39 protein-coding genes and 1 pseudogene are annotated in these 47,271 nt (G+C 37.4%); 13 read left to right on the forward strand and 27 right to left on the reverse strand.

What is annotated here, in order from left to right; translation table 11 throughout:
• Positions 1–90: 90 nt before the first annotated feature.
• Positions 91–1,381: pseudogene (locus tag TZ96_RS10520) on the forward strand (IS4 family transposase).
• A gap of 177 nt (positions 1,382–1,558) precedes the next feature.
• Here the strand turns inward: TZ96_RS10520 and xerS are convergent.
• The 15 genes from xerS to TZ96_RS09580 form a co-directional block, all read right to left on the reverse strand.
• A complete protein-coding gene (gene xerS, locus TZ96_RS09510) occupies positions 1,559–2,629 on the reverse strand; it encodes a tyrosine recombinase XerS (RefSeq protein ID WP_045763872.1) in 1,071 nt (356 codons plus the stop codon).
• A gap of 1,075 nt (positions 2,630–3,704) precedes the next feature.
• Positions 3,705–5,255 carry a ClC family H(+)/Cl(-) exchange transporter gene (locus tag TZ96_RS09515; RefSeq protein ID WP_045763873.1) on the reverse strand — a complete coding sequence of 517 codons (1,551 nt, stop codon included), beginning with the start codon at positions 5,253–5,255 and terminating at the stop codon, positions 3,705–3,707.
• A gap of 11 nt (positions 5,256–5,266) precedes the next feature.
• On the reverse strand, positions 5,267–6,049 hold the full coding sequence (locus TZ96_RS09520; RefSeq protein WP_045763874.1) for a ribonuclease HII: 783 nt from the start codon (positions 6,047–6,049) through the stop codon (positions 5,267–5,269).
• Positions 6,036–6,887 (reverse strand): ribosome biogenesis GTPase YlqF, encoded by an 852-nt coding sequence (gene ylqF / locus TZ96_RS09525; RefSeq protein ID WP_045763875.1) that lies wholly within the window; start codon positions 6,885–6,887, stop codon positions 6,036–6,038. The genes TZ96_RS09520 and ylqF overlap by 14 nt, the downstream gene beginning before the upstream one ends.
• A 168-nt stretch (positions 6,888–7,055) precedes the next feature.
• On the reverse strand, positions 7,056–7,397 hold the full coding sequence (gene imm40, locus TZ96_RS09530) for an Imm40 family immunity protein (protein ID WP_045763876.1): 342 nt from the start codon (positions 7,395–7,397) through the stop codon (positions 7,056–7,058).
• A gap of 67 nt (positions 7,398–7,464) precedes the next feature.
• Positions 7,465–9,477, reverse strand: a complete 2,013-nt coding sequence (locus tag TZ96_RS09535; protein ID WP_045763877.1) for a glucosaminidase domain-containing protein — start codon at positions 9,475–9,477, stop codon at positions 7,465–7,467.
• Between the two features lie 214 nt (positions 9,478–9,691).
• A complete protein-coding gene (locus TZ96_RS09540) occupies positions 9,692–10,090 on the reverse strand; it encodes a hypothetical protein (protein WP_241768510.1) in 399 nt (132 codons plus the stop codon).
• A 15-nt stretch (positions 10,091–10,105) separates the two neighbouring features.
• Positions 10,106–11,017 carry a phosphodiester glycosidase family protein gene (locus TZ96_RS09545; protein ID WP_045763878.1) on the reverse strand — a complete coding sequence of 304 codons (912 nt, stop codon included), beginning with the start codon at positions 11,015–11,017 and terminating at the stop codon, positions 10,106–10,108.
• Positions 11,014–12,057 carry a bifunctional glycosyltransferase family 2/GtrA family protein gene (locus TZ96_RS09550; protein WP_045763879.1) on the reverse strand — a complete coding sequence of 348 codons (1,044 nt, stop codon included), beginning with the start codon at positions 12,055–12,057 and terminating at the stop codon, positions 11,014–11,016. Before TZ96_RS09550 ends, TZ96_RS09545 begins: the two co-directional genes overlap by 4 nt.
• A gap of 281 nt (positions 12,058–12,338) precedes the next feature.
• The gene (locus TZ96_RS09555) at positions 12,339–14,126 is read right to left on the reverse strand and encodes an LPXTG cell wall anchor domain-containing protein (RefSeq protein WP_045763880.1); all 1,788 of its coding nucleotides are present in this window, start codon (positions 14,124–14,126) and stop codon (positions 12,339–12,341) included.
• 207 nt (positions 14,127–14,333) lie between these two features.
• Positions 14,334–14,831: a YkgJ family cysteine cluster protein gene (locus TZ96_RS09560; protein ID WP_045763881.1), complete on the reverse strand. Its 498-nt coding sequence runs from the start codon at positions 14,829–14,831 to the stop codon at positions 14,334–14,336.
• 127 nt (positions 14,832–14,958) lie between these two features.
• Positions 14,959–16,137 carry a hypothetical protein gene (locus TZ96_RS09565; RefSeq protein WP_045763882.1) on the reverse strand — a complete coding sequence of 393 codons (1,179 nt, stop codon included), beginning with the start codon at positions 16,135–16,137 and terminating at the stop codon, positions 14,959–14,961.
• 16 nt (positions 16,138–16,153) lie between these two features.
• Positions 16,154–19,801 carry a helicase-exonuclease AddAB subunit AddA gene (gene addA / locus TZ96_RS09570; protein WP_045763883.1) on the reverse strand — a complete coding sequence of 1,216 codons (3,648 nt, stop codon included), beginning with the start codon at positions 19,799–19,801 and terminating at the stop codon, positions 16,154–16,156.
• Complete coding sequence (gene rexB / locus TZ96_RS09575; protein ID WP_045763884.1) at positions 19,798–23,049, reverse strand: ATP-dependent nuclease subunit B; 3,252 nt, start codon at positions 23,047–23,049, stop codon at positions 19,798–19,800. The genes addA and rexB overlap by 4 nt, the downstream gene beginning before the upstream one ends.
• 288 nt (positions 23,050–23,337) lie before the next feature.
• Positions 23,338–24,009 (reverse strand): CPBP family intramembrane glutamic endopeptidase, encoded by a 672-nt coding sequence (locus TZ96_RS09580; RefSeq protein WP_045763885.1) that lies wholly within the window; start codon positions 24,007–24,009, stop codon positions 23,338–23,340.
• A gap of 178 nt (positions 24,010–24,187) precedes the next feature.
• Here TZ96_RS09580 and TZ96_RS09585 point away from each other — a divergent pair, with 178 nt between their 5' ends.
• The 3 genes from TZ96_RS09585 (at position 24,188) to TZ96_RS09595 (ending at position 26,944) form a co-directional block, all read left to right on the forward strand.
• The gene (locus TZ96_RS09585) at positions 24,188–24,997 is read left to right on the forward strand and encodes a Cof-type HAD-IIB family hydrolase (protein WP_045763886.1); all 810 of its coding nucleotides are present in this window, start codon (positions 24,188–24,190) and stop codon (positions 24,995–24,997) included.
• Between the two features lie 269 nt (positions 24,998–25,266).
• Entirely contained in the window at positions 25,267–26,175 is a 909-nt protein-coding gene (locus TZ96_RS09590; protein WP_045763887.1) for an ATP-binding cassette domain-containing protein, read from the forward strand.
• A gap of 10 nt (positions 26,176–26,185) precedes the next feature.
• Positions 26,186–26,944: an ABC transporter permease gene (locus TZ96_RS09595; RefSeq protein WP_045763888.1), complete on the forward strand. Its 759-nt coding sequence runs from the start codon at positions 26,186–26,188 to the stop codon at positions 26,942–26,944.
• A 39-nt stretch (positions 26,945–26,983) separates the two neighbouring features.
• Here TZ96_RS09595 and TZ96_RS09600 read toward each other — a convergent pair whose 3' ends face one another.
• From TZ96_RS09600 to glmU, 8 genes are all read right to left on the reverse strand, one after another.
• Positions 26,984–27,862 carry a sensor histidine kinase gene (locus TZ96_RS09600; RefSeq protein ID WP_045763889.1) on the reverse strand — a complete coding sequence of 293 codons (879 nt, stop codon included), beginning with the start codon at positions 27,860–27,862 and terminating at the stop codon, positions 26,984–26,986.
• Positions 27,859–28,560 (reverse strand): response regulator transcription factor, encoded by a 702-nt coding sequence (locus tag TZ96_RS09605; protein ID WP_045763890.1) that lies wholly within the window; start codon positions 28,558–28,560, stop codon positions 27,859–27,861. The genes TZ96_RS09600 and TZ96_RS09605 overlap by 4 nt, the downstream gene beginning before the upstream one ends.
• 105 nt (positions 28,561–28,665) lie before the next feature.
• Positions 28,666–28,926: a SemiSWEET family transporter gene (locus TZ96_RS09610; protein WP_045763891.1), complete on the reverse strand. Its 261-nt coding sequence runs from the start codon at positions 28,924–28,926 to the stop codon at positions 28,666–28,668.
• A 124-nt stretch (positions 28,927–29,050) separates the two neighbouring features.
• Positions 29,051–31,339: a DNA helicase PcrA gene (gene pcrA / locus TZ96_RS09615; protein ID WP_045763892.1), complete on the reverse strand. Its 2,289-nt coding sequence runs from the start codon at positions 31,337–31,339 to the stop codon at positions 29,051–29,053.
• A gap of 140 nt (positions 31,340–31,479) precedes the next feature.
• Positions 31,480–32,175: a 5'-methylthioadenosine/adenosylhomocysteine nucleosidase gene (locus TZ96_RS09620; RefSeq protein WP_045763893.1), complete on the reverse strand. Its 696-nt coding sequence runs from the start codon at positions 32,173–32,175 to the stop codon at positions 31,480–31,482.
• A gap of 10 nt (positions 32,176–32,185) precedes the next feature.
• Positions 32,186–32,497: a cell wall synthase accessory phosphoprotein MacP gene (macP, locus tag TZ96_RS09625; protein ID WP_000517859.1), complete on the reverse strand. Its 312-nt coding sequence runs from the start codon at positions 32,495–32,497 to the stop codon at positions 32,186–32,188.
• The gene (locus TZ96_RS09630) at positions 32,490–33,053 is read right to left on the reverse strand and encodes an NUDIX hydrolase (RefSeq protein WP_045763894.1); all 564 of its coding nucleotides are present in this window, start codon (positions 33,051–33,053) and stop codon (positions 32,490–32,492) included. The genes macP and TZ96_RS09630 overlap by 8 nt, the downstream gene beginning before the upstream one ends.
• Positions 33,054–33,062: 9 nt before the next feature.
• Positions 33,063–34,442, reverse strand: a complete 1,380-nt coding sequence (gene glmU, locus TZ96_RS09635; RefSeq protein ID WP_045763895.1) for a bifunctional UDP-N-acetylglucosamine diphosphorylase/glucosamine-1-phosphate N-acetyltransferase GlmU — start codon at positions 34,440–34,442, stop codon at positions 33,063–33,065.
• A gap of 157 nt (positions 34,443–34,599) precedes the next feature.
• Here glmU and TZ96_RS09640 point away from each other — a divergent pair, with 157 nt between their 5' ends.
• The 5 genes from TZ96_RS09640 (at position 34,600) to lysS (ending at position 39,085) form a co-directional block, all read left to right on the forward strand.
• Positions 34,600–35,400 carry a glycoside hydrolase family 25 protein gene (locus tag TZ96_RS09640; protein ID WP_045763896.1) on the forward strand — a complete coding sequence of 267 codons (801 nt, stop codon included), beginning with the start codon at positions 34,600–34,602 and terminating at the stop codon, positions 35,398–35,400.
• 109 nt (positions 35,401–35,509) lie between these two features.
• The gene (locus TZ96_RS09645) at positions 35,510–36,352 is read left to right on the forward strand and encodes a DUF368 domain-containing protein (RefSeq protein WP_045763897.1); all 843 of its coding nucleotides are present in this window, start codon (positions 35,510–35,512) and stop codon (positions 36,350–36,352) included.
• Positions 36,352–36,837, forward strand: a complete 486-nt coding sequence (locus tag TZ96_RS09650) for an aminoacyl-tRNA deacylase (protein ID WP_045763898.1) — start codon at positions 36,352–36,354, stop codon at positions 36,835–36,837. The genes TZ96_RS09645 and TZ96_RS09650 overlap by 1 nt, the downstream gene beginning before the upstream one ends.
• Positions 36,834–37,460: a histidine phosphatase family protein gene (locus TZ96_RS09655; protein WP_045763899.1), complete on the forward strand. Its 627-nt coding sequence runs from the start codon at positions 36,834–36,836 to the stop codon at positions 37,458–37,460. The genes TZ96_RS09650 and TZ96_RS09655 overlap by 4 nt, the downstream gene beginning before the upstream one ends.
• 134 nt (positions 37,461–37,594) lie before the next feature.
• Positions 37,595–39,085 carry a lysine--tRNA ligase gene (lysS, locus tag TZ96_RS09660; RefSeq protein WP_000102451.1) on the forward strand — a complete coding sequence of 497 codons (1,491 nt, stop codon included), beginning with the start codon at positions 37,595–37,597 and terminating at the stop codon, positions 39,083–39,085.
• Between the two features lie 89 nt (positions 39,086–39,174).
• On the opposite strand, the gene TZ96_RS09665 is transcribed toward lysS, so the two are convergent.
• From TZ96_RS09665 to TZ96_RS09675, 3 genes are all read right to left on the reverse strand, one after another.
• The gene (locus TZ96_RS09665; protein ID WP_045763900.1) at positions 39,175–40,845 is read right to left on the reverse strand and encodes a formate--tetrahydrofolate ligase; all 1,671 of its coding nucleotides are present in this window, start codon (positions 40,843–40,845) and stop codon (positions 39,175–39,177) included.
• A gap of 171 nt (positions 40,846–41,016) precedes the next feature.
• On the reverse strand, positions 41,017–42,492 hold the full coding sequence (locus TZ96_RS09670) for a hypothetical protein (RefSeq protein ID WP_045763901.1): 1,476 nt from the start codon (positions 42,490–42,492) through the stop codon (positions 41,017–41,019).
• Positions 42,473–43,672: a hypothetical protein gene (locus TZ96_RS09675; RefSeq protein ID WP_080936322.1), complete on the reverse strand. Its 1,200-nt coding sequence runs from the start codon at positions 43,670–43,672 to the stop codon at positions 42,473–42,475. The genes TZ96_RS09670 and TZ96_RS09675 overlap by 20 nt, the downstream gene beginning before the upstream one ends.
• A 141-nt stretch (positions 43,673–43,813) precedes the next feature.
• Between TZ96_RS09675 and TZ96_RS09680 the strand changes: the two genes are divergently transcribed.
• From TZ96_RS09680 to TZ96_RS09690, 3 genes are read left to right on the forward strand one after another with little or no spacing between them, the layout of a single operon-like run.
• Complete coding sequence (locus tag TZ96_RS09680) at positions 43,814–44,503, forward strand: phosphopantothenate--cysteine ligase (RefSeq protein WP_045763902.1); 690 nt, start codon at positions 43,814–43,816, stop codon at positions 44,501–44,503.
• 11 nt (positions 44,504–44,514) lie between these two features.
• Positions 44,515–45,066, forward strand: a complete 552-nt coding sequence (gene coaC, locus TZ96_RS09685) for a phosphopantothenoylcysteine decarboxylase (protein ID WP_045763903.1) — start codon at positions 44,515–44,517, stop codon at positions 45,064–45,066.
• Positions 45,050–45,613 carry an ECF transporter S component gene (locus TZ96_RS09690; RefSeq protein ID WP_045763904.1) on the forward strand — a complete coding sequence of 188 codons (564 nt, stop codon included), beginning with the start codon at positions 45,050–45,052 and terminating at the stop codon, positions 45,611–45,613. The genes coaC and TZ96_RS09690 overlap by 17 nt, the downstream gene beginning before the upstream one ends.
• 192 nt (positions 45,614–45,805) lie before the next feature.
• Here TZ96_RS09690 and udk read toward each other — a convergent pair whose 3' ends face one another.
• Entirely contained in the window at positions 45,806–46,444 is a 639-nt protein-coding gene (udk, locus tag TZ96_RS09695; protein ID WP_045763905.1) for a uridine kinase, read from the reverse strand.
• A gap of 248 nt (positions 46,445–46,692) precedes the next feature.
• Here udk and TZ96_RS09700 point away from each other — a divergent pair.
• Positions 46,693–47,271: ISL3 family transposase (locus tag TZ96_RS09700; RefSeq protein ID WP_045762794.1), on the forward strand; the 579-nt coding region annotated here is incomplete at its 3' end.

Consider the following 47,271-nt stretch of genomic DNA (forward strand, 5'->3'; position numbering starts at 1 on the left):
CAATGTCATTAAGTTAAGAAATTCAAATACAATTCTGTATTTGGGTTTCTTTTTTTATGTGCTAAACTGATAGTTAAGGAGGTACTTCCTATGATAAAACAGATAAAAGCCCACTTGAATAAGAGTATTCAGAGTATCCTTGGTCAAAAAGTTGAGCTCGTCAAACAAGATGAACAGGCCTTTACTCGTAAAAGAAGGTTATCACTAGAAACCATGATTCGTACCATTCTGGGAATGGGAGGAAAATCACTGTCAAAAGAATTACTAGATGCTAGACTGACAGTTTCAAATTCAGCCTTTGTTCAAAGACGCTATCAGATAAAACCTGAGGCTTTCTATACCTTATTTAAAGAATTTACAGCACCTATTCCACTTAACACCAATCTTCCGATATTCGCTGCAGATGGGAGTGATATCTGTATTCCTCGAAATCCCATGGATACAGAAACCTCTATCCAAACCCAAACGGATGTTAAATCCTATAATCTCATACACATAAATGCCCTATACGACTTGACGACTGGAGTGTATAGAGATGTTTCTATTCAAGACAAACATACGCAACATGAGCGCTTAGCTCTGATTCAGATGATGAAGGCTTCTCCCTTTCGAGAAAGCTCTTGTTATCATGGATAGAGGCTATGAAAGTTACAATCTCATGGCTCATTTTCAAGAAAAAGGATGGCTTTATATCATCCGAATTCGAGATGGAAAACAATCCATGCGTTCCTCCTTCAACTTGCCAAATACAGAGTGTTTTGATCAAAACTTTTCTCTAAAATTATCACGAAAGCAAACCAATCAGCTCAAAAAACTTTATCGTGATTTCCCCAATGACTATCATTTTATTCCACACAATTCTACTTTTGATTTTCTTCCAGAAACAAGTCAAAAACATGACCCTGTTGAACTATACCAACTTCCTTTTCGTTTGGTGCGTTTAGAAGCGGAAGAAGGAAAATACGAAACTTTGGTGACAAATACAGACTATTCAGTCCAACAATTAAAAAATCTCTACGCCAGCAGATGGGGCATAGAGACTAGTTTTCGTGACCTGAAATACAGTATTGGCTTGGTCAATTTTCATGCCAAAAAGAAGGAAGGGATTCTCCAAGAAATCTTTGCCCGATTTACAAATTTTAACTTTTGTCGTTGGGTAACCTCGCAAGTTGCCATCGACAGTAGTCACAAAAAACAAAGATATAAAGTGTGTTTCTCAGATGCGACTTATGCCTGCCGTTTGTTTTTTAACGGTTCCCTTTCTTCTCTCCAGTTGAAAAACTACCTCAAGAAACAGTTATCTATTATTCGACCGAATCGAAAATATCCAAGAAAAATAAAGGCCCAATCGGTAATTGATTTCATCTATAGAGTAACATAAATCTCAAAAAATAGGGTGAAAAAACCTTTATTTGTTATGCAAAAAAAATAGAAGATAGGATAGAGAATCACTTTGATGATCTCAATCCTATCTCCTATTCAAATAGTTAGATTACTAACTTAATGACATTGGGACTTTACCAACTTCTTTTTCAATTGTTACATAATTTATATTATGTTATAAACTATCCAAGGCATTCTTTTGCTCATCATTAACGATATGGGTATACAAATCGGTAACTTGTGTGCTTGCATGTCCCAGCTGGTGACTGACCAAAACCTGTGATTTGGTTGCATCATAGAGACGAGTTGCAAGTGTGTGGCGTAGCTTGTGTGGCGTCACGCGGACTTTGAAGTCTTCTGAATACTTGGCGACCATTTTTTCAACACTTGAAGCGTCAATACGGTTTGGAACACCTCTATATAAAGTTAGAAAGAGAGCTGTATCAGTCTTTTCTGTCTTGTAACGTTTGTCTCGAATAGCAAGATATTGCTCCAGATAAGGCTTCGCAAAGGCAGCAACATTGACTGAATCTCGTTTTCCACCCTTACGAGTAACATCAATGACCATCATCTTGAGGTTGAGATCTCGAAGGTCCAGGTTAACCGCTTCAGAGAGACGGACACCAGAGGCAAGAAGGAGTGCTATAATGGCTAAATCTCTCTCTTTATTCTTATTAAATGAAGAGAGGGCGCGATTTGAGAGAGTTTTGGGGTATTCCTCATCTATATATTTCAAAAACCCCTCTGTTTCATCACCTAAAAAGAGCTTTTGCTTGATATTCTCAGCCCGTGCAGCCAATGTTTCTTTCTTTTTCTTGGTAGCAACCTTCTTCATGACATTGCGGTAGAAATAAGGTTCTCCTTGCTCATTTTCAACCTCTTCAGTCAAATACTTATAAAGACTAGAAAGTGCTGATAAAGTCCGGTTGATGGTTGTTTGGGAGACACCATTCTTTGTCGTATTAGCATTGAGTAAAGGACGTTCACGTAAGTAAAGAATAAAAGATTCCATGTCTTTCTTTGTCATATTCTCAAGTACATCTAAAGGTATATTTGCCATGGTGTCAGCATTCGATATACCAGATTCTAAAACCCAGCTGAAAAATCGATCGTATTCCTTTAAATATTCGTACAAGGTCGTAAAACTATAGGGAACAGCCAGTTTCGATTGGTAGTATTCCAGAACATACCAGGGCATGACTTGTTTGAGTTTATCAATACGTTCTAATAAGATCTCGCGTTTCATGTTTTTCTCCAAATATTTCTATACTAGTAGTATAGCATAGCCAGATATATTTTTCAAGAAAATTATAGTTTTTCGGAAAGATGTTACAGGAGATATATAGGATTGTCTTAGTAAAAAATAATAACCAAAAAAATTTTTAAGCCAATTATACTCAATTATGTACTTTATTTAAGTGAAAACTAAAATTTTTTTCAATTATCCATAATCCAAAAAGGATAAACCATTTTCAGCTCCAAAGTACACTTTAATCAAAAACCGACGTAAAAAAGCCCTATAGAACTGCTATCTTCTAGGGCTTTGGTGTATCCTTGTGCTACCTATTCGGCAATTTGATTATATTACGTGGGAGTTTATGTGTTAAAAACATATCTATATTCATATTTTATAACGTATTAAAACATAAAATATGTAACAATAGAAACAATAGAAAAGAATAAGAGGATTAACAAGATAAAAATAATTATTTTTTTCATAATTTATTAATAATACTGACCCTTAGGATACAGTATACTCCTTTCTAGGAGGAATTCTTATTACCCCTATCTTTATTATAGGCCTACAGCAATTTATATTCAATTATTTATATGTGAAAGTGGTTTCAGAATTTGAAATTTAAATTTTTTATTATACATTGATTATCATTGAAAATAATGTACAAATTAATTTCTCAGATTAGAGGATATTATGTACTAGAAAACATACAAAATACCACTCCAGAATAATGTACAAAACAAAAATAAAGTACACTCCTTAAAGAATGTACTTTATGCTTCTAATTCAGTTGTATCAATTGTTTAGCTCATGTTAAGTCAATTGTACATAAACTTTTAGTTTTGAAAAATCGCTTAAAATATGGTGAATCATTGCTTCATTGAACTTATAGTTTTAAAATTTTTTTAACTTCTACAGTATATTTAACCGAAAAACAAAAACTCGTTCTCATCATCTAGAGACCGAGTTTTTGTTTTTATATTGTTTTCATCTATAAGAATCTGTCGATTAAATAAATCTGAAAAATCTTTTTCTTAAATCATTATCCGATACAACATAACATAAATTATGTAAATTAATACTGTTATAAAAGCAAATCTTTTACTTTTCCAATTTCACTTTTTGGAATCACGAGATGAATCATATCCCCTAGATACATCCTTGTAGAACCATTAACTGTCTTACTTTTACCGTTATGTACTTGGGTTGTGATGAGGACATTATGAGGTAAATTGAGTTCGTGTACCTGTTTACCAGCTATTTTGTCTGAAACCGGGATTTCTATCAGTGTAACTTCTCCATCATCAGTTGCCGATTCTGGTAGCATTTTTTCCAACATGGCTTCATAGACGGGCGCCCCTTTTAGCAGATCCATAACAATATAGGCAACTAGGGTCACCATCCCTAATGGCATTAGATTGCGGATATCACCGACCATTTCCGTCACGAGAATCATTGCTGTCAAAGGTGCTTTTGAGATAGCCCCAAAATAACCACTCATTCCAAGAATTACAAATATAGGAAATTGCTGCTGGGTGACGAGTCCAAGATTGACGCAAATAACGCCTACTAGGGCACCAAGTAAAGAACCTAATGCTAAAATTGGTAAGAAAATACCACCTGGTAGTCCACTTCCGTAACTGATCATGCTCCAGATAAAGCGGATGATAAAGTAAAGTAAGAGAATTTGAAAACTATAATCTTGTTCTGTTAAGGATAAGACAACCTGATTACCTCCACCAAGTATTTGAGGTAGAAATATTCCAACTGGAATGATCAGGATAAAAGCAAGAATTGGATGATAAGCTTTATTAATGTTAAGCTTTTGGCCAACCCATTCATAAACTTTGCCTACATTCAGAACGGCTTTTTCATAAAGAAAACCTGAGAGTCCAAGAAAAATTCCCATCACCAGATAAATCCAATATTGATTCAAGCTCATGAGAGGGATATCATCTGGCATATCCAGAACGGGTGTTAAGCCGAAGATGAGAAGGGAAACAAAGTTTGCTACCAGACTGGCGGCCAAGGTAGAAACCCAGAAAAATCTTGAAAAATGGTGATAGACTTCTTCTACTACAAATAATAACCCTGCAATCGGTGCATTAAAGGCAGCAGCAAGTCCAGCAGCAGCTCCACTTGCGATTAAAGAACGCTCTTCTACTGGGCTAGATTTCAGCCATTTTGCAATTCCTTTACCTCCAACAGCACCTAGTTGAATACTTGGACCTTCACGACCGAGCATGAGTCCACTAGCAATCGCGAGAATACCAAGAACATATTTCTTCCATAGCACACTCCACCAGTTGAGTGACATGAGACCTTTTAACTCTGCTTCAACTTGAGGAATACCAGAACCTTTAATATCTTTTTCTGAGCGTGTTAATTTGGCACTAAGCAAGCAAATTAGAATATATAACAATAAAATGATCAATAGATTTCGAAGTAGATTTTCTTGGTCTAGATATAGTCCTTGAACGACATGAAAGCCTTTTTCAATCAAAAACCGAAAAGACCCAACAATAAGGCCCACGACTAATCCAACGATAATTCCTCGTCCTACTTGAGATAGAATTGTACTAGATGCGAAGGCAAATTCTTTCTTGGAACTAAGTGTTTCCGACTGTTCCTCCATAATTTTCTCCTTTAATTATCTTTTTCAGCTTCTGAAACGATCGTTTTAATCGGTTCAAAGCTTGTGCGATGAATGGGTGTAACACCGTGCTTTTCTAAACCTTCTAAATGTTTAGCCGTTCCATAACCAGCATTTTGAGAAAAATCATAACCTGGAAATTCCTGATCATAGTTTGCCATGATTTTATCTCTGGTAACCTTAGCAATGATCGATGCTGCTGCAATGGATAGGGAATTAGCATCTCCTTTGATGATGGATGTCTGAGAAATCGGCAAATCCAACTTCATAGCATCAATCAAAAGGTGTTCTGGTTGAGGGTCAAGCTGAGAGATAGCTTCTTTCATAGCTAGTTTAGTTGCTTCATAGATATTGACTTGATCAATGACTTGATTGTCCATAATTCCAATACCAATTGCTAGAGCATTGTCCTTAACGGCTTGAAAAATCTCCTCATGTTTTCTCTTAGGAATCTTTTTACTGTCATTTAAGCCTTTAATCTTACAATTTTTGGGAAGAATAACTGCTGCGGCAACAACAGGCCCAGCTAAAGGCCCACGTCCAACTTCATCTACACCTGCAATTAAGCTAAGACCTTGAGCGTAAAACTCTTTTTCATAGCTAAGCATGGCTTCTAAGCGGTGATTTTCATCAATTTCAGCTTGAATGGCTTTCTTACGCTTTTCAATTTCCTTTTGTACACCTGAACGAGAATCTTTTTCAAATTCCTTAAACAAGGGACTTTCAAGTTCAGTTATCTTTGCTAATTCTTCTTTTATTTCTTTAATCGTTGCCATTGAGGTCTTCCAATGTATCTAATGTATAGTTACCTAGTTTTCCATCACGAACTTCTTTGACGAAGAGATTGTAAAAGCGATCGTAATCATCACGGAAACCAAGGATACGAGTCATGTCCATGATAATTTCAGGAGCTTCATCGTCCAGATTCATTTGTTTAAAACGTTCTTGAAGCTTATCAGGATAATGTGTTTTAAAATAATTAAGCCCGAAGATCGTCACTTCATCCATTGGAAGCAACTGATCCTTGATCGCTCCTGTAAGGGCAAGTTTAAGAGCAACAGTTTCATCTTCGAATTTTGGCCAGAGAATCCCTGGAGTATCCAAGATTTCCAAATCTTTATTTGTTTTGAGCCATTGTTGGCCTTTTGTCACACCTGGTTTGTTACCAACGATAGCAATTTTCTTACCAGCCAAACGGTTCATCAGCGTTGATTTACCAGCGTTTGGAATACCGATTATCATGGTACGTAAGGTCTCGATTTGAATCCCACGTTCCTTTTGACGAGCTATCTTATCTGCCATGAGTTTCTTAGCAGCGTCCGTTACGACTTTTACCGTAATTTGCTCTTTAGAATTGATTGCCAGTGTTTGAATGCCTTGTGATTCAAAATGCTGACGCCATTCTTTTGTTAATGCTGGGTCTGCTAGGTCTGCCTTGTTCAAAATCAATAGTCTTTTTTTATCTCCGATGATTTTAGTCAGCATCGGATTTTGACTAGACAAGGGCAAACGTGCATCGACTAAAACTGTTACAAAATCAACGAATTTTAAATTTTCCTGAACCTGACGACGCGCCTTGGACATGTGTCCAGGAAACCATTGAATAGTTGCCATGAGAGTATAATTCCTTTCTCTTATTGGATTTGTATCTATTTTTACAGTTTCAAAAATTAAATACAAATCCTTTTTCTAAAATAAATCACTATCTTTTATTATAACATGATTTCTCGTATTTGACGCTTGATTCAATGCCGATTGTAAAATGTTTTCTAAGTAAATCAGTCACAAATAAAATTTCTCGTTGTCTAAAACGATTGAAAAATAATAGTGTTCACCATGATCTTTAACATAGTTGCTGATATATTTTTCTGTTTGAATAATGGATTTACTGCTATCAATGGTTGGATCTTGTTTCTCGTAATACCAATGATCATAAGTATGTTTCAATTGGCCATTCTTGTAGCAAAAAACATCCCCACCTAGTATAATTTGATTATTGGCTTTGAGATTATCAAGTAAGTCTGGGATTACTGAATAATCATAAGCGTATGCGTTGATCCCTATGTGATTTAAATTTATCCCTCTTGTATGTATATGTTCAAAATTCTGCTTCATAAAGTTCATTTCTCAAGTTTCTCTTGATAAGTAAAATCGATAACCACTTTGCAGTTGTTATCGATTTTAATGATTTTTAATCTTTTTCACCTAGCTTGCTGTTAATTGACATCATGATGCTTGCAATTTTTTCTCCCCAGTATGGATCTGATGCATAAAGAACATTCATCCCTGACGCTTTATTTCCAAGGTATGTTCTGCCATTATCGATGTAATTTTCGCGAATCCACTTGGCTGCACCTAAGATACCCTTATCAACATCATCAAAGCTTTTAGCTGAATCATATGGTGTTGTATCATAAGCAGCGATACCAAAGAAGTTATTTTTATCCTTAGCAATTTGGCTACGTCCCCATGAACTTTCAAGGGCGCTATGGGCGATTAGATAGAGAGCGTTGATCTGATAGCGTTCTTCAGCTTCTTTAAAGATTGCCCCCTTACCTGCCAGACGACTTCCCTTGATATTCATAAGAGAATAGACTTTATCTAATTCTTCAGCTGTGTAATTGCTTGGTTTTCTTAAATCTCTAAATAAGAAAGGATTTTCAACTGTAAAGTTTTCAAAGTTAATACCATCAGCTGAATAGTATTTTTTGCCAATCGCCATTGATGAACTGTGAGGTGCTACACGGATACTTGCGTATGGTGACAATTCGTGGTAGAGATAGTTACCATCAGTGGCATAGTGAGGAATAAAGTCACTATCAGAGTTGACCGCTACTAGATCACTCTTGTTCATATATCCTGAAAGACCTGAAATTTTGACTGGAAGTCGACCGTCTTTGGCTTCTGCATCATCAATCGCTACAATACTTCCTTGTGAAATATAGCTGAGTTTCTCACCAGAAGCGCTATATACATTTGCTGTAATTGGTTTTACTTTATAGTAAGCTGCTGTATCAGAAATCCATTTTCCATTGCTTTGGAAAGTATAGTCTTTCCCGTTAATGGTAAAGTTACCAGTTACATAAGCTCCGTCTTCTTTTAGATAATACCAAGCATTATAGTCCTTATCGAAAATCCATTCATTTTTGGCCATATAACCAAAAGGTTTGAGATAGTAAGAACCTACCCGTTGATTTTCGGCATAGGTGCCGTCTGATTTGAGATAGAACCAGCTCTTGAATTTTTCATCGAAAATCCATTCACTTTTGGCCATGGCTCCACTATCTTTTAGATAGTATTTCTCTTTCCATTGGCTACTTAACATGACACCGTCTTTATTAAAATAGTACCATGAATCGCTGATTTTCTCCCACTTGTCGCGAATAATTTTTCCTGATGCGGTAGCATAATACCACTTATCTTCGAGTTTTGCCCAGGCATTTTCTGCCATAGCTCCACTAGTCTTGAGAAGATAGTCTTTATAAATAGTAGCACTTAGCATGGCACCAGATTCATCAAATCGATACCATAGGCCATCAATTTTTGCCCACTTGTCACGATTGATTTTACCTTCTTGATTACCGTAGTACCATTTATCACCAATTTTTACCCAGCTATTTTCAGCTAAGACACCACTTGCTTTGAATAGATAATCATCGTAAACAGCATTGCTGATCATGATACCATTTTCATCGAATCGATACCAAACACCCGCTATCTTTTTCCAATTATTACGAGTAACTTTCCCGTCCTCAGTGGCATAATACCATTGGTTGTCAATTTTTACCCAAGAAGATTCTGCCAAGGCACCGCTATTATTCAATAGGTAATCATTAAAAATAGTATTACTAAGCATGATGCCATCTTGATTAAAATAGTACCAAACACCTGCTATTTTTTTCCAATTTGAAACGGGCTGATTATCCTCATAATAACGCCATTGGTTATTTTCTTTTTGCCAACCTTCTTTGTTAACTACTTCTACTACTGTTTCTTTTGAAGATTGTTCTTTGGTCTCTGGAGTTTGAGAAGTTGCTTTTTCAGCTTCGCTTTGATTTTTCTTCTCATTGCTTACTGTATTGGTAGCAATCTTTTCTGATGACTGAACATTATTGGTAGCTTGAGAATCCTCGGCATAGACGGTCGTTTTTGCAAAACCTGCCATAGAGAGGGCAACTGTACTTGCCAGCAATATTTTTTTCATTCTTTTCTCCTTACAAATACCTAGATTTTGTATTTGATGTTTCTATATATTGTGTAAAAAACAGTAATTATCCACTATATTATACAATATTCTGTCAAATATAAAAGCAGTAACTTTCAGAAGACAAGAACTTGTAATATTTTTAAAATATTTTAGAAATAAAAGTCAATAAAAAGTAGTCGAACACCATCTGAACGACTACTTTTTTATAAAATTATACCTGACTATAGACTTCTTTGCGATTTGTTTTAGTTGCTTTAGCAGAATTCTTCCAAAGGTTTGGATTGATGAAAATAGTGACGATTGCTAGTATTCCAAACCCAATCCCAACATACCAGTAGGGTGCATCCAAGGTTGTTGAGCGTCCAGAAAGATTGACAATCCCACGGAAAAGTGTACCCGCTGTAATAATCGCTACTGCCGAATTCCATAGATTTAGACTAATACGGGAGAAATGTGGGAGAACCTTGAGAAAGATTGCTAGTAGAATTCCTCCAATAAGAGGTACTGCAAATAAATAGTGCATATGAACAGAAGTTTCTCCAAAACTAAAAGCTTCGTAAATTCTAGAAAATGCAAAGAAGAAAATAGTAATTATTGTATAAGAAATGATCGTTTTTTTCCCAAATTAGTAACCAATGTAGACAATGTCACTCACCGCCCTTTCTGAAATTTTGTTTCCACCAGTCGTTGGTTTATTGATAACCTGACCGTTGAAGTAAAGTGTAGATGATCCACCACCATCAAGGTTATAGGCTGTTTTTGCTCCATAAGATTTCATGACCTCAGCAAGCTGATAAAGAGAGAGTCCTTCACTTTCAGAGGTACGTCCATCTGAAACCACGATGATATAGTGGTTTTCATCGATAATACCAATAGCTGTACGAGGATTTGAAGCCATGGCCTGTCCTACTTCTGTATTGGTATCAACTGCAATCTCACCATTTTCGACCAAGTCTGGTCCAAAAGCCAAGAGATTGACGACACCGTCGTTTACTAGTTGCTCAGCTGAGATCTGATCTTCGTAAATAACCTTGAAAGAGCCGTCTTTATAAATAGCTAAGTCCCCATTACTAGAATCTTCACGAACAGTATCACGATAAACAACTCCATTACGGATAACATAGCCTGTAGAGTTTGCTCCATAGTAGTCCCCATTTACCGCTAAAATGGCATTGTTGTCAGCTGCCGTAACAGAGGTTTTTGCAGTTACGTTAGTTCCGTAGGCATTTTGAGCAAAGGCAGTTTTCAGATAATCTGATGAGCTCAGAGTAATATCAGCAACGTAGACTTGGGTATTATTGACCGTCGTTTCAGACAAATTGACAGTAATATTGTCATCTTTATAACTAGAGTCAGTGACAGTAGCTGTTTTAGCAGCTTGACTTGCTGCTGCAGCATTGGAACTTGTGCTAGTTGTTGCAACTGTCGAGATAGTTTCAGCGAGGACAAAGGTCTTTAGCATTGAGTAACTAAAGGAGCCTGTCAAGAGTAGGCCAAGAACTGAGGCGTAAGCATAGCGTTTCTTTAAAAATTTCATAATACAGTTGATGTCCTTTCTTTAAAGATGAATTTCTTCTGAACTGTCCAAGAAACAGCGAAGAGAAGGATGCCGACGATAACTTTAGCAATCAGAAGGTTGATACCAAAGACTGTAAAGAAGAGACGAATCAGTAGCGTGTCTAAGATAAAGAGTCCGACTGCTAGACCAAAGTATCCCATCCCTGTTTTCACAAGGCTATCGTCATTTTTAAAGACTAGTTTCTTATTTGTAGAATAGTTGAAAATAGAGCTAGTCACACGAGCTACTCCGTTTGCTAGAAAGATTCGTAGACTCGTCGGAACTGTCGGCAAAATCAAGATTGCTAGGGCGTAAACGACATAGTCTACAACAAAGCTACTGAGAGATGATAAGGCAAATTTAAAGATATTTTTATAAATCATGAGCCCGTCTTGGATTGGACGGAAGTGTGAAGCCTCATTATCGTTGATATAGACAGTTTCAATAGGCACTTCTAGAATCTCGTATTCTTTTGTTGCTTCGAGCAACATATTCATTTCATATTCATAACGTTGGCCTTCAATCTTAAGCATAAACGGTATCAAGTTTGTCGTAAAAGCACGAAGACCTGTCTGCGTATCTGTTACTCCTACTCCTGTTTGAAGCTTAAAGAGAGCTTTGGTTAAGCTGTTACCAAAACGGCTACGAAGGGGAACTTTTCCAGAAAAGGCACGTACACCCAAGATTAGCTTGTTTGGATTTTCGGAAGCTTTATTAGCCGTGCGGAAAATATCCCATACCTTGTGCTGTCCATCCGCATCTGCTGTGACAACCGTACCATAAATGTTTTGTTCTTGGATATAAGTAAAGGCTGTTTTTAGAGCCTGCCCTTTACCTTGGTTCACTTGGTGACGGATGACAGTAGCAAATTGTTTTGCTTTATCAAAGATTTTTTGGCACTCTGATGAACTGCCGTCGTCTATAACTAAGATATGAAAATCACTCTTTTCGTGAATTTTTTCGATGAGTTTGATAAGTTTATTATCTGGTTGATAAGCTGGAATGACTATGTAGTTCATATCGATACCTCTTTCTTTGATGATGGTATAACTATACAGAACATCGCTTAAAGATACCTTATATCAGGTTTCTTTAAGAAAAAGTTTAAAAAACTTTAAGCTTTAAAAAGGACTTATCACTTAATAAGAAATTTAGTTTGAATTTTCAGATAAAAATAAATATACAAAAATCTAAAAAATTAAAGCCTATTTTGTATGGAGATTTACTATAGAAAAATAGTTGGCTACAGGCTACACTAAAAAGCCATCCAATTTGGATGGCTTTTTATAAAACTATCTACTTAGCTCTCTGATTTTTTACTTTTTTTGAAAAGTGAAATACCAAAGATTCCAGCTATAATAGCAAGAAGATTCATAGCTGATGGTGACTCAGAAGTTCCTGTATTTGGTAACTGATCTTTTTTAGGAGCTACTTTTTGCTCAGAAGATTGAACTTTATCTTGTTGAATAGGTTTCGGAGCTGGTTCTGGATTTGGTTTTGTAGTTGGCTCTGGATTTGGTTTTGGAGCTGGCTCTGGATTTGGTTTTGGAGTTGGCTCTGGATTTGGTTTTGGAGTTGGCTCTGGATTTGGTTTTGGAGTTGGCTCTGGATTTGGTTTTGGAGCTGGTTCTTTCTCATACTCATAGATAACATGAGTTGTTCCTTCTTTTAGCTCACCTGTTTCGGGAGCAGAAGTTGAAGAAATTCCAACTAGATTGTATTTTTGACCATCTACAGTGATAGAAGACGGACGCTCATCTGTGTTCTCACCAGTATTATAGGTCACAAGTTTTCCATCAGATCCATAAATAGAAGTTAATGGTGTGTCTTTATAAGTTTTCTTAATAGATTGATTTGTTCCCTTAATAACATAATCCACCACTACATCTCCATAATGAAGCGTAGAAACATCTTGGTCAGCCATATCTTCAAATTCTGAAGCGTAGTATTTGACATCAGGATTGTATTTCAAAGTAAAAATTTTAACATAATTAAAGAAAGTTTCAGGATTAATATTGATATCGTGTGGAATAGTTGTCCAATCACCATTATTTGGTGTGATGTAAGTATTTGAATTTGCAACCGACTTAATTAAATGATTATTTTGCACATAAGAGTCATCAACTAAACTTGGATTACCTAGAGCACCATAAGTCACTTCTCCTTTACTATTTGCATAATACGGTTGATAGAGAGAATATTCCTCTAAATGTTGACAACCTTCTTCATAAGAGCTGATTCCACCTTCTTGACTACATTTCCATTGAAATCTAACATCAATTGGTAAGTACTTAATCTTCTTAGCTTCTTCCAAAGGTACAGTTACTGACATATGAAAAGCTATTGATCTAAGTGTTTTAGAACTGACAGCATATACGTTAACAGTTCCATCACCTAAGTCATCATCTTCCATATTAACAATAGATGGTTTCTTTCCAGTTGCTAGTTCTTCCGCAGTTGGAATAACTGATGAATTTGAGTTTAAATTAGATTCAGGATTAGGATCTGCAATAATCTCATCTCTAGTAATTTCTTTCATTGGAACATTAACAGATACTGGATTTTCATTAGCATCACGTGTTCCAATCAAAGTGAAATCGGCCTTCGAACCTGCAATTTTAGGAATACGAATACGAATATCACGGACTGTTTGGCCGCGATCACTTGAGTGCATTCCCTTAAAGGCCACAGTGTAATTGTAGACCACACTTTTACCATCTTCAGTAAAATGTGCTGGAAGTCCTTCAACATTGACGTAACCACCCTCATCGATAATATTATTATGCTTAGAAGTATCTGTCTCTGTAGTATGTTGAGAAGATGCTTCTGTAGTTTCTACAGGCCTAGTTGAATTTTCAGTAGTTGTTACTTCTACTTTTGTTGAACTATCGCTAGAGTTTGATATCTCAACCAACTTGTCACCTCTTATAGAAGAGTTTTCAGACTCTGATGAACTAGTAGTACCTAATGTCACAGAAGTGTTTGCTACTTCACTTAATTTTTCATCAGCTTGAACTACTGACTGTGAAACCAAATTTAGAGCGAAAACAGACATTGTGATAATGCCAAATTTAGTGAGTTTTTTCATACACCTTTTCTCCTTATATGAAAGGGGATAATGCATAAGCAAAATCCGATAGATTGATAATATTTTCACATATATTATACAATGTAGATGCTTAATTTGCAAACGATTGGTTAATAAATCAAGAAATATTACATGTTTTTTTAGAAAAAGAGAAAGATAATTCAATATTGAATCTTAAAGTATAGAAAAAACCGAATTAATACTCCTCTATTCTATTTTCGCTCTTAATCTTTCAACAAAGAGATAGGCTGCGGGGCAGGTTAGGGTATTTTTAATAGTAAGATTATTGATTTGGTAAATCTTCTTACGGTCAGTATGTGGAAATTCACGACAGGCTTTGGGACGGACATCGTAGATGGAACAGAGATTATCGCCTCCTAAAAATGGACAGGGCATAGATTTGAAAACCTTATCTCCATCCTCGTCTACCTGCAAAAACTCAGCTTCAAAGGCTGGCAATTTCATTTTAAAATACTTGGCAATACGTGTGATATCTGCTTCTTTAAAGTCTGGACCAAGACTCTTGCAGCAGTTAGCGCAGGCTGTACAATCAATTTCATTAAAAACTTCTTGATGGATTTCAAGCGCAATTTTATCTAAATTTTTAGGAGCTTTCTTCTTTAGATTTCCTAAAAACTTACGATGCTCTTTTTGTTTTTGCAAGGCTAGTTGGTGATAATATTCGATATCGATTTCTTTTGACATAGTTTCTTTCTAATTTTTAATGTTGATACAAATATTTTTATTTTATACATAAATAATATTATGTAAAATGATTTAGAGACATAATTTTAACAATAATGAGTCTATCCATTCAGGACGAAAACTACCGCTATACTATCATTCTTTCTAAAAAAGGTTTGATGCAGTTGGTTAAAATGCCTTCTATCCAAGATTTTTGTGCGGACGATAGATTCTCCGCATCTAAACATTCCTTTAGAAAATCACGTACCTGATCAGGTGCTATTTCAAATTCAAAAGCCTTCATTTTGTAGAAAAAGTCAAACAAAGTGTTAGAGAGATAGTCAGTTGAAAATGGAATTACTCCAGTTTTTCGATACATGGTTAGAAGTCTCGAGAAGCGAGCTTTTTCTTCAGGTATATCCTTAAAATAAGAGTTAAGTAACCAGACTTGCTTTTGTTTTCTTTCAAGAGGATCTTGACTAGCAATGCGTTGATCCTTTTCAAGTTCTCTTTGGTACTGTTTTGATTTTAAAGAACGTTCTGCACGATTTTTTCCAAAGAGAATTTTTTCCCACTGGCGCTCTTCTAGTGTCAGTGTTTCGCTCAATCCAAAGTAATCCTGATAGGCACGTTCAGCTGGTCCCATTGCTAGAACCAGGTTATCCGCGTATTGTTTAGCAATCTTGTCTCGCTTCTTTCGCTCCTTTTCAGCCTTGATGCGAAGTTCCCGCTCATAGTCAATTTTTTCTTTTCCTAGTTTAACAAGATAGAGTTGATCGTCAGATTTTCCAAGTAGAAAGGGTTTGATAAATTTTTCAAGGACTTCTTCCATACGAGCTTTCTTCAAAGGCTCTGCCTTACTCCAACTTCCACCTTGAAAAACTTCCAAAAAGAGTTGATAATCCTTTTCTGGTGAAAATTGATTGCCTCGATTTGACTTAAAAGCTCCCTTTTCCCATAGCCAGTTGATCAGTCGCTCATCAAAATCCGTTTTATTAACTCGAATGGCTTCTTTTTTCTGGGCCTTTCTGGTTAGATTTTCAAGCTTTCTGAGAAGTTTTTCTTCCTCTTCTAGCTGTTGATCTAGGCTAATTCTTTGGAAATGACGCACACAGTCACTCCCAATGGGAAAAAGTCGTTTGCCAGTAACTCCGTTAAAAAGTTCATAAGCATACTTAATAGCATTACCGCAGACACAATTGCTTCGACCGATTCCATTAAAAATCAAGGAAACTTCACTCCATTCTTTGGTAGCTTGTTCCCAAGTATCGGCTTTAGAGGCCTCTAAAACTGCATCATATAAGTTTTTTCTAACAGGAATGGACATGATGTCTCCTTTCTTTTTAAAGTTTAACAACTTCTACTTGGTCTTTACCAAGTAGAATCAAATATTTCTCAACTGTTTCTATCTGATAGGAACGAGATAGAGCCTCTGCATAGAGTTCTAATTGACCACGATAGCGTTCAACAAGCTGACTAGCATGCTCATAACGGTCTGTCTTGTAGTCAAAGAGAGCAATCTTATCATTGTAGAGGAGATACCCATCTAAGATTCCACGGACAACAAAGTTTTCTTGGCTTTTCTCGTCTCTTTTTAACATTGAGAAAGGCTGTTCTCGATAGAGTTTATCTTGATTTGAAAGAATCTCTTGACCTAGCGCTGTATCAAAGAAGGACAAAATTTTTCCTAGATTGATTTTGGATTTGACATCCGAACTTACTTGAACTTGCTCCAAAGCTTCTGTCAAGGTTTCCAATGTAGGTTTTTTATCGAGATTGATTCGTTGCATGAGTTCATGGGTAGCACTACCAATTTCAGCACCAGTAACTTTCTTAGTTTTAGAGAAATCAGGAAGGTTGAATTGAACAGTGCTTTCTATTAGTTGACTTTGACCAGCCACTACTACGCCTTCCATATCCATGACAGGTTCATAGAATTTTTTAATCTGACTTGGCGTTTGAACACTTGGAAGATTAATTGCTGCTCGGTGGACTTGATTATAGACTTCCACTTCTTTCAGCATTTCTAAAGCTTCCTTAATGGTATCAGATTGACGGTTATCTGCTTGAGATTGATCTTGAAGCTGGCTTTTATTTTCCAATTCTCCGATAGCTTCCTTGGTTAAGTCTTCTTCACCCTCAAAACGTACAGTGAAGTGCAAATCCTCTTTCGTAAATGCTTGGTAAATGGCCCAAATCCAGTCCTGGAAATTAGTAGCATCTAGTCTAGTTTCTTGAGTCAAAAGACCTTTTCCATTTGTCGGATATTCTTTAGCTTCTAATTTTTCACGAGATCCTTTTCCGACTAAATATAATTTTTTCTCAGCACGAGTCATGGCTACATAAAGCAAACGCATGAGTTCAGAATAACTTGCTAACTGAAGTTCTTCTTCGTTTTGCGTATAGGTCAAGCTAGGGATAGATAATTTAATCGTAGATGGAACATATTCTTCTTTGGCATTTGTAGCTACTCTAGCAACATACTTGAGCCCAAGGCCATTTTTACGACTTAGGATAACTTCAGACATGGTATCTTGCTTATTAAATTGCTGATCAATATTAAGGATAAAGACATAAGGAAACTCAAGGCCCTTACTTTTATGAATACTCATAAGTTCTACAGCATCCTTAGGTGGTGCCACAGCGACATTGGCAAGATCATGCTGGGCTTCCAAGACTTGGTCAATCATAGTTATAAAACGTGATAAGCCTTTAAAATTACTCTTTTCAAACTGGTCAGCTCGTAGTGCTAGGGCATAGAGGTTAGCCTGTCTGGCCTGACCATTTGGCAAAGCACCAACATAATCATAGTAAAAGCGGTCGCTATAAATTTTCCAGATAAGATCATAAAGTGAATGCGTTTTGGAATACAAACGCCAATCTTGGACGGTTTCCATGAAAAAGCCAAGCTTCTTTTGTAATTCAGCTTTGATTAAATCCTTTTGAAGACCAATTTTCTCCTGAGCATTGACTAGTTTCTCATAAAAGTTTTCTTGAACCTTATCCTCGGATTTCTGAAGGGTTAATCGAGCCAATTCATCTTCATCAAAGCTAAACATAGGAGACTTCATTAAAGCAACTAAAGCGAAATCTTGAAGAGGGTTATGGATGACTCGAAGAGTGTCTAACATGACTTGGACTTCTAAAGACTGTAAATAGTTGCTTTGAGCACCATCTGTCTTGACTGGAATCCCATACTCAGACAAAGCAAGTAGAACCTGGTCATTGCGACTTCTGCTTGCAGTCAAAAGAGCAATGTCCTTGCAGGGCACACCTTTATCATTGTGGAGATGCAATATCTCCTTAAGCACCATGCGCATCTCACCAGTCAGTTTGTTGGTCGAAAACTCTTCCTCTTCCTTAGAATCACCATCAACATCCTTATCATACAAGAGAACTTCTGCCTTGTTTTCTGGATCAGGGTGTAAATCAGTATTTCCGAAAACAAGTTGATGCATACCGTCATAAGAAATCTCTCCAACTTCCTCGTCCATGAGATGTTTAAAGACATCATTCGTAGCATCTAGAACTTCTGAACTGCTCCGAAAATTTTCTTTAAGTAGAATTAATTGACCTTCTTTGTCATCTTGAGCAAATCTATGAAATTTTTCGTTGAAGATTTGGGGATCTGCCTGTCTAAAACGATAAATAGACTGCTTAATATCTCCTACCATAAAACGATTATGACCGTTTGAGAGGAGTTCCAGCATTCTCTCCTGGATGTGGTTGGTATCCTGATATTCATCGACCATAACTTCGTGGAAGCGTTCCTGATATTCTTGTCGAACCTGAGAGAAGTTTTCTAAAATTTCAATGGTATAGTGGCTAATATCAGCAAATTCAAAGGCATTTTCTTCGCGCTTCCGTTGTCGATAGGCATCAACAAAATCCCTCATGAAGACTTGGAATGTCTTTGCCAAGTCCCAGGAATCTTGATGATAATCTTCTTGAAATTTCAATAAAGTGATTTGATCATTTAGTGCAATTAACTTTTCAATTTTTGCTTTTCTCTCTTGGTTGTAGGTTTCTTTCAAGTCTTGCAGTTCGGCCTTACGACTAGCATTTGTAAGAGCACGACCTCCCTTATCCTTAGAGATACTAACAACTCGGTCTAAAACTTCTTGATATTGATTAAAAGTTGATTCATGGCTTAAAGAACCGATCTCATCAAGAACTTGTTGAACAGACTCTAAGTAAGTCGCCTTACCGAATTCCTTGGCATCATTATCCAGATGATAACGGAAAAAGCTTTCTAAATCCCAAAGTCTTTCTTTTATATCCTCTGCAAGGATTTCTTTAGCAACTGTAAAATCAGCCTTTTCAAAACCTTTTAGGAAAGAATCCTGTAGCCAAGCCTGAGGATTACTGGTAGATTGCAAAAAGTCATAAATCATATAGACCTGTTTACGCAAACCACGCGCGTCTTTGCTTCTACCTGCAAAGTTCTTGACCAATCGACTAAAATTATCTTTATCCTTGCCTTGGTAGTGATGTTCAAAAACTTGTCGAAAAACCTCATTTTTTAAGAGAAGCTGCTCACTTTCATTCTGAAGAATGCGAAAATTTGGAGCGAGGTCAAGGAGATAACCATGCTTGGTCAGGAATTTTTGGGTAAAAGAGTCCATGGTCCCAATCGCAGCATTGGGTAAATCAGCTAACTGTCTGCCAAGGTGTTTTTTTAGTTCCAAATCTTGTGTCTCTAGGATTTGTTGGCTGATTTTCTTTTCCAAGCGTTCTTTTAACTCAGTTGCTGCCTTGACTGTAAAGGTTGAGATAAAGAGTTGGCGAATTTCTACACCTCGCGCTAGTTGATCAAGAATTCGTTCAGCCATGACAAAGGTTTTTCCTGAGCCAGCTGATGCTGAGACCAGAATGTTTTGACCAGAACTGTAAATAGCTTGAATTTGCTCAGCAGTTTTCTTTGGTTTCTTGTCAGAATGAGCTTCTTCTATTTGCAACTTTTCAATCTCTTCTTGGGATAAAAATTTCATCGCTCCAACTCCTCTCTTATTTTATTAAACCATGTTTCCTTGGCATTGCTCTTGGCAGCTTTCTCTAAAAATCTCGCTTGACCTAAATGATAATTGGCTTCGAAACCTGTAATAGCTTGATATTGTTGAACATAGGGTGCAATGCTTCTACCGTTTTCTGTATAAGGGTTGATCGCAAATTCACCAGATAAAATCTTCTCTGCTGCTTTCTTATAAATAAGGGCGTTATAGTCCAGCAATAACTGGAATTCCTCATCAGACAACTGATAGGTCTTGTTTTTATTATATAGTTCCCCAAGGTTCTTTATTTCTTTTTCGAGAAATAACCCTTGATATTTCATACTCTTTGTCGTTTCTGCCAAAGCCTTTGAAAGAGTTTTAACTGTTTGTAAGGACTGAACTGGTTCAGCCATCTCTAAATACATGGCACCAAAGAAGTCTGTATTCCCTTGTTTCTTAAGAGCAGCCAGATAGGTTGGTAATTGTGAATTAAGGCCGTTATAAAAGAGAGGGAAGTTAAACTGAGTTAGAGAAGATTTGTAATCGACAACACCAATAGCTTCACTGGTTTTTAAGCGATCTATACGGTCAACTTTACCACGGACATAGACATTTCTGCCGTTATCTAACTGAACAAAAGCTTGTTCCTTACCACCAAAGACTGCTTCTTCCTGAATTGTTTCAATTTCAGAATTATGACGCAGAATGTGTCCAGTAGCTCGTGCTACATCCAAAAGAACTTCCTGGGTTAATTGGGCTTCCAAACTTTCCTGATAAATGGCTTGAAACTCTCTTTCTTGACTGGTTTCAGAGATTGCTTGTTCTAAACGACGATCAAAAGATGTATCAGCAGGAAGTTTCAATACACGTTCAAAGATACGATGCAAGAAATTTCCATGACTTCGTGCATCAGGACGCAGACGCAATTCTTCTTGCAAACCTAAGACATAACGGAGATAGTAACTGTATTCATTACGGTAAAATTCTGTTAATCCAGAAGTAGATAGATAAAAATCTTGATCTTCAGGATACAAGGCTTTCAAAGTTTCAGAATCTAAAATCTTGCTCTTTGGACTTGTTGGTAAAACTGGATTTTCCAAACCTTGGTCTTCCAACTTTTTACCCATCACACGAGCCAGAACTTTTACAAAAGTTAAGTCTTGGTCGCTTGTCTCACTCTCACCTTGCTGATGATAGGCAACAAGACTAGACAAAAGGCTGTGATAAGAACCAATGTCATCTTTCGATAGATTTTTTCGGTCAATTCTCTTTTCAATCTTGCTAAAACCAAAGTCCTGCAATTCTTTCAGATAAACTGACTCTTTACTCTCGTTTTCATTGAGTAAACTTGGTGCCGATAAGACCAATTCCTTCCTAGCAGAATTGACCAAAGAAAGCATGGTATAGCGATTCTTCTTGAGGTTCTCTTGACTTGCAATCAGTAATTGTGAGCCATCTTCTGTAACTTGGTTTAAAACTTCTCTTTCTTCATCGCTCAACAAACTGGTGTTTTGAGCAATTTTTGGCAAGTGATCTTGAGTTAAGCCAAGTGCATAGATGTAATCAGAAGTCAAAGGCGCAATCAAATCATAACTTTGCACCAGAACCGTATCTACCGTTGCTGGGATTGTACGATAATTTGATAAGGACATCCCTGAATGAAGAAGTGCCAAAAAATCATCTAAAGTAACTTGAGAACCTTCAAATACGGTAGCAAATTGCTCCATTACGTGGCAAAATGTCTTCCATACCTCTTCTTGTCTTTCTTGCTCTGTCGCATCCATCGTTTCAGATAAGGATTGTAATTGCTTGGTAACAGATGCATCCTTCAAAAAGTTATTCCATTTTGTAAGGATATTTTCAGTCTTTTGCTTACGACTGGATAATAACGTTTCTAATGGATTTAGAACACGAACACGCAGCTCGTTTACTTTCTCTAAATCAAATTTCCCATGATGATTTTTTGTAAATTCTTGTTTAAAGTTAGAAAGTCCATCAATACCTAAATAGCGGATATATTGTTCAAAGCTATCGATTTCTTCTTGAGCAAGGTCGGTATATAAGCCAGTTCGTAAGAGATTAATCAAATCTTCCTGACGGAAATTGTATCGTTTGAGACGTCCCACGGATTCTACAAATTGAGTCAACGGATGATGAGCCATAGATTCACTTTTACCCAGATAGAAAGGGATCTGATATTGATTAAAAATTGTCTGCAAGGACAGTTTATAAGACTCTACGTCTCCTAGTAAGATACGAAAATTTTTATAGCTTAGTTCTGGATTTTGGTGCAATTTCTGGCGAATACTACGAGCAACTAGCTCCAGCTCTTCTTTTTGTGTCAGACAAGACCAGATTTGCAAGTCTTTTCTATCTTCGTCATTCACGTCTAAGCTAATTTCAGAATAATCATAAGCACTTTCCAGTAATTTTGAGGCCTTGGCAAAAGCATCAAGATTTTTATGTTCTTGACATGCATCTTCTGCCTTGGTCTGATATTTAAAAGCTAAATGACGTAAAAACTCAACACTGGCTTGATAGAGGTTACCTTCACTAAAGGGGCTAGTGTAGGCTTTCTTAGTCGCATAGACACCAATAATAATCTCAACACCCTTACGATGAAGCAAATCTACTAGGTGTTCCTCTTCTGCAGAAAAACGGGTAAAACCATCAATGACTAGGGCAATTTTACTAAAATCACTACTTACCTTGTTTTCTTCGATAGCATCAATTAGATAGGATAATGGACTCCCCTGTGAAACTTGACCTTGATTTAAATATGCTGTTATCTTTTCAAAAATCAAGAGTAAATCAGAGCGTTTATCAGCATCTGTCAAGCTTTCCAAGTCCAAAAAACTCATCTTTGCAGTTGAAATTTCATGATAAATCTCAATCAGTTGCTGGATGAATTGCGGATCTTGTTTAATAGCCCCGTAAACACGTAAATCTTTCGGATCAATCTCAGACAGACATTTATAGAAAGCCATACCAAGACCTATATCATCGAGACTTGACCTCTCAGGAATATCATTTAAAACCAGATAACGAGCCATTTGAGCGAAGCGCGTGACTGTAATCGCAAAAGAAGCCTGCTGATTCAAGCACTCCAGCACGGCGCGTTCCTTTTCAAAAGATAGAGAGTTAGGGGCAATGTAAAAGACTCGTTTGCCTTGGGCAACCAGTCCCTGAGCCTCCTTGGTTAGGATATTTGTCAAAGAAGTCCGAATATCGGTATAAAGTAGTTTCATCTCTGCCTCGTTGGAATTTTTCATTACCTTTTATTATATCATTTTTTTACTACTAATCCTATAAATAGAGAGTTCTTAAAACTTCTGACGAAAAGAATGAGGCTGGGACAAAAGTCCTAGCCTCTCAATTGTCTTTGGATTATTGAGCAAGACGCAGTGGTTGAGTTGGCTCTACTACGCTGATTTCATCAGCTTTTACAGCCCTACTCAACTGTGTGGAGGTGGGACGACGAATTCGAATTCTAATGAATTACCGATTTCTGTCCCACTCTCATTGATCGATAAGCACTAACTTGCTGAAAATAGATTGATCCATAAATACCAAAATGCTGTAATGTTAATCATGATATGGAGCAAAATAGGATAATAGAGAGAATGAGTTTTTCGGTAGAGGAATGCAGAAATTGCTCCACCACTTGCATAGGTGAAAAAGGCGAGTGGTGTTAAACCTGAACTGACATGCACATAGCCAAAGACACAGGCTGATAGTAAAACATCTCCATACCAAGGTGAATCTTTCAAAAATGTATTCATCAGAACTCCTCGATAAACCAATTCTTCTGTAATTGGTCCTAGCAGACAAACAATAAGTAAAAGATAAGGTAACTCTTGTCGCCCTGTCATCTCTGTCAATTCATTTAAAGCGATTTGATTGGACGTTGCAGGGGTTAAAAAGGACAATGCAATATCTAAAAGATAATTGACACCATAAGCAAGGAGCAAATAAACTGGATAACTCCATTTCCACTTCAATTCAAGAATTTTCCTACCTTCGAATACTAGTAAATAAAGAATAGCTAGAAAAGTAGCGCTAAACTCTAAAAAAGCAAGAATTTGAAAAAATTCTCTACTAGCAGGTACAAGCCTACCTGCAAAATGATTAAAAATCCACCAAAACCATGTCTTCCTATAAATAATTACTAACAAGGCTAGTAAAATCTGTACTACTCTTTTTTTCATGAGAAGTCCTCTGCTTTTTATCCATTATCAGTATATTGCAAGTTTAGTATAGCATATATTTGCCAAAAAGCTTCTTCAAATCACGAATTGTAATTGAAACGTCCTAAATTGACATAGTAATCCTTATTTCCACTAAATTATGCTATAATATAGACAAAACACGTGAAAAGGAACTACTATGATTAAACTACTTGCCCTTGATATGGATGGAACTCTACTCAACGAAGCCAAGGAAATCCCTCAGGCTCATATTGATGCCATTCATAAGGCTATTGAAAAAGGTGTTAAACTGGTTCTTTGTACTGGTCGCCCTCTCTTTGGAGTTCTTCCCTACTACAAGAAACTAGGACTAGATTTGCAAAATGAATACGTTATTGTCAACAATGGATGTTCTACCCACCAAACCAGCGACTGGAGCCTTGTTGACTGGCGGGAACTTAGCAAATCTGACATCGAATACCTGAATGACCTTGCTGAAAAGAGTGAGGTTCAGTTGACTCTCTTTGATGAGGAACACTACTTCGTTCTCGGAGGCAAACCAAATCCTATCGTTCAATATGATGCCACACTTGTCTTTTCTGACCTGACTGAAATCTCACTTGAAGAAGCTACTAGTGGTAAATATCGTATGTTCCAGGGAATGTTTTTAGGGACAAAAGAACAAACGGATGACTTTGAACAACGTTTTGCTGATGAACTTTGTCAAAAATTTAGCGGTGTTCGATCTCAACCAGTTATCTATGAAGCAATGCCACTTGGCACAACCAAGGCTTCTGCTCTTTCTCGTTTGGCTGAGATTTTGGATATCCAACCTTCTGAAATCATGGCTATGGGTGATGCCAATAACGACATTGAGATGTTAGAGTTTGCTGGTCTTGGGATCGCCATGGGAAATGCCAGCGACCATGTCAAATCTCTCGCTGATGCCGTAACTGCTAGCAATGAAGAAGATGGTGTTGCACGCGCTATTGAGAAATATATTTTGTAGAAAATAAGCCCAGTCAACTAGTATTTCTAGCCAACTGGGCTTTTATTTTTTAGAAATTTGAAAACTTTAGAAACTCTTTAGAAATGCTTGACGATTCTTTGATATCTATGCTTTATACTAGAGTTATAAAAATAAAACATCTTATACTCTTCGAAAATCAAATTCAAACCACGTCAGCTTCGCCTTGCCGTACTCAAGTACAGCCTGCGGCTCGCTTCCTAGTTTGCTCTTTGATTTTCATTGAGTATTAAAGGTTAAAGGAGAAAACTATGAAAACAGTCCTCGAAATCCATGGCTTGTCCAAACAATTTGGAAAACAACCCATTCTACAAGATCTTAATCTCTCAGTTAAAGAAGGAGATATCTATGGACTTATCGGAAAGAATGGTGCTGGTAAAACAACTCTGATTAAAATCGTTACCCAATTATTATCTGCTGACCAAGGAACTATTTCCCTCTTTTCTAGTCAAGGGTATAAGGAGTGCACAAAAGCCCTATCTCGAGTAGGTTCAGTCATTGAATCCCCAGTAGCTCACAATCATTTAACAGCCTATCAAAATCTAAGGTACTATTGTACTATTCGACATATCCCAAATGCCGATCAAGTCATTCAGGAAACATTAAAGTATGTGGGGTTAACAGATACAGGTAGAAAAGTTTTTCGAGATTTCTCTCTTGGGATGAAACAACGTCTAGGAATTGCTATTGCCCTCCTATCAAAACCAGACTTTCTCATCCTTGATGAACCTATCAATGGACTTGACCCAATCGGTATTAAAGAGTTTCGTCAAATGATTCAACGTCTGAATCAAGAACTAGGAATAACAATTCTCATCTCTAGTCATATCTTGTCAGAACTCTATCTGGTTGCCAATCGCTTTGGAATTTTAGACCAAGGGAAAATCATTCGTGAAATCAGTAAGGCCGAATTTGAGACACTGAATGAAGACTATATTGTTCTAAAAACAAGTGACAAAGAAAAAGCTAGTCAAATCTTAAAAGACAAAGTGCATCTTGAATTTAAAGTTGTTAATTCAGACAATGAGATTCATATTTTTAGTCATGAACAAGATGTCAAACGCATTCTCAAAGAACTTACTCTAGCAGATGTCGCTGTTGATGAGATTTACTATGCTCGTCAAAATCTTGAAGAATACTTCACACAATTAGTAAAATAGGAGGAACACCATGATACACACAATTCAAGCAGACTTTTACCGTCTTTTCCGTTCCAAAGGTTTTTGGATTACAGAGATTGTTCTCTTTGCACTCATGTTAATGGGAGCTACTATTGGGGCTACAGGACATCTAATGTCAGTTGATACAACACCTCCAGAAACTGAACTTCCAAGTAAAGGCTGGGATGGTATTCAAGCCCTGATTAACGCATCTAGTCAAGGTTCAAACCTAGTTTTCCTCTGCATTATCCTTGCTTGCTTAGTTCTAGGAGTTGATCTTATCGGAAAACTCTATAAAAATAGTTTGACAGTGGGTGTTTCTCGTACAGAATTCTTCCTAGCCAAGTCTGTAGTATTAGCAAGTATCGCTCTAATGCAAATTCTTATTAGTCTGGTTATTGCTTTTGTACCAGCAACTATCCTAAACGGGGTTGGCACGATGCCAGAAGGATTTATTGGCAATCTCCTTCTAACAATTGGTCTTCAATTCCTATGTCTTCTTGCTTGGCTTTCCATTGTTTCCTTCATTCTCTATGTGACTCATTCTTATTTGGCTGTTTTCATTGGCTATTTAATCAGTTCTATCTTGCTTTCAACGCCGATGCTTATCTTTCCAGATATCGAGATTTTACGCTATTTATCCTTGAATTTTGCCTATGCCATGACTGCCTATAGTCAAGCCGTTCTATACACCATTATCGTTACAGTGACTGTTATCCTATTCTTTACCATTAGTGGACTTGCTGTTTTCAAAAAGAAAAGCTTATAAAAATGACCTCCTCTGTTCAAACAGAGGAGGTTGCTTGTTTTAAAAGAGTATCTTAACTGTAAACCAAGCACCATCAGTACTTAGTTGTAGTTCTGCACCAAGTAGATGGGATAATTCTTCTGTGATATAAAGACCTAAACCTGATGATTCTTCAGTATCTGAGAGGTTTTCAGAGTAAAATCGTTGACTGAGATTTTCAATTTTACGAATGGGTTGTTTAACCAGATTAGCAATTTCCAAACAGATATGATTATCCACTTCCTTCAGAGAAAATCTCGCTTCGTCCTTGCCATGTTTTAGAACATTGCCAATAAGATTTTGTAACATACGATCTAATAAATCTGGATCTGTTAATAAATAGAGACCAGGTTCTACTTGAAAATCAAGGTTAATCTTTGCCGTCTGAAAAGAATCATAATAGGTCAGCAATTTTTGCGTCATAAATGTCGAGACTTCTAACTCAGATAAGTCAGGTTTAACTGCTCCTTCCATTAACCGACGATAGTCCAAAAGAGCCTCTAGCCGTTTTGAAACTTGATTGAGATAATGAGCAATTTTTTTCAAGCTCTCAGACTCTGGATTTTCTGTTTTAAGCAATTGCTGAGTATAACCCGATGCAATCGTTAAAGGCGTCCGAATATCATGGGCAATATTGCTGATAGCCATATCCAAGGTCTGCTTTTCACGCTTCATAATCAAGCGTGACTGCTCAACTTCTTGAAAGAGATGATTGATTTGCTGGTAAAGATGCAAAAAATCCTTGGAGAAAGTTGACACTCCGATTCTCTTCATACTTCCAGTATGAATCTTGTCTTCAATTTGTTGGCTCAAGTTTACGAGTGCTAGATGATAGCGAATCAACCCTATCGTCAATAGGATAATAACCAGCAATAGCAAAGAAAGTAAAATATAGATCATTGCTCATCTCCTTTTAACCGAACACCAACTCCCCAGATAGTTTCAATATACTCTTGCTCTGGATCTAGTTGGCTTAATTTTTTACGGAGATTACTTAAATGAGTGTTGAGAGTATTATCGCCTGGTAAATAAGTATCCTCCCAGACTAATTCATAGAGTTCTTCTTTCGTGAAAATTTTCTTAGGATGTCCCAACAAGGTTTGTAGAATCAAACATTCTTTCTTAGCTAGGCGAATAGTTTCCCGGCAATTTTTGATTTCAAAACTATCTGCATCAAATTGAATATTTTTTAACTGTTGAATCAACTTGTCTGGATGTTCGATTTCAGCTACTTGCTTGTCACTTTTTTGACGTAATTGTACCGTAACCCTGGCAAAAATTTCATCCAAATCAAAGGGCTTTACAATATAATCATTAGCACCATCTAAGAGATATTGGCTAATGAGCTTTTTATCGCTTAGGGCAGTTAGCATGATGACAGGAACTGAACTATCTTGTCTAATGGCTTTTAAAACCTGATCGCCATTTTTTCCTGGAAGCATAATATCTAACAAGATTAGATCAATGTCACCTTGTTCAAATCGAATCATTCCTTCAGTGCCAGAAAAAGCCTGAATCACCTCATGCTCCTCAGAAAGAAGAGTTCTCAAAATTTCTTGAATCTCATTATTATCTTCAACGATAAGTATTCTAGCCATAAACACCAACCTTTCTAATAGTATTATATCATGTTTTTTTAGGAATTTCGGATAAAGAAAAACTCTCCTTCATAGTTAAATGCGAAGAAGAGTTCACTCTATGTATTAAATTAAAGCTGTCAAAGCGGTGATAAGTCCAAAAACGATACCAGGAGCATTGGCTGCTGCCAAAGGAATATCACGTTCTTTTTTAAAGAGACCGTAGTAAACCCAAAGACTGCAGTTAAGTGCAGCTACTGCTGGTTGGATAAAGTTTCCTTTTTGACCCGCAAGGTTGTTCATAATTTGAGGAATATAAGAGACATACATCATTACAGACATAAAGGTTGCAATCCAACCCAAAGTTTTCATTTGTTTTTCAGTCATTTTCTTCTCCTTTCAAAAACAGTTTCCATTATACACTATTTGTTTTAATCGTGTAAGCAAAAAACTTTTTGTTATGAAAATTCCCCTTGCTATTGCAAGAGGGAATCTTATTCATTTAGATAACTTACTTCTTCTCAATCGGTGCTACACTGGCTAAAAGTTTTTTAAGGCCGACTTCTGAGAAATTGATTTTCAATTCCTGAGTAGATCCACTTCCTGAAACTTCTAGAACAGTTCCTTCGCCCCACTTCTTATGAAGGGCAATATCACCAATAGACCAGCTGGTTTCACTTGAAGTTGATTTTGATCCAGTAGCAAATTGTCCAAAAGGTAGTCCTTTTGATTCAATTGATCTTGGAGCTGCGTTGCGTTTACGATCTTGTAGAGCTTGAGCTAGGCTCATGCCTTGACCAAAGGAGACACCTCCACTACTATAGGATGCTTTGAAGCTACTATTAGCAGGACGCGCCAAACCTTGATAAGTTAACAAATCTGAACTAATCTCATTGATAAAGCGTGTTGGGCGATTATAGTTCGTTCGACCAAATAGCAAGCGTGAGTTAGCATTGGTTAGATAAAGGATTTTCTCTGCGCGCGTGATACCGACATAGGCTAGACGGCGTTCCTCTTCCAATTCATCCATGTCTTCTGCTGCACGACTAAGTGGAAAGACATTTTCTTCCATCCCAATCAAGAATACAACTGGAAACTCCAGTCCCTTGGCAGCATGGAGCGTCATCAAGGTTACTTCTGATGTTTCCTGACTGCCAGAGTCTGTATCTGCAATCAAGGCCAAGTCATTGAGGAAGCGACTGAGTTTATCCAGTCCAGTTTCTTCTTCCTGATTATCTGGATTATCATCGAAATTCTTAGTAACAGAAAGGAACTCCTCGATATTTTCAACCCGAGCCTTGCTTTCCAAAGTCGCCTGGGCATTGAGAATATCTACGTAGCCTGTCTTTTCCAAGACTGCTTCCACTAACTCAGTAATGGTTAATTGATCCAGTTGCTCCCGCAAATCAAGAATCATATTGGCAAAATCCCAGATTGACTGGGCTGCCTTACCTTTAATACCTGATAACATGATGTTAGCTGAAGCATCAAGCATCGACATATTTTGTAGGTTGGCAAAGTCACGGATTTTCTCAACTGTTCCTAGTCCAATGCCACGCTTTGGTTCATTAATAATCCGCTCAAAACTGATATTATCACTCAAATTGGCAATGAGATTAAGATATGCGATAATATCACGGATTTCCTTACGGCTATAGAACTTAGTTCCACCGACCATGGTATAAGGAATATTGGACTTGAGCAGAGCTTCTTCAATGGTACGAGACTGGGCATTGGTACGGTAAAGAACTGCAAAGTCCTTGTGGAGGAAATTTTGGCTTCGCCCAAGTTCATCAATTGTCTTGGCGACAAAGACAGCCTCGTCCAATTCATCATTAGCACGGTAGTAGACAATTTGTTCCCCATCCGCATTTTGAGTCCAGAGATTCTTAGGACGACGATTTTTATTGTTTTTGATGACATCATTAGCTGCTTGGAGGATAGTTTTGGTTGAGCGGTAATTTTCCTCCAATAAAACAACCTTGGCTTGAGGATAATCCTTCTCAAAATCCAAGATATTCTGCATATCAGCACCACGCCAACCGTAGATAGACTGGTCAGCATCCCCTACTACGCAGATATTTTGGAAACGAGAAGCCAAGAGTTTAACGAGTTGATACTGAGCATGGTTGGTATCTTGATACTCATCAACATGAATGTACTGGAACTTCTGTTGGTAATAAGTCAAAACATCGGGATTTTGATCAAAGAGACGAAGAGTCAACATAATCAAGTCATCAAAGTCCACCGACTCTGACTGACGAAGTTCTTTCTGATAGGCCGTATAACACTTTGCTACAATTTGAGAGTACATATCTCCTGCCTGGGCAGCATAAGCAACATCGTCAATCAGATCATTCTTAGCATTGGAAATGGTTCCCAAAATAGTGCGTTCATTCCATTTTTTAGGATCCAAGTTCAACTGTTTGAGAATGCGTTTCATGAGCGTTCGCTGCTCTCCAGGATCCACAATCGTGAAATTGCGATTATAGCCAATGTGGTCCGCATCGCGACGTAGGATGCGCACGCACATAGAGTGGAAGGTCGCAATCAAACAATCCTGAGTAGCTGGATTAAGTCCATAAGCACGCTCCTTCATTTCACGCGCCGCTTTATTGGTAAAGGTAATGGCCAAGATATTCCATGGGTTGACCATCTTTTCATCAATTAAGTAAGCAATACGGTGGGTTAAAACACGAGTCTTACCAGATCCCGCCCCCGCCATGATCAGCAAAGGTCCTTCTGTGGTTTGAACGGCCTCGGCTTGACGGTCATTCATTCCCTTTAATAAATCGTTCATTTTCTCTTCCTTATTCTTCAAGTCAATGTTTCTATTATATCAAAAAAGTTTGAAAATAACTTTTCTTAGGAGCCTTTTGATTACTTTAGAAGATTAGACAAGAAAAGAACACTGGATGAGTGTTCTTAGTAATTTTTCTATTAATCCTCTATAGACTCTAAAAGCGTCGTTAGGGCTTGGGCAGAACGACGTCCTGCTTCTACGATAAATTCATCAAAGGAAACGGATGCTTCATGATTGGCATTGTCACTCATGGCACGAATGACTAAGAAAGGAAGGTTCAAAGCCTGAGCTGCTTGAGCAATAGCTGCCCCTTCCATCTCTACAGCAAGAACTTTAGGAAAGTGCTCTTTTATCGCTTTGATTTTATCTTCTCCAGCAACAAAACTGTCTCCTGTCGCAATCAAACCTAAATGCCAAGTTTGGTCCAGTTTAGACAAACTCTCTTGAATCAAGCTGATAAACTTTTTGTCTGATTCAAAATAGAGAGGCAGTTGAGCCATTTGACCGTAATCATAGCCAAAGGCAGTCACATCAACATCGTGGTAGACAAGCTTGTCTGCAATCACTACATCCCCTACTGCGATTCCACTTGCCACTGCACCAGCAGAACCAGTATTAATCACTGCATCGACTTGAAAGTGATCCGCTAAGATAGCGACACTCATAGCAGACATGACTTTACCAATACCACTCTCTACAAGTACAAGCTCAACAGAACCAATCTTACCAGTATGATAGCTATGTCCCAGAACCTTTTCTTCACTGGCTTCGTCCAAGTGTTGAATCAAGTAAACTAGCTCTTCTGGCATAGCTGCAATAATTCCAATTTTCATGATAGACTCCTTAAATAAATCTCATTGCTAAAATTAACAAAATCAAGAGAAAAATAACTGCAAAAAGAATCTTGTTTAATTTAGAATTAAAGACATTTCTCTTAGTATTTTCAATCCGACGACTTTTGTGAATAGAAGGTTCAACTTCGATGGTCAGTGTATCCTGGCTAAAACCATGATCTTTGGTTCGCGAATAGCCAAAATTTTGAGAAGAAGTCGGTAAAATCTTAGTTTCCTCATCATCTAGCAAGGGAGGACCTGAGATGTCCTCTCCTCGATTGGCACGTTCGATCATTTCATCTGTTAATAAAGGTTTACCCATGGGTTCCTCCACTATTTTTTTGTAATTCCCAGTACTGAATAGCCATGATAGTCTTGGCATCACAAATATCACCTGACTGGATCAGTGCTTTAGCTTGGTCAAGACTGACCTCAAGTAACTCCAAAGTCTCATCTTCATCCTGAGGACGAGGATTTTCAACTTTTGTCAAATCACTTGCCAAGTAAAGTTTTAAGCGCTCGTTACAAAATCCAATCGCAGAGTAAAAATCATAGAGAAGCCTTAATTTACCAGTATAGGCCGCTTCTTCTTCTAATTCACGAAGTGCTGCAGCTTCTGGATCTGCATTCTCCCCTACTTCAAGCTTACCAGCAGGAATTTCATAAGAGACTTTTTCAATCGCCTTGCGATATTGTTTAACAAGAACAATCTTATTTTCTGGAGTGACTGCAAGGACACAAACTGCTCCATTGTGGAAAATTAAATCACGTTGCGCTATACCTTTGCCAGAAGGTAGTTCAACCTGGTCTTGAACCAATTGGAAGATCGGTCCTTTATAGATTTCTTTACGACTTATAGTCTTTTCTTCGAATTCCATCGTTAGCTCCTATTTATTGTTAGGATGATGAGGGAGGCGAGTTGCATATTCATCCTTATTGACTTGACGACCTCGTCCAATAGCAATGGCATCAGCTGGGACATCCTTAGTAATGGTTGAACCTGCTCCAACAAGAGAGTTATCTCCAAGTTCTACTGGAGCAATGATAGTTGAATTAGATCCAACGAAAACATTGTTACCAATGGTTGTTTTAAACTTGTGTTGACCATCGTAATTTACAGTGATGGTTCCTGCACCGAAGTTGACATCACTACCAACTTCACAGTTACCAATATAAGTCAAATGACCAGCTTTTGTATTCTCACCAATGCTAGATCCTTTGACTTCAACAAAGTTTCCAATGTGCACATCTTTTGCAAGGCTTGATCCCGGACGTATATGAGCATAAGGACCAACTGTAACGCCATCAGCAACTGAGCTTTCCTCAATCATCGAGTTTGTAATCACTGCCCCTGAACCGATACTACTATCAACGATATAAGTTCCGTTGGTCAAAACAGTTCCTGCACCAATCTTACTAGAACCTTTGAGGGTTACATTTGCTTCGATTTGAACTTCTGGAGCGATTTCAACATCAATGTCAATGTAAGTAGCTTCAGGATTCACAAAACTAACCCCATTGACCATATGCGCTTGGTTAATACGGCGACGCATAATGCCTTCAGCTGTCGCAAGGGCAACACGGTCATTAACTCCGAGACTTTCATCAAAGTCTTTTAGAGTATAAGCACCAACTTTTTCCCCTGCTTCACGGAAAATGCCGATGACATCAGTGATGTAGTATTCGCCTTGAGCATTATTGGTATTGATATTCTTAAGTGCTTCAAAGAGACGAGCATTATCAAAGACATAGGTCCCTGTATTGATCTCCTTGATTTGTTTTTCAAAATCAGTCGCATCTTTCTGCTCCACGATACGAAGCACTTCAGCATTCTCGTTACGAACAATACGACCATAACCAAACGGATCTTCAGCTTCTGCAGTAAGAATTGTAGCTACGTTCTTGTGATTAACGTGGAAATCAATCAAGTTCTTTAGACTTTCACCGGTAATTAGTGGTGTATCACCAGCAATAACCAATGTTTGTCCGGAAAGTCCTTCAAGAATTGGCTCAGCCATCATAACCGCATGACCAGTTCCTAATTGCTCAGACTGTCTTACAAAATCAGTTTGACCAGCTAAAACTTGTTCAACTAGCTCTGCCTTATGACCAACAACCGTTACTGTTTTTTCAGGCTTGATTGCCCCTACACTACGAAAAACATGCTCCAGCATAGAAATTCCTGCAACCTTGTGCATGACTTTTGGTAGATCTGATTTCATACGAGTACCTTTACCCGCTGCTAAAATAACTGCATAATTTGACATATTTTTCTCTTTTCTATAGAAATTCCCTTATATTATATCATAAATTTGTTCATTCAAACACAAAAGAGGACAAATGCTTTAAAACATCGCATTCTCTACATGATTTCGAGTATTTTTTTTTTGATTTTTTTCACCATTTACGATACACTATAAAAGTATGAGAAAGAAAATAAATCCTGTTTTTATTTTTACTGTATTAGCGACTATCGTGGGTATTTTAATCATTAACAGACCCAAGTTTGAAGACCATCCAGTCAAAACAAAGCAAAATCCAGTTCAAGTAGAAACTCAAGCTTTACATAATATCAACAAGCCGATTATTGATGTTTCTGGCTGGCAAAGACCATCTGAGATTAATTATGACACCTTAACTCAAAATATTTCAGGTGCGATTGTTCGGGTTCATAGTGGAGCTCAAGTTTCTGAAGAAAATGACGCTGCCTATAAAAATGGAGTCGATAAGGTCTACAAGGAGCATATCACAGAGTTTCAAAAACGAAATATTCCAGTTGCTGTTTACGCCTATGTAGCTGGAAAAAATGTCGAAGAAATGGAAAAAGCTGCTGAAGCCTTCTATAACGCCGCTTCTCCTTACAATCCTAGCTACTATTGGCTTGATGTTGAAGAAAAGACTATGTCTGACATGAATCAGGGCGTTGAGGCCTTTCGTGCCAAATTAGCTTCATTGGGAGCAAAAAATATTGGTATCTATGTTGGTGTTTACTTTATGGAGGAACATAGTATCAGCGTTGATAATTACTCGGCTATCTGGATACCTTCCTATGGAACCAACTCAGGTCACTATGAGAGTGCTCCAAAAACAGATCTTAGCTACGACCTTCACCAATACACTTCCCATGGAAATCTTGGTGGATTTGAACATCACCTCGATTTGAACCTTATTTCTTCATCAAAGAACAAGGAAGAAACCTTTAGAAAATTGTTTTTAAATCCTTAATCACTATCACAATAAGCAAGTCAGACATTGCTTTCTGCTTGCTTTTCTTTATTTTTCAGTATTAAATCACTGTTTTATCTATATAGAATATAAATCTCGGAGGCCCTCTATGTTATCATGGCTATCAAAAATTATTAAGGGAATTGTAATCGCCCTAGGTTTCATTCTACCAGGGATTTCTGGTGGCGTTCTTGCCGCTATCTTGGGAATTTATGAGAGAATGATTCGTTTTCTTGCTCATCCTTTTAAAAATTTAAAAGAAGATGTGCTCTTTTTCCTTCCTGTCGGTATTGGGATGTTATTGGGCATCGGACTTTTCTCTTATCCAATTGAGTATCTTTTAGAAAATTATCAAGTTTATGTATTGTGGAGTTTTGCTGGAGCTATCATTGGTACCATCCCAAGTCTTGTCAAAGAATCAACTCGTGATTCTGATAGAGATAAGGTTGACCACATATGGTTTTGGGCAACCTTCATCATCTCAGGTCTTGCCCTCTACGCCTTGAATTTTGTAGTTGGTTCTCTATCTGCAAGCTTCCTTAACTTTACACTGGCTGGTTGTTTGTTGGCGCTTGGAATTTTGGTTCCAGGGCTTAGTCCTTCCAATCTTCTCTTGATTCTTGGTCTTTATGGCCCTATGTTAACAGGGTTCAAGACTTTTGATTTGTTAGGAACCTTCTTACCAATTGGGATTGGGCTTCTTATCACTCTGATTATCTTTTCAAAATTCATGGACTACGCTCTTCGCCTATATCACTCACGTGTGTATCATTTTATCATTGGAATTGTACTATCAAGTACACTTTTGATCCTTATTCCAAACGCTGGCAATGCTGAAAGTATCAGTTACAGTGGTTTGTCTCTAGTTTCATATGTACTGATTGCTTTCTTCTTTGCACTAGGGATTTGGTTGGGAATCTGGATGAGTCAATTGGAGGATAAGTATAAATAATGGCAAAAAAAGTAAAAGTCAAGAAAACCTTGGTCCAACAAATTTTAACCAAGGCAGGAATAAACCATACAGGTATTCAAATTAATGCCCTGGAAGGTGAGATGCCTCAAGGTTATGAAAAGAGTCAGATTTTTAAGACTCTAGCACTGCTGGGAGATAAGACTGGACCCATTATCGGTATCCTTCCTATCACTGAACATCTTTCTGAAAAGAAACTAGCTAAGATTTCTGGTAATAAGAAAGTCAGCATGATTCCACAAAAAGACCTAGAAAAAACAACAGGCTATATCCACGGTGCCAATAATCCAGTTGGGATTCGTCAAAAACATAACTTTCCTATCTTTATCGATCAAACTGCTATTAAACTGGAGGAAATGATTGTTTCCGCAGGGGAAGTAGGTCATAGTATCATTATCAACCCTCAAGATCTAGCAACCTTTGTTAAAGCTGAATTTGCAGATATCTTGGAGGCAAGTAACACATGAAATTCTATTTTATTCGTCACGGTAAAACACTTTGGAATCTTGAGGGACGTTTTCAAGGAGCAAGTGGTGACTCTCCACTCCTTGAGGAATCCATTGAGACCTTAAAAAAATTGGGGCAGTATCTCCAAGAAACTCCATTTGATGTGATTTATTCTAGTGATCTTCCTCGGGCTAAAACTTCTGCTCAAATTATCCAAAGTCAACTGAAAGTCAGTTGTCCTTTAGTAGAAATAGCCTCTCTAAGAGAGTGGCAACTCGGGAAACTTGAAGGAGCAAAATTTGCAACCTTAGAAGCCATCTATCCCGAGCAATTAAAAGCTTTTCGTACCAATCTAGCAAAATTCGATTCGACTATGTTTGGTGCAGAGTCTGTCTATCAAACAACTCATCGAACCATTCAATTCATCAAATCATTAGAGTCCAAACCTTTTGAACATGTCATGATTGTCGGTCACGGAGCCAATCTCACAGCCAGTATTCGAACTCTTCTAGGTTATGATACTCCACTACTTAGAAAAGATGGTGGTTTAGCAAATGCCAGTGTTACAATTATAGAAACAGAAGACTTTAAAAACTTCAACCTTTTAGAATGGAACGACACTTCTTATCAAAATTCGAATTGAACTTAACAATCACTGTTAAGTTCTTTTTAGATTTTGTAGAATATCCGTGAATTTATTTGACTTTTATGATAAAATGGGAGTATCGCAAAAAAGACTCATCATATCAAGAATTGAGTAAAAACTAGGAGGATCCCATGTCAACAGAACATATGGAAGAACTAAATGACCAGCAGATCGTTCGCCGTGAAAAAATGGCTGCGCTCCGTGAACAAGGAATCGATCCTTTCGGAAAACGTTTTGAACGTACTGCAAATTCCCAAGAATTAAAAGATAAATATGCTGACCTCGATAAAGAACAATTACACGATAAAAACGAAACAGCTACTATCGCAGGACGCTTGGTAACTAAACGTGGTAAAGGTAAAGTTGGATTTGCCCACCTTCAAGACCGCGAAGGCCAGATTCAAATCTACGTACGTAAAGATGCTGTCGGTGAAGAAAACTACGAAATCTTCAAAAAAGCAGACCTTGGTGACTTCCTTGGTGTCGAAGGTGAAGTGATGCGTACAGATATGGGAGAACTCTCTATCAAGGCTACTCACATTACACACTTGTCTAAGGCCCTTCGTCCTCTTCCTGAGAAATTCCACGGTTTGACAGACGTTGAAACAATTTACCGTAAACGTTACCTGGACTTGATTTCTAACCGTGAAAGTTTTGAACGCTTTGTCACTCGTTCAAAAATCATCTCTGAAATCCGTCGTTACCTTGACCAAAAAGGTTTCCTTGAAGTGGAAACACCTGTTCTTCATAACGAAGCTGGTGGAGCTGCTGCTCGTCCATTTATCACTCACCACAATGCCCAAAACATTGATATGGTCCTTCGTATCGCGACTGAGCTTCACTTGAAACGTCTTATCGTTGGTGGTATGGAACGTGTCTATGAAATTGGCCGTATCTTCCGTAACGAAGGAATGGATGCTACTCATAACCCTGAGTTCACTTCTATCGAAGTTTACCAAGCTTATGCTGACTTCCAAGATATCATGGACTTGACGGAAGGTATTATCCAACACGCTGCAAAATCAGTTAAGGGTGATGGTCCAGTTAACTATCAAGGAACTGAAATCAAGATTAACGAACCATTTAAACGTGTTCACATGGTGGATGCTATCAAAGAAATTACTGGTGTAGACTTCTGGCAAGACATGACTTTGGAAGAAGCTAAAGCTATCGCTGCTGAGAAGAAAGTTCCTGTTGAAAAACACTACACTGAAGTTGGCCACATTATCAATGCCTTCTTTGAAGAATTTGTTGAAGAAACCTTGATCCAACCTACCTTTGTCTATGGACATCCAGTCGCTGTATCTCCACTCGCTAAGAAAAATCCTGAAGACGAACGCTTTACAGACCGTTTCGAGCTCTTCATCATGACTAAGGAGTACGGTAATGCCTTTACTGAGTTGAACGACCCAATCGACCAACTTAGCCGTTTTGAAGCCCAAGCTAAAGCTAAAGAACTTGGTGACGATGAAGCAACCGGCATCGACTATGACTACATCGAAGCTCTTGAATATGGTATGCCTCCAACAGGTGGTTTGGGAATCGGTATCGACCGTCTCTGCATGCTCCTCACTGATACAACAACTATCCGTGATGTATTGCTCTTCCCAACTATGAAATAAAATACAAATCTCCTAGTCACATTCTAGGAGATTTTTTAATAATAACAAAAAGACAAACTCAATGTTGAGCTTATCTTTAAATTTTCTTATTAGAATAGACCAAGGACAGTTCCATCACTTTCAACATCCATGTTGAGGGCAGCAGGTCTTTTTGGAAGACCAGGCATGGTCATAACGTCACCAGTAAGTGCAACGATAAAGCCTGCCCCCAATTTTGGTACCAATTCACGAATAGTAATTTCAAAGTTTTCAGGTGCACCAAGAGCATTTGGATTATCTGAGAAACTATATTGAGTTTTAGCCATACAGATTGGCAATTTGTCCCAACCGTTTTGTACGATTTGTGCGATTTGAGTTTGAGCTTTCTTCTCGAAGTTTACTTTGCTACCACGATAGATTTCAGTGACAATCTTTTCAATCTTTTCTTGAACAGAAAGGTCGTTGTCATACAAACGTGTATAGTTAGCTGGGTTTTCGTCAATTGTCTTGACGAGAATTTCAGCCAAAGCCACTCCTCCTTCAGCTCCATCAGCCCATACGCTAGCTAATTCAACTGGAACATCAATTGAAGCGCAAAGTTCTTTCAAGGCTGCAATTTCAGCTTCTGTATCAGATACAAATTCGTTAATTGCAACAACTGCTGGAATACCAAACTTACGGATATTCTCAACGTGGCGTTTCAAGTTAGCAAAACCTGCACGTACTGCTTCTACGTTTTCTTCTGTCAGAGCATCCTTAGCCACTCCACCATTCATCTTAAGAGCACGAAGTGTTGCGACAATGACTACTGCACTTGGAGCTGTCGGTAAGTTAGGTGTCTTGATATCCAAGAACTTCTCAGCACCAAGGTCTGCACCAAAACCAGCTTCAGTTACTGTATAATCAGCTAAACGAAGAGCTGTTTTCGTTGCCAATACAGAGTTACATCCGTGAGCGATATTTGCAAATGGACCACCATGTACAAAGGCAGGTGTACCATAAATTGTTTGAACCAAGTTTGGTTTGATAGCATCTTTCAAAATCAATGCCAAGGCGCCTTCAACCTGTAAATCACCAACTGAAACAGGAGTACGGTCATAACGGTATCCGATGACGATATTGGCCAAACGGCGTTTCAAATCTTCAATATCCGTTGCCAAGCAAAGGATAGCCATGATTTCTGAAGCAACAGTGATATCAAATCCATCTTCGCGAGGAATACCATTAAGAGGACCACCGAGTCCAACAGTTACATGACGAAGAGCACGGTCGTTTAAGTCAACAACACGTTTCCAGAGAATACGACGCTGGTCGATTCCTAGCTCATTTCCTTGGTGCAAGTGGTTGTCAATCAAGGCAGAGAGAGCGTTATTGGCTGTTGTAATGGCATGCATATCTCCAGTAAAGTGGAGGTTGATATCTTCCATTGGTAAAACTTGAGCATAACCACCACCAGCAGCTCCTCCTTTAATACCCATGACAGGGCCAAGAGAAGGTTCGCGGATAGCAATCATGGTTTTCTTACCAATCTTATTCAAAGCATCAGCAAGCCCAATGGTAATGGTTGACTTACCTTCACCAGCTGGTGTTGGGTTGATAGCAGTGACTAAGATCAACTTTCCAACTGGATTTGCTTCAACTTCACGAATCTTATCAAAGCTAAGTTTAGCCTTATACTTTCCATACAATTCCAAATCGTCTGCAGAAATCTCAAATTGGTCAACGACCTCAACAATTGGTTTTAAATCAATACTCTGTGCAATTTCAATATCTGTTTTCATAATGAACTCCTCTAACCTCTGATGTGTTAATTCATTATAACACAAAACAAGATTTTTAACAGACAAAAAGCTTGATAACGTTCGTAAATATAGCGACATCAAAGGATTTACCGCCCACTATTTAAATTTTTATATGCCTTTATAAGTTTTAACTATAGATTAAGATTTCGACTAATTCAAAAAGTAGCTATCAATTTCTGATAAATTGTGTAGAATTTGACTATTAGAAACTCCTATTTGCTCAGCTAATTCAATTGAATACTCAAAACGAAGACGTATATTGATAGATAAATCAAAAGAGTAATCCTGTAATCGTCCTAGTTTATGATATTTATCTATAATATCATTAAAAATAATCTTGTATTTATCATCTAAGTTTTTGATATGGTTATCTAAGTTTTCCCTGTAATTTTGAATTAATTCCTGTTCCCTATCACTTAAAATCCCTTTGCCTATTTCCCAAATTATTGAAGTAGCAATTGAACCTACTACTGCTCCTAAGACAGGGACAGGAATAAGTGTTTGACCAACACATGAACCAATTGTCGCTAATGTTGTATCCAATGTATTGATAGTTATAAAATTTATAAATTCATCCTCAGTAATCTCATTTGTTCTAAGTTTAGTAATAATATCTACCATGCCGTAACTTGCTGTTACAAACGCACTTGCATAAGGAGCACTCATTTTAAAAACATTAGTGAGACCATAAATCGCGTAACCTGATATAGAAGCTTTTACCGCACCTTCCACTGTTTCTAATCCACAGTCTAACCAATCTGATTGTTCAAATTCAAAAATTGTTTTTCCTTCTTTGTTTTTCCCATACACAGCTGACATTAATGCTAAACCACCTTGTAAAAGAAAAGTATTTTTTGCAATCTTGTTAGCTTCTCTTAAATTTGGTAAAGAATTTTTTTTGGCAAGAATTTTCTTCTTAGCTAATTCTCTCCGCTTTACTTTGACCTTTTTATCAATTTTTATTTTCTCTAAGTCTAATACTTTATTAATTGAATTTCTTTGAGCATCATCATAATTTAGAACAGATGATTTCATCCAAGATTTATATGAAGTAAGTCCCTTTCTTTCGGTAATATCATTGATCATTTGTCGTATATCAGTAATTTGTTTAATAGACAATTTTTTACCATTAAATTCAACTTCTTTGGCGCCAGCCATAATTTTTTCGTATACTAACACGTGATCTTTTGGAAACATCATTTTCATTTTTTTACTGTAATGAAAAGATTGACATAGTTCATCACGTAAATTATTATAAAACTTCATTTGAATGGTATTTCTACCAATTAATAAATCGGCTGGTCCATTATCATTCAATACTTTTACAATAGGATTTAATCCTTCAAAAGCTCTTCTCGCATTCACAATTCCTGCTTCTGCAAATTCAGCAATAAAACCGTGACCGCCGTATTCACCTCCACGATTCTTTAGAATAACGTCTTCAATGTTATTTCTAGCATAGTTTAAGATTTTAGAGGCATTGTCCTTGTTTAAAATGACATGTCGAGCTTCATCATCAATCATTTTCATAGCAATTTGTAAGTCTTGAATTCTCAAGTTGTTTAAACAATTGACATATGCACCTATCCCTTGATAAAATGCTCTATTAACAGCCTGATTCATCATTTATTTTAATTTCCTTATTAATCATCGAAGTAAGTGAGAGGGTTGAATTTACTAAACTACCTGCTTGATACTTTTCATCATCTGTAAATAAGTTATAATCTTTTCCAATTAAAGAAAGATTAGCTAAATAAATCTCCTCAGTTTGCTTTTCAATTAAATTAATTAATTCACTAATTTCTATTATTGATTTATCAGTTTGTCTAATTAATAACTCAATTTTCTTTTGTTCATCAAGCGCTTCTTTAGCTACTTCTTCATTTTTTTTATTAGCAAAAACACCTGCTCCGACAGACGCTGTTAACATTAAGCCAGCAATCCCCCAACCAACAGGGCCCACCATGGCTAAAAAGGCATTGCCAGCAGCCATACCTCCTCCGCCTGCTGCTAGACTTCCTCCACCTAACCAAGCTAATGCCGCACTATTTGCTGCTGCACCTGTCAAGCTAGAAATTGCTGTTCCTGTTGATGCGACACCAAAAGTAGTTGCAACTCCCATAGCTGCAGTAGGACCTAAAGTTGCGACTGTCACACCTAAAGCACTTAAAGAAGCTGTAGCTGCCGTACTACCGCTGGCTAATTCTGCTTCTTTGATTGCCTGAGTAATAGCTAACTGCTTATCTTCGAAATTCTGTATTTCAACAATTATTTCGTCTAATTTTGTTTCAAATTCTTTCGGTTTATTTGCTAATTTACTAATTCTTTCTTCAATGATTTTGACAACTTTGATCGCCTTGTCTCTACTTTTATAAAGCTCAGTCGATTTATTCGTTAGATCTGTGGCTTTTTCATTATATGTTTGAATAGATTCATGATAGTTCTCAACGGCTTCGGACCTTAGTTTACCATTAAAAAGATCTATTGAATCAATTTGTGATTTTGCTTCCGTTGCAACTTTACCAGCTTGATTAAGCGTGCCAGATGCAACCTCTGTTACTTGTTGAACAGTATCATTCGCTACTGTAGCAGCTTGACCTGAAACGTCTGAAACAACATTTCCTATCTTATTTGATACATCTCCTATTACTTTTACAGAATCTGATAATAAATCTCCTGTAACTTTCCCAGCGCTATCTAAAGCTTTTCCAGCTTCATTAAGTACGCTACTAGTTGTCTTACTAGCATCATCAATTACTTTACTAGCTTCTTTAACCATATTATCTGCAAACTTAAAAAAGTCCATAACGGCTTCCCCTTTTCATCTATAACTAAAATAATTATCTTATATCTTAAATTAATTGTCAATAATAATATAGTTATAAAGTTTAGTTATATTTTATCGCTTTCATTTTACTTACTGCTCATTTTTTTGTACAATAGTTCTATGAAAATTTTAGTTACATCTGGTGGTACAAGCGAAGCAATAGATCGAGTTCGCTCCATTACCAACCACTCTACTGGTAGACTTGGTAAAGTAATAACTGAGACTTTACTAAATGCTGGTCACCAAGTTTGTCTGATTACTACGCAACAAGCGTTAAAACCAGCACCACACTCAAATTTATCCATCATTGAAATCAAAAACACTTCCGATTTACTCCAAGAGATGAAACGGATTCTTCCTAATTATCAAGTTTTGATTCATTCCATGGCAGTATCTGACTATAGTCCTGTTTACATGACTGGTCTTGACCAAGTCCAAGCAAGCCAAGATTTAAGTGAGTTTTTGCATAAGAAAAATATGGAAACAAAGATCTCCTCTAAGGATGAGGTGCAAGTCCTATTTCTCAAGAAAAATCCAAAGATCATCTCTCTTGTTAAAAAATGGAATCCAAGTATCCATCTCATTGGCTTTAAACTGCTTGTCGATGTTACTAAGGAGCATCTAATTCAAATCGCTAGAGAAAGTCTTGAAAAGAATCAAGCAGACTTGATTGTCGCTAATGACCTCACTCAGATTAATGCTGATCAACACCTGGCTTATCTAGTAGAAGAAAAAGATTATCAGATTGCTGCTAGCAAACAAGAAATTGCTGACTTATTATTGGAAAAAATTCAGGGATTTGATCGTTAGAAAGGAAAATTATGGCTCGTATTACACTCGCTGTGACAGGCTCTATCGCCTCTTACAAGGCTGCTGATTTGGTAAGTGGCTTGAAGAAACAAGGGCATTCTGTGACTGTACTCATGACCCAGGCTGCGACTGCCTTTATTCAACCTTTAACCCTTCAAGTCTTATCACAAAATACAGTTCATCTCGATCTTATGGAAGAACCTTATCCTGACAAAGTCAATCATATCGAGCTAGGAAAAGAAACAGACTTGTTTATCCTTGCCCCTGCAACCGCTAATACGATTGCGAAAGTCGCGTACGGTTTTGCCGACAATATGGTTACTGCTACTGCTCTTGCTTTGCCAAACTATGTTCCAAAACTAGTAGCACCTGCTATGAATACCAAAATGTATGACCATCCAGCAACTCAAGCAAACCTAAAAACTTTGGAAAATTATGGTTACACAATTATTTCTCCTAAAGAATCCCAACTGGCCTGTGGAGACGTAGGACGGGGTGCTCTTGCTGATCTTGATACTATTTTACAACAGATAAAGGAAAAACTTCATGAACAAACGCTCTAATATTGCTCCAATTGCTATCTTTTTTGCCAGCATGATTGTCATTCATCTGCTGAGTTCTATTATCTTTAATGTCTTGCCCTTTCCAATTAAACCGACCATTGTCCATATTCCAGTCATCATTGCTAGTATCATCTACGGGCCACGAATTGGAGCCATCTTAGGTTTCTTGATGGGGATGATTAGCTTGACAGTCAATACAATCACAATTCTCCCAACCAGCTACCTCTTCTCTCCATTTGTACCAAATGGTAACATCTACTCCCTAGTTATTGCGATTGTACCACGCATCCTTATTGGTTTAACTCCATACTTTGTCTATAAACTCCTCAAAAACAAGGCAGGGCTCATCTTCGCGGGAGCACTCGGTTCACTTACCAACACTGTATTTGTTTTAGGCGGTATCTTCTTCCTCTTTGGAAATGTTTTTGACGGAAATATCCAAAAACTATTAGCTACTGTTATCTCAACAAACTCTATCGCAGAACTGATTATCTCAGCAATACTTACCCTAGTTATTGTTCCGAGACTTGAAAAAATCAAAAAATAAGAGGTCGGGAAAATCCCGACCTCGATTTTTATTTGCCCCAAGTAACTGACTCTGTATTTAATTAAGATTACAGACTTCTAAAAGTCCCTTTGACGAGACTATCTAAAAGTATGATTGTAAAGACTCACTGATATTGGAAAAGGCTTCAATCTTAGAAAAATATTTACTTTCCAACAGCCTTTTATCTACTTATTATTGAGCTAGACGTGCTTCTTCTAAAATCTTTTCAATTTTTGTCGTCAGCAAATCAATAGCTACTGTATTGGTTACTCCTTCTGGAATAACGATATCTGCATAACGCTTTGTTGGCTCAATAAATTGATGATACATGGGTTTTACCACACCAAGATACTGGTCAATAACGCTATCTAGGCTACGACCACGTTCTTCCATATCACGTTTAATACGGCGAATGATACGAACATCATCATCTGTATCTACGAAAATCTTGATATCCATCAAATCACGAAGTCGTTTGTCCTCCAAAACCAAGATTCCTTCTACGATAAAGACATCCTGAGGTTCTTGACGATAAGTTTTAGAACTTCTGGTATGGGCAGCATAATCATAGGTAGGAATATCAACTGGACGACCTGCCAACAACTCTTTGATTTGCTCAATCATCAAATCAGTATCAAAAGCAAAAGGATGGTCATAGTTGGTCTTAATACGCTCTTCAAAGGTTAGATTAGATTGATCTTTATAGTAGGAATCATGCTCAATCATAGAGATTTTTTCATTTGGAAAATGCGACAAGATTGCTTTAGATACGCTTGTCTTTCCTCCTCCAGATCCACCTGTTACTCCGATAATGATTGGTCTATTTTGCATTGTAGCCTCCTTGTTTTTTCCCTTGTCTATTTTACCATATTTTTGATAAATTTTACAGATGGAGTTTTCTACAAAATAGAAGAAAAAATCCTCATAGCTAGAAGCTACAAGGATTTGTAATTGAGGCTCTATAATATTTGTAGTGGGTAAATCCCCTATGGATCTTATGGAGCCTATTTTTGTGTAGAAAAAAAGTCCCATATGACCTATAATGAAAAGCGATCAAACAACTCATTAGAAAGAATCCTATGGAACAATTACATTTTATCACAAAACTGCTCGATATCAAAGACCCTAATATCCAGATTCTAGACATCATCAATATGAATACCTACAAAGAAATCATCGCTAAACTGGACTACGACGCCCCATCTTGCCCTGATTGCGGAAGTCAAATGAAGAAATATGACTTTCAAAAACATTCTAAGATTCCTTACCTCGAAACGACTGGTATGCCTACCAGAATTCTTCTGAAAAAGCGTCGATTCAAGTGCTATCATTGCTCGAAAATGATGGTCGCCGAAACCTCTCTCGTCAAGAAGAATCATCAAATTCCTCGTATTATCAACCAAAAGATTGCTCAAAAGTTAATTGAAAAGACTTCTATGACTGATATTGCACATCAGCTATCCATTTCAACTTCAACTGTCATTCGTAAGCTCAATGACTTTCACTTTAAGCATGATTTTTCTTGTCTTCCAGAGATTATGTCTTGGGACGAGTATGCCTTTACCAAGGGAAAGATGAGTTTTATCGCACAAGATTTTGATCAGCTCAATATCATTACTGTTCTTGAGGGAAGAACACAAGCTATCATCCGCAATCAC

This window comes from Streptococcus infantis, from assembly GCF_000963255.1.
GTDB classification, from domain to species: domain Bacteria; phylum Bacillota; class Bacilli; order Lactobacillales; family Streptococcaceae; genus Streptococcus; species Streptococcus nidrosiense.

Coding starts and splice junctions, on each gene's coding strand:
- xerS (WP_045763872.1), bottom strand. CDS start 2,629: ATGAAACGCGAGATCTTATTAGAACGTATTGATAAACTCAAACAAGTC.
- TZ96_RS09515 (WP_045763873.1), bottom strand. CDS start 5,255: ATGGAGGAACAGTCGGAAACACTTAGTTCCAAGAAAGAATTTGCCTTC.
- TZ96_RS09520 (WP_045763874.1), bottom strand. CDS start 6,049: ATGGCAACGATTAAAGAAATAAAAGAAGAATTAGCAAAGATAACTGAA.
- ylqF (WP_045763875.1), bottom strand. CDS start 6,887: ATGGCAACTATTCAATGGTTTCCTGGACACATGTCCAAGGCGCGTCGT.
- imm40 (WP_045763876.1), bottom strand. CDS start 7,397: ATGAACTTTATGAAGCAGAATTTTGAACATATACATACAAGAGGGATA.
- TZ96_RS09535 (WP_045763877.1), bottom strand. CDS start 9,477: ATGAAAAAAATATTGCTGGCAAGTACAGTTGCCCTCTCTATGGCAGGT.
- TZ96_RS09545 (WP_045763878.1), bottom strand. CDS start 11,017: ATGAAATTTTTAAAGAAACGCTATGCTTACGCCTCAGTTCTTGGCCTA.
- TZ96_RS09550 (WP_045763879.1), bottom strand. CDS start 12,057: ATGAACTACATAGTCATTCCAGCTTATCAACCAGATAATAAACTTATC.
- TZ96_RS09555 (WP_045763880.1), bottom strand. CDS start 14,126: ATGAAAAAACTCACTAAATTTGGCATTATCACAATGTCTGTTTTCGCT.
- TZ96_RS09560 (WP_045763881.1), bottom strand. CDS start 14,831: ATGTCAAAAGAAATCGATATCGAATATTATCACCAACTAGCCTTGCAA.
- TZ96_RS09565 (WP_045763882.1), bottom strand. CDS start 16,137: ATGTCCATTCCTGTTAGAAAAAACTTATATGATGCAGTTTTAGAGGCC.
- addA (WP_045763883.1), bottom strand. CDS start 19,801: ATGAAATTTTTATCCCAAGAAGAGATTGAAAAGTTGCAAATAGAAGAA.
- rexB (WP_045763884.1), bottom strand. CDS start 23,049: ATGAAACTACTTTATACCGATATTCGGACTTCTTTGACAAATATCCTA.
- TZ96_RS09580 (WP_045763885.1), bottom strand. CDS start 24,009: ATGAAAAAAAGAGTAGTACAGATTTTACTAGCCTTGTTAGTAATTATT.
- TZ96_RS09585 (WP_045763886.1), top strand. CDS start 24,188: ATGATTAAACTACTTGCCCTTGATATGGATGGAACTCTACTCAACGAA.
- TZ96_RS09590 (WP_045763887.1), top strand. CDS start 25,267: ATGAAAACAGTCCTCGAAATCCATGGCTTGTCCAAACAATTTGGAAAA.
- TZ96_RS09595 (WP_045763888.1), top strand. CDS start 26,186: ATGATACACACAATTCAAGCAGACTTTTACCGTCTTTTCCGTTCCAAA.
- TZ96_RS09600 (WP_045763889.1), bottom strand. CDS start 27,862: ATGATCTATATTTTACTTTCTTTGCTATTGCTGGTTATTATCCTATTG.
- TZ96_RS09605 (WP_045763890.1), bottom strand. CDS start 28,560: ATGGCTAGAATACTTATCGTTGAAGATAATAATGAGATTCAAGAAATT.
- TZ96_RS09610 (WP_045763891.1), bottom strand. CDS start 28,926: ATGACTGAAAAACAAATGAAAACTTTGGGTTGGATTGCAACCTTTATG.
- pcrA (WP_045763892.1), bottom strand. CDS start 31,339: ATGAACGATTTATTAAAGGGAATGAATGACCGTCAAGCCGAGGCCGTT.
- TZ96_RS09620 (WP_045763893.1), bottom strand. CDS start 32,175: ATGAAAATTGGAATTATTGCAGCTATGCCAGAAGAGCTAGTTTACTTG.
- macP (WP_000517859.1), bottom strand. CDS start 32,497: ATGGGTAAACCTTTATTAACAGATGAAATGATCGAACGTGCCAATCGA.
- TZ96_RS09630 (WP_045763894.1), bottom strand. CDS start 33,053: ATGGAATTCGAAGAAAAGACTATAAGTCGTAAAGAAATCTATAAAGGA.
- glmU (WP_045763895.1), bottom strand. CDS start 34,442: ATGTCAAATTATGCAGTTATTTTAGCAGCGGGTAAAGGTACTCGTATG.
- TZ96_RS09640 (WP_045763896.1), top strand. CDS start 34,600: ATGAGAAAGAAAATAAATCCTGTTTTTATTTTTACTGTATTAGCGACT.
- TZ96_RS09645 (WP_045763897.1), top strand. CDS start 35,510: ATGTTATCATGGCTATCAAAAATTATTAAGGGAATTGTAATCGCCCTA.
- TZ96_RS09650 (WP_045763898.1), top strand. CDS start 36,352: ATGGCAAAAAAAGTAAAAGTCAAGAAAACCTTGGTCCAACAAATTTTA.
- TZ96_RS09655 (WP_045763899.1), top strand. CDS start 36,834: ATGAAATTCTATTTTATTCGTCACGGTAAAACACTTTGGAATCTTGAG.
- lysS (WP_000102451.1), top strand. CDS start 37,595: ATGTCAACAGAACATATGGAAGAACTAAATGACCAGCAGATCGTTCGC.
- TZ96_RS09665 (WP_045763900.1), bottom strand. CDS start 40,845: ATGAAAACAGATATTGAAATTGCACAGAGTATTGATTTAAAACCAATT.
- TZ96_RS09670 (WP_045763901.1), bottom strand. CDS start 42,492: ATGATGAATCAGGCTGTTAATAGAGCATTTTATCAAGGGATAGGTGCA.
- TZ96_RS09675 (WP_080936322.1), bottom strand. CDS start 43,672: ATGGACTTTTTTAAGTTTGCAGATAATATGGTTAAAGAAGCTAGTAAA.
- TZ96_RS09680 (WP_045763902.1), top strand. CDS start 43,814: ATGAAAATTTTAGTTACATCTGGTGGTACAAGCGAAGCAATAGATCGA.
- coaC (WP_045763903.1), top strand. CDS start 44,515: ATGGCTCGTATTACACTCGCTGTGACAGGCTCTATCGCCTCTTACAAG.
- TZ96_RS09690 (WP_045763904.1), top strand. CDS start 45,050: ATGAACAAACGCTCTAATATTGCTCCAATTGCTATCTTTTTTGCCAGC.
- udk (WP_045763905.1), bottom strand. CDS start 46,444: ATGCAAAATAGACCAATCATTATCGGAGTAACAGGTGGATCTGGAGGA.